Consider the following 57,671-nt stretch of genomic DNA (forward strand, 5'->3'; position numbering starts at 1 on the left):
GTCGAAAAAAACATGTTGTATTAAATATTTTGAATATAACTAGAAACCTATGAGTCATATAGAATGAAAAACGCTTTCCTATATTTTTTGTTATATTACAGGATGTTAACGACTTATTACGAATGGTTTGTAATTGTGTGTTTTCCCCAAATCCGAAAAAATCTGTTGCTATAATGAGGACACGAAAACAAACGCAATGGAGGCTATCATGAAAAAATTAATTGGTATAGCAACAGCAGCAGTTTTTGGTCTTGGGATTTTCACATCATCTGCTAATGCAGAAACTGTTGTAACAACAGACGTACTAAACGTACGCGAAAACCCTACTACGGAATCAAAAGTTGTCGGTAAATTACTAAACGGTAATAAGATAGATGTTCAAAATACAGAGAACGGATGGTCAAAAGTTACTTTAGACGGTAAAGACGCATTCGTAAGTGCAGAGTTCACAAAAAGCATCTACTACGTAACAGCTAACGTATTAAACGTACGTGCTGAAGCGAACACAAACTCAGAAATTCTTGGAAAGTTGAAGAAAGACGATGTAATCGAAACAACGAACCAAGTACAAAATGAGTGGTTACAATTTGAATATAACGGGAAAACAGCTTATGTTCATGTTCCTTTCTTAACAGGTACAGCACCTGTAATTGAGAAACAAGAAACGACTGTTCCTGCTAAAGCTGAAGCACCAGCTAAGGCTCAAGCACCTGCAGCACAAGCAAAACCAGCTGCTAAGCCTGCTGTGAAAGCTGCTGAAACTAGCACACCATCTGGTGGTCGTGAGTTAACAGTTGTAGCTACAGCATATACAGCTCACCCGAGCGAAAACGGTGGCACATATGGAGGCCGTGTATTAACTGCAATGGGTCATGATTTAACTGCGAATCCAAACATGAAAATGATCGCTGTTGACCCGAAAGTAATCCCATTAGGATCTAAAGTATGGGTAGAAGGTTACGGAGAAGCTATCGCTGGAGATACTGGTGGCGCAATTAAAGGTAACCGTATCGACATCTTACTTGGATCAGATAGCGCTGCTCAAAAATGGGGACGCAAAACTGTTAAAGTGAAAATTTTAAAATAACCAATGACTGCTAAATTACAAGCCGGTTCTCTTTATTGAGAGCTGGCTTTTATTTATTTATAATACATATAAGGAGGCTATGCCCATGAATGTACAAGCAAAAGTAGACTGGATTGGTACGCCAAAGCCGTACATATATAAAGATGAAGTAACATATAACGCTACTTCTATTGATTTCTCACTCGCTGGCGATGATAATCGCTATAAGTTAATTGTACTCAAGTCTGAAAACAATACACATTACAAAATTGTGCAATATGGAATAAAACCAGGCTCTCAAAAACCATTTCCTATCGACATTCCATTTGAACAAAATATGTTGCCAATTATAGAGCAAATATTACATGATCCGTATGTACAAGCGATATTAAAAGAAACGCACTCATAATTGAAAAAAAAGATATCACCTCGCCGGATTTTTCGGCTAAGTGATATCCTTTTTATTTTCCCTTCGTGAACACAATTTAAGAAAAATATATCAACGATTTTCCGAATATATCTATCATAAATCGCAATATATCAACGATTTTTCAATTATATCTATCATAACTTACGATATATCAACGGTTTGACACGAAATATTGATTTAGCTACAAAATAAAGAGGCTGTTCAAATATTGAACAGCCTCTCTCATATTAACGAGTTGGACCAGATACATCTTCTGATTTCAACGTATTATTTGCACCAAGAGAATGATACAACATCTTTCCATTTCCATTCACAGTTACAATATGTTCGTTATTAAAACTTTTGAACTTCACAGATCCATCACCGTAACGAATATGGTACTCTTCATATGTCGTTACTTTATATTTCGTATCACTTTGACGCTCTACATTACGAACTTCCATCGTTAATAAATCTTCTGTAATTCCTTTTTTGTGTAAATACTGTATATAATCACGGTCTTCCTTATACGATTTCCCGCTCTTATCATAATTATTTTCAATTAAACTAAAATCATTTAATGAAATTGCACGTACATTATCATAAATATGATTTTTTACAAAGTCGCCCACTGCTGAATTTGATGTTTCTTTCGGGAGTTTTAAGTAATACGTGCTTTGGTCTCCAATTTTAACACTTTCAGATTTCATCACACCAAAATCAGTAGTTTTCTCTAAATGTACTTCTACTGTTTCATCTGTGGATACAGGGCCAAGCTTATAACTTCCATAATTTAATTTTCCACGTTTTTTCCCGTTCACAAATACAGTTGCATCACTTTCATCAGAAGAAATGCTTACATACTTGCCTTCAAGCGATAAATCAATTTTCACTTTCTCGCTCTGCTCATCCGCTAAATCTACTTCTTTCTCTGTTTCTAATTCAGTAAGTTCTGTCTTCGCCGTTGCCTTTACAACATATGTACCTGGGAAGTATGGCCCCAACTCTTTCGAATTTTTATCACTAGAAAGCTCTGTTTCTTTTTTGTCATTCACATATATTTCTGCATTCTTTGCAGTTGTACTTACGCTCATATAATAAGATTTCATGCTGAACTTATACTTTGGATATAAGAACCACTCTTTTCCCTCTTCTACTATTTCCCCATCTTTAAATGCAGGTTTATCTTTTGTTAACTTTTGATCTACTGTCTCTTTTTGTAAATAAGATAACAATTGTTTGTTGTAAGAAGGATTCTCTTTTAAATAACGCATGTACGCTTTAATATCCTCTGTCTTAATCTTTAAGCTTGAATCATTTGCTTTCACAAACTCATCAATTGCGTTAATATCTTTCTTTTGGAATGCTTCAATCATTACATTTACTTGCTTTTCTTTTGAAAACTTATATGCTCCAAATTTATATGCCCCAAATAATAAAATAACAATAATAGCTAAACCAATGATTAAAAATACATTTTTCTTACTTTTCACTGGTTTTGTCTCGCTTTGTAATTCTGTATATGAAGCAGCAGTGTTATCAACGATTACTTCTACTTTACTCCCACACTCAGGACAAAAGTTCAAATGGTCTGCAACGTTCTTTTTACATGTTCCACAAAACTTCAACGTGCTCTCCTCCTATTTTTTAGCTAATTTCATTCCAGCAAATGCTGCTACATATGTCACAATCAAGCTAAATAAAGTTAAATATATAAATGAATTTTGCATAGATAATACCGTTCCACTTGTTCCAAATAAACCTGTTACAGTTCCTGAAACATTAATTTGGAACTTAGAAATCATATTCATTACAATCATCATAATTGTGTAAGAACCACTGCATACCGCTAATGTAATATATATATTGGCAGTCGGTAATTTAGCTAACTTTCTTCCCGCTCTAAACATAAAGAACAATGGAATAATAAGCAGTAATAAACCATAATGGAATACGTTATTCACTTTATCAAATTCTGCAAGGCTTTCCTCATTTGCTCCTTTTGAAATCAATATCTCTCTGAGCTCTACGCCATTTACAGAGACGCCTGATATAAATGAAAACGATAGTGTGCTCTCATATGCTTTTGATTTCTTACCAATTCCAGTAAATTCCTTACTAAGTGCTGGACTTGATACTTCTAACGGCGCAAAATGAGCCATACTCCATAATTGAGGTGTTAACTCTAATGCTAATAATGTACTTTCAGATTTTAAAGTTGTTATTTCTTTTAATGGTTCAATACCATCTTCCTTACTTACTAACGCCATAATACAAACCGCTACTGCTGTTACTAAAAGTCCTTTTATCATAGCTGAAACACCGTAATAAACAGACGCTCCATATGGCATTAACTCTTGAAATGCTGCTGCCATATTGTTTTTGCTTGTATGAGCAATAAATCCTAATAAGGTAAATAATGTCCCACATACAAAACCACTCAATAAACTCTTAATCGCTGAATAGCCAACCGTAATCTTACCTGCTTCTGAGAATGGAATTGCAAAAGATTGTGATGCTATAAAACTTATAATGAATAAAAAGACGCCATAAATAATACCAACTGTTGATGCCATAAAAATTTGATCTTTAATCGTTTTCGCAACATGCTGCTTCCCTAACCAAATTCCTGTACCAGCGAAAATAATAAATGGAATGATTAATAGTAATGTAAATGGAGTATGCCAAGATAAAGAAAATATCAATCCACTATCGTCGTTAGCTGTAAAACCAAGTAAATGATAACTTAACATCGTAGAAGTTGCACTCGAATAAAAATTCGGCAACATTTCTAATTCTTTCGCAAATTTGCTAAACATCTCACTTAACATAGAAGCAAATAATAAACTACCAATCCAACCAGCAATTAACATGAGAATACTTGCAACAGCCCCACCAATAAAACCTTTTTGTAAAACGGCTTTATCTGCTTTAAATTCAACTTTAGGAGCACCATCCATTGTAGGCAATTTTACAGATTGTTCCTTTTTCTTCGCAACAAATAAAGAATACCCACACTTTTGACAATATAAATTTTTTTGAGCATTTTCATTGCCACAACCTTTGCAGTATTTTGCAGTATCTTTTTCTAATGTTATTGCATCTATAGCTCCTGCAATCTCCATACTACCTTCATTTGGACAATAATTTACTTCTTCACCATGTTGTTTTCCACATGTGCGACAATACATTTAATTCACTCCCCACTTTGCTTAATTCCACAAACTGGACAGTAAGTAGAGTTTTTATCGATATGCTCATTACATGAAATACAATTTACCGTTTCACCTTCATTTTCTACTGCTAACATTGGGTTAGGCTTTCCACACGAACCACAAAACTTATCATTTATTGATAAAGGTCCACCACATTCACATGTAGCTTTTTCACCTTGTTGTTTTTGCAATTCAACAATGCGTTTTCTTGCTTGATAAATAGCTACATCAAATTCTTGAACTGGAGCAATCATTTCTTTTAAGCTCGCTTCATTTACTCCATTTCCTCTTAATTGAACGTACACTTGCTGTCCAACCTCTAATAGAACCTCTGCTTTTTTCTGCATTTGCACTTGCATTCCCTTTTTCAATTGAGCAATTTCTTGTGCAACTTGCAACTTCATTTTCCCTTGTTCTATTCCTTCTTGTAACTTATTCATTCCACTACCTAACTTCGTCTGTAAATCTGACAAATTATTTCTCCCCCTATACGTATATATTCATATATGAAATTAACATTTTATATATTACCATGATTTTCAAGTTATGTAATCCAAATTTCATTTTTTCTGTTTTGAGCATTTTTTGTTTATAATGGTAAAGGAAAGAAATATGTGTACGGAGGAATATTATGCTGCAACACTCAATTACGAAAGATGAAATTATGATGATTGCGAATGAGTTCGTTCAAGGACTAGATCCACAGCAAACAGCTGATCAGGAACATGTCGCTACAGCTCGGCACCTATATCGTAGTGGTGTTGTCTACAATGTTGACTTTGATGGTTATACACTATCAGGAACTGTAGATGCGGAAGGCAACGTATATAGCGTTCATATTCCGATTCGTAACGTCGCTGAAAGTTATTGTGATTGCTTCGCACCAACACAATGTGAGCATATGCTTGCTGTATTACTATCTGCAGCGTCTAGTTTCGGGCAAGTAGGAGATGTATTAACTTTATTTAAAAATAATACGAAACCTTCCCTTCCTCCTATTCGAACTGCAAGACAAGTATTGCAATCATCAGCTTTTGAAGAAACCGATTACAAAAGTTGGCAATCGTATTTTGAAAAAGAATATGAATCATTTAAAAAAGAACAAGCTCGGCTTACTTATAAACAAATGTATTTTCTTATGAGTATCTTTACAGATTTCTATACGAAACTTGAGCGGAAAGCTCCGCGTGTCATTGCGATACATGAATTATTCAGGTTACACGCAGCACTTTACTGCTTTCAAAAGTTATTAGAAGAAATTCAGGCATTCGACGCAAACAAAACGTATTCTTATCACCAACCTGTTAATGTCATTCGCCTATTTGTAGACAAAGTGGAATCCATCGTTCGGGACTTACAATCAGAAGCGATTCCTTCAGAGTCTGAAATAATTTTACAAGAAACAGCTCGTCTCGTTCATGAAGTATTCTTCTCTACCGACACTTATACGCAAGAGCGATTTTTCATTTATCGTCACATATGGAGTGAACTTTTAAACAATAAAGAGAAAATACAAGAAGAAGAAAAACGAATCGATACGAAAATCAATCCACTATCCAAAGCGTTAGCGTCTTCCCATCTTCTCTTTTTGAATGACGAAGATCTACTAGCGATGGACTTACTAAAAAAACAGCCTGCTTCTGTTGTGAGTCTATACTTCTATTGGTTAGAAGAACTATTAAGTGCCATGCAGTGGGATCGTACGAAAAATTGGCTTTCCTTTACGTATAAACAAGTAAAGAAAACAATCCAAGATCACGAAAATACGATTTTCATAAAAGATGTCGTTCGGCTATTTGTAATCATGTATGAAACATATGCAACACATACAAATGAACAAGCTGGTTTCGAAATGATTTTACAAGAACTATTACCATATAGTTTCACAAACTACGAACAGTACGTACTCGCGAAAAAACAGTATCGCACATGGGCAGAGCTTCATCTCCTATATGGATTTGAAGCAATTGAACTGTTGAAAGAGCCACTGAAAGATATTGAAAAAGAAGCGCCAGAAGCGGCACTTCCTCTTTACCATCTTGCTGCTGTAGAGGCGATTGAAGAACGAAATCGTAAATCATATAAACGCGCAGTTCGTTACTTAAAGAAATTACGTACATTATATAAACGATTAAAACGCACCGATGAATGGGATGCTTTCATTATTCACATTGCCAATCTCCATTCACGTCTGCGTGCACTACAAGAGGAATTACGGAAAGGAAAATTAATCGATGATCAATCAAACTGAAGTAACAATTAGGCTCCAGCATGTTAGTCAAGGTTGGTTCCTTTGGGGAGAAGATGACAGCGGTACTCCATTATCCGTAACAAGTTGGAAACGAAATGCATTCACATGGCACTCCACTTCTTTCTACGGTACGTTTCTAAAAGAAGCAACCTTCGAAGGAAAACAAGGTGTTATGCTAACAAATGCACAAGCTTTTGAATACATTGCAAACAAACCGATGAATTCATTTGCACATATGCAAATAAACGGACCTATTACAGCCTTTACGAAAGATGCAAATGAATTATGGGATGCCTTTACGAGTGGTAGCTTCGTACCAGATATGAATCATTGGTCCAAACAACCATCTTGGAAAGTTCAAAATACACCAATTGAAGATGACACATTAGCATCTCTTTTCTCAGCAGCAGTTAATGAAAGCATATTACAAGATAATCGCTCAAATGACGGCTGGGAAGATGCCAAAAGACTATATGAACATTACGACTTTACGAAAAGACAATTGGAAACAGCACTACATGAAGAAGATTGGCTTCGAAAAATTGGTTATATTGAAGATGATCTTCCGTTTACAATCGGACTAAGATTGCAAGAACCACAAGAAGAATTTGAAATGTGGAAGCTTGAAACAATTGTGACACCAAAGCGCGGGGCGCATCGCATATATGTATATGAAAACATCGATTCCTTACCGAAAAGATGGCACGATTACGAAGAACGGATTACAGAGACACAAGAAGGTTTTAGTAAGCTCATACCGTGGTTAAAAGAAGAAGATACGTTCCGAAATGAGCTCTTTGAAACAGAAGCGTGGAACTTCTTAACAGAAGCAAGCAATGAATTACTTGCAGCCGGCATTACAATTTTACTACCATCATGGTGGCAAAATTTAAAAGCAACAAAACCGAAATTACGTGTCCAGTTGAAGCAAAATACAGCACAAACACAATCGTTCTTCGGTATGAATACGCTCGTTAATTTTGACTGGCGCATTTCGACGAACGGCATTGATTTATCGGAAAGCGAATTTTTCGAACTCGTTGAACAAAACAAACGTCTATTTAATATAAACGGTCAATGGATGCGACTAGATCCAGCCTTTATCGAAGAAGTAAGGAAACTCATGAACCGTGCCGATAAATACGGACTAGAGATGAAAGATGTCCTGCAGCAACATTTATCAAATACGGCTGAAACCGAAATTGTAGAAGATAATAGCCCGTTTACTGATATTGAAATCGAACTAGATGGATATTATGAAGAACTCTTCCAGAAGCTGCTTCATATTGGAGATATTCCAAAAGTAGATGTCCCTACTTCACTAAACGCAACACTTCGTCCGTATCAACAACACGGTATTGAATGGTTATTATATTTACGAAAGCTTGGATTTGGAGCATTGCTAGCTGACGATATGGGACTTGGGAAAAGTATTCAAACAATCTCTTACTTACTATATATAAAAGAAAACAATCTCAAAACTGGCCCTGCATTAATCGTAGCGCCGACATCTGTTCTTGGAAATTGGCAAAAAGAATTTGAGCGTTTCGCATCGAATTTACGTGTCCAATTACATTACGGAAGTAATAGAGATAAAGGCAATTCATTTGAAGATTTCCTTCAATCAGCAGATGTTGTATTAACATCTTATGCATTGGCTCAGCTCGATGAGGAAGAACTGACTTCATTATGCTGGGATGCTGTTATTTTGGATGAAGCACAAAATATTAAGAACCCACATACGAAACAGTCCAAAGCAGTACGCAACTTGCAAGCAAATCACAAAATCGCTTTAACTGGTACACCAATGGAAAATCGCCTCGCTGAACTTTGGTCCATTTTTGACTTTATTAATCATGGATATCTTGGAAGCTTAGGACAATTCCAGCGCCGCTTCGTCACACCGATTGAAAAAGATCGTGATGAAGGAAAAATCCAGCAAGTTCAACGGTTTATCTCACCATTTTTACTGCGCCGAACGAAGAAAGATCAAACAGTCGCATTAAATTTACCAGATAAACAAGAACAAAAAGCTTACTGTCCTCTTACTGGTGAACAAGCTTCCTTATATGAACAACTTGTTCAAGATACACTGCAAAATGTAGAAGGATTAAGCGGAATTGAAAGACGCGGTTTTATATTACTTATGCTGAACAAGCTAAAACAAATTTGTAATCATCCAGCTCTTTATTTAAAAGAAGAAGAGCCACAAAATGTCGTTGAACGCTCTATGAAAACAAAAACGTTAATGGAGCTCATCGAAAATATAAAAGATCAAAATGAAAGTTGCCTCATCTTCACTCAATACATCGGTATGGGAAACATGCTAAAACGTGTGCTAGAAGAACAATTCGGCCAGCGTGTCCTCTTCTTAAACGGTAGTGTACCGAAAAAAGATCGTGACAAGATGATTGAGGAGTTCCAAAACGGAACGTATGACATTTTCATCTTATCCTTAAAAGCTGGCGGAACAGGATTAAACTTAACCGCTGCCAACCATGTCATTCACTACGATCGTTGGTGGAACCCAGCTGTGGAAAACCAAGCAACAGACCGCGCATATCGCATTGGTCAAAAACGATTTGTTCATGTTCACAAACTCATTACAACAGGAACATTAGAAGAAAAAATTGATGAAATGCTAGAAAGAAAACAATCCCTAAACAATGCGGTCATCACAAGCGATAGCTGGATGACTGAACTATCAACAGACGAACTAAAAGAATTACTTGGTGTATAAAGTGAAACTTGAATCAGGCCGTTTACGGGGAGTTTTACTACCCGTAAAAAAAAGCGCTAATCTCGAAATGAGATTAGCGCTTTTTTCTATTCCAAAACCAATTACTTATTATAATCCCCGTTAATCCGCCGCACGTATCAAGCAATGAATCTTGCCACATTGGTGTACGGTCCCCCGTATACCATTGGTGAATTTCATCAAATGTTGCATAACCCGCAACGAAAAGAAGGGCATATATAAAACATCTTTTCCTCGAATGACCTGATCGATGAAAAGCGTAATAAATCAATGAACCTAGCATAAAGAACACCATAAAATGAGCACCTTTACGAAGGAAAAACTCAATAAATCCGCCTACACCTTTATTCGCAATACTAACAGGGGTTCCTCCACCATAATCGATAGATACCCATGAAAAATGCTCTTTCACAAATTCAACATTTACATATTGTTCAATATCTGAACGCATATCCTGCTTTTTATATGGTTGTGCCGAAGAATAGAAAATCAGCCCCATCCATAGTAATACAGGAATCCAAAATAACCATTTACGATTCATTATCCAGAATTCTCCTCTCTTAATCTTTTAAGGGTACCAAAAAAAAGAAAAAATTTCACGCCAAAACATGACATTTACACCCTATTTATAAAGTGAAAGGAGGTGATACACATGGCAATTGAAACAATCTTAATGGATTTAACTTTACGTCTAGTCTTAAACAACGGATTAGATAAGAACGGCAAAACAGTTTTCAAAAGTAAACAATTTAAACGTGTTAAAACAAATGCGAGCTTAGATCAAGTACACAACGTAGCTCATGCTCTCGCTTCCTTACAAGCATCACCACTTCACTCTGTGCAACTTGTAAGCACATCAGATCTTTCTAAACTATAAAGTAAAACTCGGATCAGTGGGGATTTTATTCATCCCCGCTGATTATTAGCCCGCAATTTAACCAGCAGACCCGAGTCCCGTAAATAGCGGGATAAATACAAAGGAGGGAATAACACATGCAAGTACTAGAATTGATTTTCGCGAAAGAAGATGGAAAAACAGTCGTTTTTTCTATCGATACGCCTATCACACCAATCGATGCACAAGTCGTAAATCAAGTAATGGATACAATCCTTGCCTCATCTGTATTTTCATCCATTGATGAAAATACAAGAAAAAAGGGAGCTCGCCTTGTAGAAAAAAATGTATCTGAAGTTCCAATTACTCTGTAAAATAAAAAAGACGAATCTGCATCATTTTGCAGATTCGTCTTTTTTCTTCGGCATTTCAATCGGAATAAAAATCTTTGAAAAACCGACGCATACGTACTTATAATGTTCTTCACCTATATCAAACTCAGTCGTATATGTTGAGAAGAATATATAATCATTTCGCTTCGTATAATGATCAATTAATAACCCAACTTGTGGCTCAACATACTTTTTCGCTAACTTTTTACCGGCCGATGCCAAGTCGCCAAGGAGACCCTCTTCATTCTCTTTTTGAACTTCATCTAGCTTCTTACTCACATCATTACGCTTCATAAACTGCTTCGCTGCCCATTCTGTATATTCTCCTTTACTCGGATTGCTGTTTGCTAAATATACTAGGAGAATGACAACTAAAGCCATAATAATATACTTTTTCTTCATACTATATCACCGCCTACTCTTTTCTATTTTCATATATATGTACAAGCGATGCAAATTAGAAAGACTATCACCTATTGATTGTAAACGAATAGCCAAAATTTACAATATGAAATAGAATATTAACAATCAATTTACTTAATTTATATATAATTATATTCAGAATGAAAATTATAAGGGAGGATATAGAATTATGGATAATGAAAACAACATTTTTATTTCTAGTTCTACAATGATGCTTGAACCATGTAAACACCCTTATTACCGTACAAAAATTATCGACAGTAGCGGGAACCATCTTTACTCCTGTCAAACTGCTCTCCAACTTATACAGAAATCTTGTCTAACAAATATTCATTCTACTTATCAAGGGAGACGTAATGCCGTAAAAACAAAATTTAAATTTAAACAAAACGTTCCAATTCCGATCAATCATAGAGAATATATTTGTGCTTTCCCAACAGAATCTCCTGCTTCTCCAAATTGTATTTGGCTTTTCTTTAAACATGTTCATACAATAGAGTTTTTCCAAAAAGCTAAACGAGCTAAAATTCATTTTTCAAACGGAGCTACCGTAACGATACAAATTAGTTCCCATAAGCTAAGTCAGCAATTATGGAAAGCTGGATATGTATTATCCCAAATGAACATGCAAGATTCATCACCTTAATAACAAATAGAATGGAAGGTAGTATTTCCTTACCTTCCATTCTATTTGCTATTTTTATCCTCTTACACTATCTCGCATTTTCTCGAGTGCTTGCCGATACATCCATCTTACTTGATAATATGTCACTTCCATCTCTAACGCGATTTCTCCCATCGTCTTCCCTACAAAAAAACGTTCAAAAATAATATATTTCTCCTTCTCATCTAACACGCTCATAAAATCCTTCACTTTCATTTCAACGTCTTCAAAATGAAAGATATCCTCATACTCCCCTACACATACATATCTTTCTTGTACAGTAGATTCTTTCTTCAATCTCTCTAATATATAACCACGCACCGTTACGACTGCATATGCGGGAAAACTCCCTTTCTCAGCATCATACCTTTCATACGCATACCAAAGACCAATTAAACCACATTGATAATACTCTTCATGATCTTGATAAATACCTAGCTTCTTTATTTGATTCACAATCATCCCTTCATACAAAACAACTGCCTCTTTAAAAGTCGCTGGCTTCACACAGTACCCGTTTCTAAAAGGTATACCTTTCTAGTATTCCGCGGTACCTTCACAATATAAAAATAAAGAAAAGATTTCACTGTGAGTAATTTCAAATACTACCGATGGAATTTGAAATTACACTATGTAGTATTTGAAATTTTGTTGGTGGTATTTGAAATAGGGATAAAAATAAAAAAGGTGACTCTCTTGAAGAGTCACCTTTTTAAAATAATATGTTATGCACCAAAGCCGCTTACTAAACCTCTTACAACGCCGAATGCAATTGTTAGGATAAAGAAGATTACAATTAAAATCGTAGCTTGTTTCTTACTTAAACCAGCTACAATGTGTAAGCCTAGTCCTGTTAGAATGAGGCTCCAAATATTAAAAATTTCAATTGAAGAGGCAATTCCATGTGCTACTGTCCCTTGTTCAAATAAAGGAGCTAAACTTGTATAAACATCAGTGCCATTTCCATCAAAAATAAAGCCTAATCCTGCATTTAACAATCCGCCGATATAATAAACCAGATTAGCATATAAGTAAATCGATAGTATTTTCATGTACGGTGTATCATTGCTCATAAACATCATAATAATTTTATAAAAACCTGCCGCAATAAAGAGACCTATAGGTGTTCCTAATAGACCAACAAGTGCGCCTCCACCAAGGGTAAATCCTTTTACCATTGCCCCTGCTTCACCATTTAATTCTTTTGCCAATTCTGGAGTACTAATTAATGTTAAGTAAGACACTGCTGTTGCTATAATCGTTCCTAATATAACAAATAAGAAAAATACTCCCCATACCGGACTTTTCGTCTTCATTCTCTCAAATTGCTCACCTGGAGAAGTAATCATTCCTAATAATGATGGCTTCTTCGCACCTACATCTTGCGTATTAATATTTGCTTCCATTATAACGCCTCCTTCTATTTATATAACCCGTTCTAACGGGCGGTTCACTTCCTCGCAAGAGGCTACGAACCGCCCACTAGAACGGTAATGTGTAGTTTTACTACACTATTAATTACTCATAACGCAATGCTTCAATTGGATCTAATTTCGCAGCTTTATTTGCTGGAATTAATCCGAAAATAATACCGAGTGTCATCGAGAATAGTACGCCTCCAACGACAACTTCCCATGAAACAAGTGGTGGCCATTTTGCGAATGTAGAAACGATATATGCTCCGCCATACCCAAGACCAATTCCAATTAAACCACCTAGAAGTGTTAACATAACGGCTTCAATTAAAAACTGTAATAAAATTTTACTACGCGTTGCTCCAAGTGCTTTACGTATCCCAATTTCGCGCGTACGCTCTGTTACAGATACGAGCATGATGTTCATAACACCAATACCACCAACGACTAATGAAATACCAGCGATACCACCGATGATCATCGTCATAATGTTAGTAACTTTAGAAACATTTTCTTGGAATTCTTTTAAATTAACCAGTTCATATTTACCCGGAATTTCACTTGGCTTACGACTATTTAATACATCAACAGCCTGTTTCCCTGCTGCTTCTAAATCGTCTACATTTTTAGCTTGAATTGCGATACTTTGAATTTCATCTGTTCCGTATAAAACAGGCCATAACGTAAGAGGGATTAACGCTTCTTCCATTTCAAATCCCATAAATTCATTATCAGATGTATACACACCGACAATTTGCATCGGTTGTCCTTTCATCTCAATAATTTGTCCTACTGGATTTACGCCCTTAAATAACGTCTCTTCTGTTTTTGTACTAATCATCACGACGTTATTTGCATGAGAAATATCTGATTCATTTAAAGTACGTCCCTTTACGACCTTTACTTTATTAACCGCAAAATATTCATTATCAAGACCAATAACATTCAAATTTGCTTTTTTATCATTTACATCAAGCACCTCTGAATTCTGGTTTGTCGTAATAACATGTGAAACATCTTTCACTTGTTTTACTTCCAAAATATCCTCTTCCGTTAACTTCGGCATTTCAAATCCACCTATAGCAAACTCATCATTAATATCTGGTTTAAATTGAATTGGCATAAGGTTATTACCACCAGAACCTGCGAATTTCGACTTCAGCATCGCTTCCCCGCCTTGCCCAATTGCAACGACAGTAATAATCGAACCTACCCCGATAATAATACCGAGCATCGTAAGAGCTGAACGTAGTTTATGAGCTAAAATAGAAGATAGGGCAATTTTTATACTATCTAGTAAACTCATACCGCACACCTTCTATCTTCTGTAACTTTCCCGTCTCGCAGTACAATACGGCGGGAAGAATACGCTGCTACTTCCTCTTCATGCGTAACCATAACAATCGTCGTACCTTCTGCATTAAGCTTCGTGAAAATATCCATAACTTGCTCACCAGACTTCGTATCAAGTGCACCCGTCGGTTCATCGGCCATAATGAACGTTGGATTATTTGCAATCGCTCTTGCAATCGCTACACGCTGCTTCTGTCCACCGGATAACTCATTTGGTAAATGATGCACGCGATCCGCCAATCCAACTTTACCTAACGCCTCCAAAGCACGCTTGCGACGCTCCGCTTTCTTCACGCCACCGTATACGAGCGGAAGCTCAACATTTTCCACTGCGGAAAGGCGAGGCAGTAAATTAAAATGCTGGAATACAAAGCCAATATATTCATTACGAATTAAAGCAAGCTTTGACTCGTCTGCTGTTAAGATATTCACGTCATTCAGCTTATATTCGCCTTCTGTTGGACGATCTAAGCAACCAATAATATTCATAAGCGTTGACTTACCAGAACCAGACGGTCCCATAATCGAAACGAACTCACCGCTCTGAATCGTTAAACTAATACCGTGCAAAATCGGCACCGCCAATTTCCCCTGATAATACGTTTTAGCAATATTATTTAACGTAATCATTTTTCTTTCACTTCCATTCCGTCATACACATCGTCGGAAGGATTTTTAACCACCTTTTGCCCCACTGTTACGCCTTCTACAACCTCTGTCCAGTCTCCATCAGTAGAACCTTTTTTCACATTTTGTTTACGAAGCTTTCCTTTATCCTCAACATAAACAAATGCATCATCGCCTTTTTCTACAATGCTTTTACTTGGAACAGCAATCATCGTCTTATTCTCTAAGTTTACTTGCAATGAAACGTGGTAACCTGGCGATAAACCGTCTTGACTATCAAGACTTGCCTTATATGTATACTGAGACATATTTTGAGTTGCTTCACCCATGCCGCCAGCTTGCGCCATCTCTGCGCTCGTTGGGAACTCACTTACCTCTGTAATCTTACCTGTCCACTTCTTCTTATTATTTGCTTTCGCCGTTACAGTGAATGTTTGATCCTTTTGAATTTGTGACTTCTGAAGCTCAGTTAACGTACCTTGAACTTGGAATGGATCTTTAGAAGCTACTTGTAAAAACGATTTTCCTTGACCACCTAACGCTTGAGATGAACTTTGTGCCGCATCTTTATCTAACTTTTGAACAACACCAGCGAAATTACTATAAATCGTAAGCTCTTTCTGCTTCTTACTTAACTCTTCTTTCTGCAACTTTCCTTTTTCTTTCTCAAGATCAGTTGTCTTTTGAGCTATCTCTAACTCGTTTACTTGCTCGTCCATCGGATCCGTTACTTCTTTCCCAGCTCCGCTATCTTTCGCCTTCTTAATCTCTTTCTTTAACGAATCAATCTTCTTTTTTCCTTGATCATAACGCATATCCGCCATCTTCTGATCAAGCTCAGCTTGCTTCATTTGAAGGTTAATCCCTTCATTGTCATAAGAGAATAACTTCGTACCTTTTTCTACCTCTTGCCCTTCTTTTACCTCAATATCTTTCACTTTTCCTTTGGCCGGATCTGCATAGAAGCTTTCAATATTACCAGGCTTCACCTGACCAGAAATTAACTTTGTATTATTCAGCTTACGCTCTGTCACTTTCTCAAAACTTACAGCATCAGCATTTGTTGATGCACCCTTCTTCTTACCTTGCATAACAAAAATATTAATTGCCGCTACAATAACAATTAGTGCAATAACCCCAATAATAATCCATTTCTTCTTCTTGTTTGGAGTACGAACCGTATTTGGTAACATATTCTCGCTCCCTTTTATAACTTAATAGTTTAATATAAAAATTGTATAAAACTTTCTGAAAATACATTACATATTATTACATTATTTTTACAAAGTTTTACACATCCATTTATATTGTAACAAAAATTCCAATGATTAGAAATATGACATTATATCTTTTAAGATAGATTTAAGGAAAGGAAAAAGGGCAATTTTAATTGAATGGAAGCCATTCTTTATTAACAAACTTCTTGCCAAAATGAATCATTAAAATCATTTTCCTAATTGTATCATCGCTATTTTGTCATATATATTTGACATTTCATCTATTCAATTATAAAATGTCACATATAAATGACATTTCGGTAAACGAGGTCTACAACCATCAATGGGAGGATTATATTTGAATAACGTTAAACAATATCGAAAATCTGAAGGTCTATCGCAGCTAGAATTAGCTAAAAAAGTTAACGTAGCGAGACAGACAATAAATTTAATTGAAAACAATAAATATAACCCCTCTTTAGCCTTATGTATCGAATTAGCAAAAGCACTAAAAACAGATTTAAATAGTCTATTTTGGGAGGGAGATTAAATGATGAAAATTGAATGGAAAGAAAGAGTTTATAATAGTTTTGTTGGAACACTAAGTGAGAGAGATGAATACCAAAAACAAGAAATCAATAAAGAGTTATCTGTAGCTGGAATTGGTTTGTGGTGGTTAAATATGTTGGTAATGCTTATTATGTTACTTGTTGATACTATGAATCACACAATATCTATAGGGACAATATTCATTTTTCTATCTAATATGATTTATGCTAATTACTTAGCCTTTAAATTCAAGAAAAAAGGTTTAAGTGATACTGAATGTGCAACAAAAGAAGAATATTTACAACACAAGAAAAAATTAAGAAAAGCTGGCTTAAAAGCAGGTGTGCTTTGGGGCTTTCAAATGTTTGTTTTTATGAATTATATCCTTCCCTATGTAGGCTCAGAAGAAATCTCTATTTCTTTATTTAAGGTTGTAATTTTCATCTGTGGCGGCGGATTTTTCGGTCTAACTATGTACGTAATTGGTTTATTAAATCTAAAAAAATTATATTAATTAACAAAAATCATTTACATATTAAACTGCAATTTTACATACTGTTTGTTTTTTCTAATATAAAAGCTATCCAATCACACACAATTGGATAGCTTTTTCAAACAAAATATTACGCTACTTTAGGATCTTTTCTCTCATGTCCACGTTGAACAATAAATAAGAAGATTGTTGATAAAACCGCACCTGTTAGTAGTAATATGAAACAACCATCCCAGCCAGAACGATCAACAATAACACCAATTGCTGCGTTAGCTACAAGACTTCCGCCTACATAACCGAATAGACCACACATACCAACTGTCGTACCTACTGCAAATTTCGGTACTAATTCCATCGCACTTAAACCGATTAAGAACTGTGGTACATAAATTAAACAACCGATAATAGAAACTGCAATACTTACAACAAGTACGCTAGTTGCTTGCCAATATATAAACGTACCAATAACAACTCCAACCATACTAATAATACATAATGGCATACGTTTTCCTTTAAATAATTTATCACTTAAAAAACCAACGATTAATGAACTTGGAATTGCCATACCTTCAAAGATTGCATATGCCGCATGCGCTTCTGCTTTTGAAAATCCTTTAACTGTCGTTAAATAAAGTGGAACCCAGTTAATAACACCGAAACGAATTAAATAAACAAAAGCATTCGCAATACATAAGAACCATACAAATTTATTTTTCACTACATACTTCATTAAAATTTCTTTTGGTGACATCTTGTTAGCATTATCTGCTTTTTCAAGATTTTCATAGTCATTACGATACTCATCAATTGGAGGAAGACCTTCAGATTCTGGTGTATCCTTCGCATTGATCCAAACAAGAACTGAAATTACCATTGCGATAATCGCAGGGAAAATAAACACGCCGCCTTGCCAATGGTTTTCACCAAAAATACCTACACCAATTCCGACAAGTGGTGGCACAAGCATTCCACCAACGTTATGTGAAATATTCCAAAGACCTGTTTTCGTACCGCGTTCTTTCTTCGAGAACCATTTTGTCATAACAATACTACAAGGTGGTGCTCCCATACCTTGTACAATACCGTTAACAACAAGTAATGTAACAATCATCCCAAATGATGATGCAAAGCCGAAACAAATATTTACAAGCCCTGATAAGAATAAACCGACTGCGATAAAGCGCTGGGCGAAAGCTTTATCTGATAAATTACCCATAAAGAACTTACTAAATCCATAAACAATTGCCATTACTGAACCTAGTAGACCAATTTCAGCTGTACTAAAACCATATTCTTGTACTAAATACGTACTTGATAACGTAAAGTTACTACGAACTAAATAATAAGCAGCATATCCAACTGAAATCCCGATTAACACACGAATACGTAGTAATCGATATACACGGTCGATCATATCCGCTGGCAATCTTTCAATTGCAGGTGCTGGCTTGAGCCATTTAAACATATATTTTCGTCTCCTTTTCTCACTTCAGAGAGAGACGCTGTCTATTCCATATCTCGATTATTCCGCTATTTGATATATTTTGGTTCGTCCTTCTAACCGGCTGTCCTTCTATTTCTTTCTCATTCTTCGCAAACATAGTTGGTACGCCAAACGACACTTTTTCTAAAATGTGACCCGCTTCTTCTGATAAACAATAATCAATAAATAAATCCGCAATAATACCACTCGGTGCACGTTTTAGTTTAGAAATCGCATTAACGGATAACCCTGTTTGCTCAGGTTCGTTACTTAAAATCGGAAAGCCTTGTTTTTGAAGCATTCTCTGATCTCCCATAAAGTTGATGCCTACCATATATTCACCACTCGCAACAAGTTCTGCTGGGATGTAACCATTCACTGTTACTTCTCCAACTTGTTCTGCCAGATTCTTCACATATTCCTTCGCTTCCTCTTCACCTAACGTATCAATAAGTGACTGAAAAAACGTATATGCTGTACCTGAAACATTTGGATCGGGCATGACAATCTTTCCTTTATATACTGGATTCAATAAATCTTTCCATCTTAACGGATACGAGAGACCGAGCGGCGCTATTTCCTCGCTCCACCGCTCTTTATTAATCGCAATTGCCAGCTTCTCCACTTCATAACCGTACCAATAACCATCTTTATCTTTAACAGTTTTTGAAATACGATTTGCATGTTGGCTTATCACAGGAATAGAAAGATTTTTTTGCTTCATCATTTGATGCGCATCTACTGTACCGCCAATAATAATATCCGCCTTCGGATTTCCAGCTTCTTCTTCCACTCTACGAAGAAGTTCTTCTGTTGAAAGACGAATAAATTCATACGTACATCCGCGCGGTTTACAAAATGATGAAAGTAACGCTTCACCAACTTCCTCACGAGCCGCTACATACGCAACAATATGACGATCATCCAAAATAGGGAGACCATTTTTACTATATTTAATAGAGGTTGTATCTCGAGAGCAACTAGACATCGCTCCTCCAATTACTAGCAAAAAGAAGAAAAAGGCTATCTTTCTCATGACGCATTCTCCTTTACGAATAACTCTGCTAGAGAGCCTTTCATATACATGACATTACCGTTATTATCACCGAGATATTGCACCACAAAGTACGATGGATACACAGAAATCGTAAGAATATCTTCACGATCATTCTTTACACGCTTACCTGTTTTATAAGCTGTAATATAAGCAATCGGTTCATTCTGCGATTGTAATAACTTCTGAATTTCTCCGTAATCTGTAATTTGCTTTGCGTATCGAATAGAATCAAGTATGTGCGTAAGATTGATAGTACGTACCACATCGCCTTGACGTACTACGACATCCTTTGCTGAAGCAAAGAAATCACTAATACGCTCTGGTGTGTAATACAGGCTTAATAAATACGTTTGAAGTGCTGAAATCATCGGATCCATGCCATTCTTTCCGTATACATTTTCCCCATACTGGAACAAGTCACCTACTGCAAAAGTACGCTTATGTCCATTCAAGTACGTTACTTCTCCAGTAAATACTTGTTCTTTGCTCTTAACGTCACCTGGCTCTATTCGAATTCGGTCAAAGAATGAAACAATCGTATGCAAACGAACTTCATCCGTTACAACAATTTCTCCCCACTTTTCATGTCTTACTTTCACTTCAATTGGAAGAGATTCATTCACCCTTTGTAAAACGGCTTGTTTATCATTTACAATGTTGATTCGATTATATATTTGCTTCTCCATAACATAAAACAAAACAAGAGAAACAATCATACAAATGACAAACATAAGAATTTGAAATGATAGCCTTTTCATTTCTGCCTACCTCCAAGATAAAAAAACGTTGTTTCGAAAATACCGCATAATTGTTTCATAAATGTATCATTTAACCGCTTTCAAGTTTTTTATGTCTTCCATCCTTCTCGGAAGCAAAAATGTAATGAATATTGTAGTACCTATTTCTTCACTACTCTCAATCCGCATGCTTCCGCCCTGCTTACTCATAATCTCCTGACAAATATACAAACCATAACCATTCCCGTAACTAGAAGGAAGTGCCTTTCCTTTCGGAGACTCATTCCACTCTGCAAGCACCACTTCATCTATACCGATCCCATCATCATGAACAAAAACCTTCGCCTCCTGCTCATTTACAATTACATTCATACGAATGTGCGAAGCATCACTATACTTAATTGCATTATCAAGCACATTTAAGAAAATTTGCTTCGTCTTATCAAAATCTGCAACAACATGTACATCCGTTAACTCATTTATCACTTCAATTTCAAACTGATTTAGACGAGGTTTCACAATTGAAACTGCTTCTTCTGCCAATTCCTTTATATTCACAACTGTAGGAGACACCTCAAACGTACTCGTCCCATATTTCGAAGACTTAAGCAGTTCCTCTACAAGTGATAATAAACGCTCACTTTCCACCGCCACATAACGAAGACTTTCCTGTACATCTTCTTTCGATTGTAACTTTGGAATTAAATCAACATAACCGATAATTGCCGTTAGCGGTGTTTTTAGCTCATGCGTAATGCGATCTAGGAAATCTTTCTGCTTCTCTTTCTCCTCCTGCAATTGCTTAATATGCAGCTCAATTCCATCGGCCATCGCGTTAAAAGATGCTGAAAGCTGAGCGATTTCCACGTACTCATTTAACTCTATCTTACTCTTATAATCACCATTCGCGAGCCTCTGTGCCATTTGTCTCAACTGATCAATTGGTTTATGAAGAGACTTCGCTAAACGAATCGCAAAGAAAATACCGGTAGCTACTAAACAAAGAGACGTCATTAAGAAAGTCCAGCTCACATTTGTTAAAACTTCCTTCTCACCCGTTAACTCATTTATAAAACGAATACTTCCAATGACATCGTTTCCATAATATACTGGGCTTGAAAACAAAAGAATGGGAGCGGGATCCGCCTCCTCAAAAACATAAGACTTCTTTCCCTTCAAGGAACTCTCAATGTCAATGTTACGGTGAAGCAATGCTCCTTTTTGTGTATCTGCAACAACATCGCCATTCTTCCCGATCATCTGCACACGGACATCCATACGCTTCGCTAAATACGACGCAATTAAAAGTGAATTCGGACCAAGCGTATCCACTTCTGCTTCCTTCTCTAAATAATTCATCGTATAAATTTGTGCTTCTACACTTAACTTTTCTAAAGAATCTGCTGCGTTATGATACATATTCTTTTCTAACGTAATATAAACAACTGCATATAAAAGAACAAAAATCGGAATTAACAGCCCAACTATTCCGAACACCATATTTCGCTTTAAAGACATACCATCACCACTTAACAATCCAGTTTATAGCCAACGCCATAAATTGTCTTAATATATTCTCCGCTCGTCCCAAGCTTCTTTCGAAGTCTCTGCACCATAATATCAACTGCTCTTGTATTTCCGATATACTCAAACCCCCATACTTTCTCAAGTAACTCATCCCTCATAAACACACGCTGCGGATTTGAAACAAACAACTGACATAAATTAAACTCTCGGTACGTTAACTGAATCTCTTGTCCACTCACATGTACCTTTCTTTCCTTAGGACAAATCACTATCTCTCCAGCCTCAATTACTTCATGACTTACAGCAGTCTCCGTCTTCTTTACACGCCGCGCCATATTCTTAACCCGAAGAATAAGCTCCGCATAATTAAACGGCTTCGTCACATAATCATCAGCACCAAGCTGCAATCCAAGCAACTTATCATTCATCTGACTCTTTGCCGTTAACATAAGCACCGGAATATCCCTATCCCTCTCACGGAACAAACGAAGCAACTCATACCCATCCGTATCCGGAAGCATAACATCCAAAATCAATACATCCGGCCCTTCATTCCATCGCTCCAAAGCTTCTCTCCCATCAGCCGCTGCCAATACTTCATAACCTTCCATCTCCAACTGCATCCGAATCAAATTACGAATACTCGATTCATCATCAACCACAAGTATTTTCATTATTTTCCTCCTTCCATCATGTATTATAGTACAGTTTAGTATAGCAAAAATCGTACAAAAAAAGAGAGGGTATTGTCGAACATATTTTGTCGACGATACCCTCTCCCCTTTTATTATTTAGCTACAAAATAATCCGTTACATATTGTGCCCAAACTTCATGACCTTTAGCAGTTGGGAAACCAAATTCTTCTTTTAAGTATGGTAGGATAGCCTTTGTCGATGCATCCGGCCACGCTCCCCAATGATCAATATATGTATAATTATTTTGCGTTGCAAATTGTTTTAATGCTTCAATTGCTTTCGGATAATTCTTCGCACCATACACTGGATTTGATGGTTGAATCATAATCGTAGCACCCTTTGCACTAGTAGAAAGTGCTTGAACGAACTTCTGTGTATTTACTACAGAGTTTCCATTACCAGTTTTACCATTATCAGTAATAAACGGTGGCTCAAATAAAATTACATCTGGATTCTCTTTCGCAATCTCTTTATCACGTTTATTCACGATTAACTCTTCTGTGCTTTCACCCTTATATTCCTTTACAGTCACATTCCATAAACCTTTACCGTAAGCCGTTTCTAAATTAGCCGTTAACTTAGCTGCCCAAGCACCGTTTTCAGGTGAAGAAGCTTCATCACCAACAATAATAAGGTTTACTGCCTTTTTATCCTCAGCAGCTTTCTTTAACTTCTCTTTCACTGCATCTGGCAAATTCTTCGCGTATGCTTCATTAAAAGATGACTTCGTATCTTGTTTCTTCTCTTCCTTTTTCTCTTCTTTCTTCGCTCCGCTATCTTTCACTTCAGCCTTTGTTTTCGTTACTTCACTCGTTTGTCCTGTTGCATTCGCAATCTTCTTATTCCAGTATATTTTACCACTCACAATCGAAGCAGCAAACAATACAAAAATAATAAGGACAAGTACTGCTTTCTTATTCATCGATTCACCTCATCTATTAATCTCACAATATATAATACTAATATAAATTCATGCAAAAATAAACCCAACTCCTTCCAAAGGAGCTGGGTTATTACATATTACTTAGTTAATTCAAGATGTGCTCTTAACTTATTCGTTATATCTTGTTTCGCTGCATCCGGAACATAGTAATACCAAATACCATCAGCGGCTTTGTGGCCGTCGCCTGGGATTTGGATTTCTTCACTGTTTTGCATACAATCTTTATAGTTCTTTTGAATATCAAACATTTGGTCTTGTGTTAAACTTGTTTTAACGTTTTTCTCAATTGCTTTTAACACATCACCGTAACTTGCCAGAGAAGATACGCTTGCACCCTTCTTAATTACAGCCTGAATAACTTGACGTTGGCGCATTTGACGGCCAAAGTCACCGCGTGGATCCGCATAACGCATACGAGAATATACTAAAGCTTTTTTCCCATCTAAATGTAAATCCCCTTTTGGATAATCAAAACCGTCCATTTTAAAGCTCATATCGTTATTAATATCCACACCACCAACAGCATCTACAATATCCCTGAATCCTTCCATATTTACCTCAATATAATGATCAACTGGAATATCGAGGAAATTCTCGACTGTTTTCACTGCCATATCGATTCCGCCGAATGCATAGGCATGATTTATTTTATCTTTCTTGCCCTTTCCAACAATTTCTGTATAAGAATCACGCGGAATACTAATAATTTTCATTGAATTAGATTTAGGATTTAATGTAAATAACATTAGAGAATCTGAGCGACCTTGATCTTCCCCACGTTGATCGACACCCATTAATAAAATTGAAATAGGTTTTCTATCAGCAATATCTACCTTTCCATCCCTTTTATCTGATTTTTCACGGTCCAATGGTTTATGCACTGCATTTAATGTATTAGATACATTTGAATAAACAGTATATGCATAGATCCCTGTGCCAACTAGGATAACGCCTATAATACTTAAAGCCCAAAGAAATATTTTTTTCTTCAAGATATTCGCCTCTTCCTTTAAATGTAGTTCCTATTTAATATAGTACTTAATGAGTTAAACCATCCACTAGTTTTTGATATTCCTCAATAATTTTTCTATTCATAATATTACTAGTAAACTTTTCTTCATATATATTCCTGCCCCGTTTTCCCATTTCTTTCAATTCTATTTTATCAAGGTTTAATAATATATCTACTAAATCATTGGGTTTTTCTAAATCAAATATATATCCATTAACTTCTTGGTTAATCAATTCCGGTAATGCCCCCCTATTACTTACTATAACAGGTTTTCTATTTTTCATTGCTTCAATCGCAACCAAACCAAAACCCTCCCAACGTGAAGGCATTATAACCGCATCCATATCAGAATAATAACTATCTAATAATTTATTGTCGATCCAGCCTAAATTTATAACATTTTGAGGAAATTGAAATTCAGCCTGACTTACAACAGGTTCACCGATAATATATAATTTAATCTTTGGTAAATTATTATTTTTAAAAATATCTATTAAAATATCTAGACCTTTTTGCTTATCAAATCTTCCAACAAAGAGTAAATTTATACAATCTTTTTCTATTTCTAATGATACCCTTTTATCATTACTCCTATCAGAAATCCCATTATATATAATTGTAGATTTATTTTTAGGCAAATGATATTTAAGTGAGTTTGTGTACTCATCTAGAGAAATATTAACTATAGTATCGGTTTTAAGAGCTAACACTCTCTCTATTAAGGAGTATACTCTTTTTTTTAGCTGAGAGGTGTCCATTAAAAATGACCAGCCATGCGAACAATAAACAATTTTCACATTTTTTCTCTTAATAAAATAAAGTAATCTAACATATAGGCCCGCAAATGAACTATGCACGTGAATAATATCTGGTTTTATCAAATTTATATACGCATTAATTTCCTTTATAGCTTTTATTATATATTTTGGGCTCCTTTTATAAGAATAGCCGTATATATTCTCAGAATTAATATTCTTCAATTCCCCCGAGTGTAAATCCCCATAGAGTAAAAAAACGTCATCAATGTTTTCACACTGTTCTTGATATTCTATTACCTCCTGAAGATATGTAGCAATTCCTCCCTTTACATATTCAGCTATATGTAAAACTTTCATTTAATCCACTCCTAAAATTATTAAATCTAGAAGCTACTTTAAAACCCTTTCTTGTACACCCTCCATATAAAAGTTAGCAATATATAATTTATATACAAAGAATAGTAGTTTCAAACTAAACTTAGCTTCATTCTTTATAATACGCTTAAAAACAAAATTACAATTTTTAACTAAAAATTGTATACAATATTTTTTATACTTTGGAACAGTATCTCTAGCTTTTAATGGCTCTAAATATTTAAAGTTGCCAAAGAAGTTAATTATTTCGGGATGTTTTTCTAATAATATAGGCATATTATATTGGGCCAAATTTTTTATTCGTTTACAATATACTTTTAAACTTATCCTCTCATCAAAGTGATGTACATCCCCATCCTGCTCTATTAAACTAATCTCATAATCATTTTTAAATAATCTATAACCAAACTCGATATCTTCCGATCCCCAATACTTAAAATCTTCATCAAATCCTTGCGATTCTCTTAAATTTTCCATACGGATACTTAAATTAGCCGTAGTTACATATACAAATTCCAACTTTGTTGTATTTTCTCCATATCTTAATCTAATATTTTCTCTCTGTTCTCTAAATTGATCAAATGAATTATTAGATTTACTAGGGAAATAAATTGCCCCTATTCCTAATCCCTTCTTATTACTCATATGAAATTCAACATGTCTATTAATAAATTGATTGGTAATAGGTACACAATCTGAATCCAACATTATAACTAATTCATTTGAACTATTCTCAATTGCCTTATTTCTAGTCTTACTTCGACCGCTATTTTTATTATTGACAAATAATTTTATATTTTCGTAGTTATCAACAAACCCCTGAATTACACTAACACTTTCATCAGTAGATGCATCGTCAACTAAAATAATCTCATACTTATTTTTATCATAATCTTGCTCAATTAAAGAATTAAGCACTTGTCCAATTATACTCTCAGAATTAAAAACCGGTATCACAATACTTACAGATAACATTTAAGATATTCCACTCCTTTTGAAACTATACTAAGGCATACCATTTAAATGAGGTTTGTTATTTTGGTAATTCCAATCTATAAAAGCAAAGAATAACCAAATCTCATACTTAATTTCTAAATTTATAAAACTAAATACTGATATAAGAACAAAAATTAAGCAAAATCTCAGCATTTTATCATTTTTTGTTATTTGATTAGCCACTTTAGAAGAATAGAAGAAGTACAGTAAAGCTCCTATTCCCCCCTGTACTAACCAGTTAAAAAAGCTAGATTTAATAGCTAATCCTTTGGTTGTACCCGTTAATCTTTGCAATTCATCTAAATTAGGTGAAACATTAAATAGTGTAACAAATATCTCTCTTAATAATTCAATTATCCCCTGAATACTCTCTACTAATAAAACAATATAAACACCTGTACCCACACCAAAAGGGTTTGTAACAAATACTTTTATTGCTACCATAAATAAACCTAGTCTTGTAGAAACTGATGTATATTTCTCAATATCACTCATAAGAGAAGAATAAAAATCATCCTTTAAAATCATAAAAACTAAAGCGGTACAGCATAGTAACAAGAAGCTGAAAATAATATTTTTTACACTAATTCTAAATATATTAATAAAGTTAAATGCAAAAAAGATTAGACTTACTACAAAAACGATAAAAAAGCCTTTTGAACCAGTGAGGAATACATAAGCAAGTAATGAAATTATTATAGTTATCGTATACAATCTAACTTTAAAATTATTAAAAAGTTTTTTCGCTAAATATAAAGTAAGAATACTATATATAAGATAAATTGTTCCAGTCCAACTACTCTCCACTGTTAATAATCTAATTCTATAGTAGGGCTCATCGGATGAATGAAGCCACATCCACGCACTTGGCATACTAAAATACTCTAAGGCCATAATAATATTTAATATCATTAAATTAACAAAAAATGCTCTAAAAATAACCTTAGTCTTAATTATCGAAAACAACAAAGAACAATGCCTATAAAAAAGAAATATTATTATGAAATACATTTGCCCTTTTACAAATTTCAAGAAAATGTCTTCATTTAAGTATACATATACCCCTTTTAAAGAGTATATAAAAACATATATAAGCCCAACACAAAATACATAGATAATATACATAAACAAATATTTTTGCAGTTTAGTTATATTTATTTTCTTACACTTAATATTTAATATTTCTCCTATAATAAAGAAAGGCAATAATAAAAAGATAGGGGAGCGACCTATCTCCCCTATCTTATTAACTAAGAAAAAATCCTGATACGTTACTAAAAATAATAGTAATGTTAGATATATAAAACTAAAAAATCTTAAGATCAACATAATCCCAGCCTTTTAAATAGAACTTATTTACACAACTTCTCAATGAATTCAGTGACCCTCTTACAATTTTCATCAGTGTATTTATTAAAATCTTGTAATTTTTTATATTCGTTATTCCTATTAAAATATTCTTGACTCAAAGCAAGTTTTAATAGTTCATCCCAATTATTAACTTTTGGATATTCAGAAAGTAAATCATCGTAATCATAATAAAAATCTTTAAAGTTTCTTTTATATTCATGATAATCAAAAGGCGCAAAAATTATATCCCTTTTTGTTAAATAAAAATCAAAGAATACACTCGAATAATCCGTTATTAAAATATCAGTAAATGTTAATAGTGGATATGGATCAGCCTCTTCGTAGACAACTATATTATCATATCCTATTAATTTATCTTTTATAATACCCAGTTCTATAAAATGTGGTTTGATAATTAATATGCTATTCTCCTGCCGCAATCGTTGATTAACCTTAAATGCATCAAACCCATAATCATCCAGTAAATTGACTATATTTTTGTTAGTTCCATGTCTATGTGTAGGCAACCAACTAATCACTTTTTCATAATGGGATAATTCATGTAAAAAAACTTTATTATTTGTATACTTCTCGTTAAGTAACTCTGGATGTAATAATATATCATTTCTAGGTTGTCCTAAAGGTATAACCTTACTCTTTTCTAACTTAAATGCCGTACTAAAATTATTAATTAAACATTCCGCAGATACGACTATATAATCCGTTCGCATATAAAATAAATATGGAAAAATGAAATAAAATATTGATTTTAATCCATTTTTCAGAGGCGAATTCAATTCTGCATCTCTATCAAACCCTAATTTTTTCAATGGTGTTCCATGCCATAACTGAATTATTTCTTTTCCACCATGTAATGGTGGGAACATATCATTAATTTGATGTGATAAAATTAAATATTTAGCTCGTAATAAAATATATAGCCCCTTAAACGTATACAGATACAAAAAATTATTAGCATTCTTTTCCTTGCATAATTCCTTGTTTTTAGTCAACCAATAATATTGAAATTTAGGTTTATTTTGGTCAAGGTACAAGAATAGATATTTAGGATTATCTGCAAAATGCTTCCCTAGGGATCCGCCTATTACAACTAAATCCTTCTTTTTTGGAAAAATCATTGATAATAAATATATAGGAGATAGTAATATATATACTAACGTCAGTAGTTTAGTTTGCATGTTATACCCCAATTCTTTTACTTTTGTGATTTTTAAGTATTATTTTTCTAACTCCATAATACCTAATTGATAATATAACTAGCTGTGTTACTATTAAAATGCTTGCAACTACATAAATATTTCCTAACTGTATTAATAATAATAGTAATACAATATGAACTATTGATCCGGCTAATACACTATAATTGGGGTATGTAGAATTCCCAAATGCCGCCAATAATGGATAACCAATCAGCATGCTAGGAATAGAAATAAAACAACTTACTAACATAATATTAAATAATGTTACACTAACCTGATAATTTGCTCCGAAAATAACACCAATAGCTTGCTCACTAATTATGAAGGCCACTAAGCATCCTACAATACCTAGAATCATTACAATTTTAAATATTTTAGTAAATAATTTTAAATCCCTAGTTTTTGCCATAAAAGGATAAATAGCATCCACTACTGTCGATATGATAATAGAAATAACATTAATTAATTTTTCTGCAATTGCATAATAACCAGCAGCTGTTTTCCCTAAAAAGATCCCTATCAAAAATGTATTTGTTGTCGTATAAAGACTTACTGATGCCCTTGATACAAAGAATTGAGCACTATCTTTCAATGCCAATATCAATTCATCTTTTTGGGGTAATTGAAGACGCATATTAAACTTCCTTAGTGCCACAGATATACCTAATACCCCCGAAATTATAAAGCCTATTGAATTTAGAATTGGAACAATATATAAATCCTCTGGATCCTTAACCAGGATAAAAGTACACAAAGTAAAAATTAATTTTGAAATAACATTTAATAAAGTAGAGTACTGCATTACCTCTAAACCTTGGAATAACCATAGCGGAAATAGTGCATTACCAATTACAATACCAAAGTTATATAGATAAACATACCAGTATTCACTAAAACTATGGTTTAACATTACTATGCTGACCAATATAACAAAAGAAATTATAACCAATATTAGCTTTATAATTAAAACCGAATTAAATATTTGCTTTAACTTCTCTGGATTTTCTCTGTTTATAGATACCTGTCTTGTTGCGGATAAATTAAAACCAAAATCCGTAAGAATAACAAAATATTGTATAAGAGACTGAGCAAATACAATTAGGCCAAAACCCTCTGGTTGTAGTACTCTACTTAAGTAAGGAAGACTAATTAATGGCAAAAGTAAATTAGCCATTTGCATTAAGAATAAGAAAATAAAATTCTTAGTTAATTTATTTTTCATATTTTACCATACTCTCGCATTATTAATTTATAGATTGTAATTCTACTTTGATTTTTGTAGTCGATACCCCTTCAGTCCTTGGTAAATACACAACTTCACAGTATTCTTTTAAAAAATCAAATTCGCCCTTCCAATCATCACCCATAACAAATGTATCTATATTATGATTCATTACATCTATTTTTTTCTGCTCCCAATTCTCTTCTGGTATTACTTCATCTACATATTTAATTGATTCCAGCATTAATCTTCTTTTATCATATGAGAAATAAGATTTCTTACCTTTTAACTCATTAAACTGATCTGTAGATATCGCTACAATCAGGTAATCCCCTAGCGCTTTTGCTCTTCTAAGTATATTTATATGCCCATAGTGCAATAAATCAAAGGTACCATAGGTAATCACTTTTCTTTTCATCTTTTAAACAAAACTCCTTTATTCCATAATTTTAAAAACTTGTTCTTACTAAAATAGCAATCTTTTAAAATGCATCTTTTGAACCTAATAAAACCTTTACAGTTCTTAACAAAATCTTAACATCAAAAATAAAATTTCTGTTTATAATATAATATAAGTCTAGTTCAACCATTTGTTTAAAACTTAAATTACTTCTTCCACTTACCTGCCATAAACCTGTACATCCAGGTGTTACCATAAGTCGTTGTTTATCATAAACAGTGTATTCTTTAACCTCTCGTAATAAAGGTGGTCTTGGGCCAACAAGGCTCATCTCTCCCTTTAATACATTAATAAGTTGCGGAAGCTCATCTATACTGGTTTTTCTTATAAATCCACCTATTTTTGTAATTCTTGGATCTTCTTTCATTTTAAACATTGCACCAGAGACTTCATTTTGACTTAATAAGTCTTTTAATTTTTCTTCTGCATTAACTACCATAGATCTAAATTTATACATCTGGAATTCTTGCCCGTCTTTACCTACTCTAACCTGTTTAAATATTATAGGGCCTTTAGGATCCTCAATCTTCATGATTATTGCTACAATACAAAAAATTGGAGCTAATATTATCAATCCTATAAGTGAACCAATAATATCCATAAATCTTTTAATTATTAAATATCCTCTTTTAGAATTTACTTGATCTGGATTTATTTCTTGAAATTTTTCTTCCACCAGATTTCCATTATATATTTTTGCCGAATCCAAGTCTCTTCACCTCGCCCTTATATATGTACATTCTCTTTCTTTATAAGTTCATTCATATATTTAATTAATTCTATTTTTAATTCTTCATTTTGTAGTGCCATTTCAATCGTCGTCTTAATAAATCCAAACTTCTCCCCAACATCGTAACGCGTACCCTCAAAGTCATAAGCAAATACACGTTGAACTTCATTTAATCGTTGAATTGCATCTGTTAACTGAATTTCCCCACCTGCACCTGTCTGTTGATTTTCAAGAAACATAAAGATTTCTGGCGTTAATACGTAACGTCCCATAATTGCTAAATTTGATGGTGCAGTTCCTTGAGTTGGCTTCTCTACAAATTGACGTACTTGATAACGGCGATCGCTTTGTTCAATCGGATCGATAATACCATAACGATGTGTTTCTTTTTCTGGCACTGTTTGTACACCAATAACCGACGACTGTATACCTTCATATTGATCCATTAATTGACGCAAACATGGCGTTTCTGCTTGAACAATATCATCACCAAGTAATACTGCAAATGGTTCATTTCCAATAAACTTACGTGCACACCATACTGCGTGTCCCAGTCCTTTTGGTTCCTTTTGTCTTATGTAATGAATATTAATTTTTGAAGAAGCTTGTACTTTTTCTAGCATCTCATACTTCCCTTTTTCTAGTAAGCTTTGCTCTAATTCAAAGGAATGATCAAAATGATCTTCAATAGCACGTTTACCTTTTCCAGTAACAATAATAATATCTTCAATTCCTGATTCTATCGCTTCTTCTACTATGTATTGAATTGTCGGTTTATCAACGATAGGTAACATTTCTTTCGGCATTGCTTTCGTTGCTGGTAAAAACCTTGTCCCCAGTCCAGCAGCTGGAATAATTGCTTTCCTTACTTTTTTCAAATCTAGTACCCCCAAAAATAAATTATTATATCTATATGTAACAATAACAAAAACCCTACCTATAGAGTCATGTTTATAACTCCATAGGTAGAGTTTCTATTACAAATAAATTATGGGCATCTAACCCACCCTCACGTCATACTCCCGACGACAAGCGTCTAAGGTAGGTTCGAAATAAAAATTTCTACCCACAGCACGACCGAGTGCCCCCATTGATAACGGTTAGGAGACATCACCAATTTTTATTTAAAAAATACCGAACAATTTTTTACGACGAATGTGTTCTGGGTCTTCTTTGTAAATTGCCTTCCCGCTAATTAATAAGTACGGATTTTCTTTCAAATCACTCATAACATTCATTCCGAATTCTTTCTCAATTAGTTCATAGCTTTCCGCTAAATGAAATCCTCTTGACGTTGTGTTATGTGCATCTGAAGCGACCATATGTGTTAAATTATGTTCTACAAGCTGTAGTGAGAATTTTTTAATTTTCTTGCCAAATTTCCCAAGCAAACTACCTGCTGTCACTTGTGTTAATACACCTTTATTTACAAGGTTATATAGCTTATCTGGCCGCTCGATTAACTCGGCATTACGTTCTGGATGAACAATAATTGGAATCATTCCCTTTACACGTAATTCGTATAATAATTGTTCGGCATAACGAGGTACATGATTCGATGGAAATTCAATGAATATATATTTATTTGTTTCATTTAAAGTAACGATTTTACCAGCTTCATAGTCTTCTAATAAATCGCCATATAACCTGACCTCTTGCCCAGGTAAAATAGTAAGTGGAATATTATGTTGTTGTAGTTCATCATTTAATTGTTTTACGTGATGAATAATTGAGGTACGTTCATTTACATATTTTCCATTTTGATGGTGCGGCGTTGCGACAATTGTATGTATTCCTTCTGAAACAGCTTTTTGTGCCATCGCTAAACTATCTGTTACTGTCTGTGCACCGTCATCAATACCAGGTAAAATGTGACAATGTAAATCTATCATTTGTTTCATCCTCCCTCTCTCCTATAAAGATCTTTTTTCCTTTGAATATGAGATATATCTCATATTCAAAGGAAAAAAGGAGATATGTTTTTACCATATCTCACTTTAAAATTAGTTTGCACCGTAGTAGTAGTATAGGCCTTGTTCACGTTCACGGTCGTTTAGAACGACGCCTAACAATTTACCTTTTGCAGACTCCAATAATCCTTTTGCTTTTACCGCTGTTTCTTTCTCTGTTGATTCACTACGAACAACAAGAATAGAAGCATCACATACATTTGCCATAATTTGTGCGTCGGTAACAGCTAAAATTGGTGGCATATCAAAAATAACTAAGTCGTACATGCTGTATGCTTGTCCAAGAAGCTCTTTCATTGATTTCGAACCTAACAATTCGGCCGGATTTGGTGGGATTGGGCCACAAGCTAAAAAGTGCAGATTGTCTACAGATGTCGTTTGTACACACTTCTCTAAACGTTCACTATGTGTTAATACGTTCGTTAATCCGAAAATATTATCTACTTGGAACATTTGATGCATTGCTGGTTTACGCATATCCGCATCAATTAATAATACTTTTTTTCCTTGTTGAGCAAACACAACTGCCATATTCGCTGTCGTTGTCGTTTTTCCTTCACTTGGGTTTGCAGACGTGACCATTAATGAATGTAAATTCGTATCAATAGCTGCAAATTCAATATTCGTTCGAATATTACGATATTGTTCTGAAATTGGTGATTTCGGTTGTTGATGAGCAATTAATTGACGGCGTTGACGATGATTCTTTTTCTTTTTAAATAAATTAAGAGCCAATTGTTTGTCCCCTCACTTTTCTTGATGATGGAGCGTGTGATTTCACGTTCATTGTTTCTTCATCCATACGAGCTACAATTCCTAATACCGGTAAGCCAAGTAAGTTTTCTACATCTTCTTCTTTTTTCACCGTGTTATCTAAGTATTCTAGTAAGAATGCAAGACCAACTGAAGCCATTAAACCAACAACGAAAGCAATTGCTACATTAAGCATAGGAGCTGGTTTAATCGGAGATTGATTTTCTGCAACTTCTGCTTTAGATAATACTGTTACGTTATCAACGCTCATAATTTTCGCAACTTCACCTTTGAACACATCTGCAGTCGCATTCGCAATATCACGAGCTATTTTAGGGTCTTTATCCTCAGCTGTTACAGAGATTACTTGTGAATCCTTTTCATTCGCGACATTAACTTTTTTCGTTAACTCTTGCGCTGTCATATTTAAATTTAATTTTTCATTCACTTGTTCTAAGATTACTGGACTTTTAATAATAACCTTATATGTATTCGTTAATTGAATATTTGATTGAATTTCCCCCAACTGAATTGCTGCACCTTCTTGCTTCTTCTGGTTAACAAGAATTTGCGTCGAAGATTGATAGATTGGTGTCATGAAGAAAAAGCTAATGATAGCACTTACAATTGCTGCACCAAAGGCGATTACGAGGATCATTGCTAAACGCTTTTTTAAGATATGAAATAACTCTTTTAGACTAATTGTTTCTTCCATAGGTTCCTCCAACTTTCTAAAATTTACACATAGGAAAAATTATAACATATAAATCTTACATTTTTTATTTTTAATAATTCAGTTTTATATTTGTTCACAAGAAACAAGTTTAATCTTACAAAATAATCTTAAATATGACAACACATTCCAATCATTTTCCAAAATTTTTATTTTATCACGTTTTTTACACTGTGTAACTTGATAAAGAATTTTCAGAAAACAGTAAAAAGCCAACAAAAATTTTTGTTGGCTTTTTACTGTTTTTAGTAATAACCATACTGCTCTTTTTCTTCTCTTTTATCGTTTAAAACGACACCAAGTATTTTTCCAGATGCCTTATCTAGTATTTGTTTCGCTTTTACGATTTTATCTTTTTCCGTCTTTTCACTTCTTACAACGAGTACGATTCCATCACATTTATTCGCAAGTATTTGTGCATCTGTAACTGCAAGAACAGGTGGTGTGTCAATTAATATAATATCAAACATGCTATATGCTTCTAGTAATGCCTCGTCCATTGCCTGGCTCCCTAATAGTTCTGCTGGGTTTGGCGGGATTGGACCTGCTGCCACTAAGTATACGTTCTCTATATCTGTTTTTTGAATGCTTTGCATAAGTTTTGCTTGTCCTGATAATAAGTTCGTTAACCCATTTGAACTATGAATGGCAAATAAGTTTTGTAACGTCGGCTTACGCAAGTCAGCTCCAATTAATAAAACTTTCTTTCCTTGCTGTCCGAAAACAACTGCTAAGTTTGCGATTGTTGTTGTTTTCCCATCACCTGGATCCGCCGAAGTAACAATAATAGAACGAACATGATTATCTACAGATGTAAACTCAATGTTTGTACGAATGTTACGGTATTGTTCTGTAATACGCGATTTAGGCTCTTTATGTGTAATTAATTGTCGTAATGGTTTTCTTTTCTTTCTCCCGAACATATTCATAATCTCCTTTTGTGAAATGCGACATTTCCCTTTTCTCTCTCTTATGCTCGATTTCATACGTCTAATTAATATTCTTGCTGATTTCCCCACATTTCATCATAATCAATAACATTCTACTTTGTCTTATTTAAGTACCTTAACAATATGACAATGCCCTTATTTCTTTATTACCTTTATCACTTATCCTGTTTTCTAGATAAACAATAAAGTAAGTATATGGTAATTACCATCTATTTACAAGTAATTTTCTGATTAGTTTGTATATTATCGTTTCATCGTTATATAGCAGAAATTAAAAAACCCCTTGTCTTTTCACAAGGAGATTTTTTAGTACTATCTATTCTTTTTTATCACCAATCGCAAATGTAATTTCTGCCTCACATGCAACTTCACCATCTACTGTTGCGATTGCTTTTCCTTTTCCAATTGGGCCGCGTACGCGTGTCATTTCTACTTCTAGACGAAGCTGATCACCTGGGCGTACTTGTTTTTTGAAACGGCAATTGTCGATACCTGCAAAGAAAGCAAGTCTTCCGCGGTTTTCTTCTTTCTTTAATACTGCAACTGCTCCGACTTGTGCTAATGCTTCTACAATAAGTACACCAGGCATAACTGCATAGTCAGGGAAGTGTCCGTTAAAGAATTCTTCGTTTGCGGATACATTTTTAATCCCAACCGCTCTTTTTCCTTCATCTACTTCTAATATTTTATCAACAAGTAAAAATGGATAGCGGTGAGGAATGATTTCTTTAATTTGTTCTATATTTAGCATGTAACAATCGCCCCTTTTGTAATATTGGTCTTACCACTTGGACATATTGCTATTATCCCATTTTGTTTATTGTTTGTCATTACAAAGTAACATTTTATATTTAGCACAACTTCCTAAAAAAAATGCACACACTCTATTCCATTAAAATAGTTGCACATTTTTGCAACTGACACGGAGGTGGAAAGGAGTGTATGCCCAAATTAGGGAAAGGCAATATGTATTGAAACATTATTTGCCTTAATGTCGTATTCGACTCATTATATTATAAACGTTTTCAATTAAGGAAATATTAAATTTAACCATATATATGAATATTTTACCTGTTTCCTTCATATTTCTCTATTTTCCTTCCATTTTCGCAAAAAATCAAAATAAAAAAATATAAAAACGAAAAAAAGAACTAAGGCATTAGCCTTAGTTCTTTCAAATTATCTCAAAGCACGCTTTGGTAATCTGTCGATATTCTCTAACATAATACCTGTACCAACCGCAACGCAGTGCATTGGGTTTTCAGCAATTAATACTGGTACTTTTAGTTCTTCTGCTAGAAGCATGTCGATACCGTGTAGTAAAGCTCCACCACCTGTTAGAATAACACCGCGGTCAATGATATCTGCAGATAATTCTGGTGGTGTGCGCTCTAATACGCCTTTTGCAGCTTGTACAATAACAGCTGCATTTTCTTTTAATGCTTCTGTAATTTCTTCAGAGCATACTGTAATTGTACGTGGTAAGCCTGTTACCATGTCACGTCCGCGAATTTCAAGTTCTTCGCTACGTGCACCTGGGAATACTGTACCAACTTTAATTTTAATATCTTCTGAAGTACGTTCTCCGATTAATAGCTTATACTTACGTTTAATATAGTTTAAGATCTCCATATCAAACTTATCGCCAGCCATTTTGATAGAGGAAGAGGTAACAATATCACCCATAGATAGTACAGCGATATCTGTTGTACCTCCACCAATATCAACAACCATGTTACCGCTTGGTTGGAAGATTTCCATACCAGCACCAACTGCGGCTACTTTTGGTTCTTCTTCTAAAAATACTGTTTTACCACCTGAACGTTCAGCAGCTTCACGAATTGCTTTTTGTTCTACTGATGTAATATTTGTTGGACAACAAATTAAAATACGAGGTTTTGAAAAGAAGCTCTTTACGTCCAATTTGTTAATGAAATACTTTAACATTGCTTCTGTAATTTCGAAATCTGCGATTACACCATCTTTAAGTGGACGAATTGCTACAATATTACCAGGCGTACGTCCCACCATACTTCTCGCTTCTTCACCGACTGCTAATACTTTACCACTATTACGATCAATGGCCACAACAGATGGCTCATTTAATACAATACCCTTACCTTTAACATGAATTAATACGTTAGCCGTACCTAGGTCAATTCCGATATCTCGCGCAAACATTCCCGTTTTTTCCTCCTCGATATTCAAAATCAGGTTACACCCGAATTCTTTTCACCTAATTTCTGATTTTATCATAAATTTAACAGAAACGTAATATTCGCAAAAAGAATTCTTCTGAAAAATATTACCGAATGTGAACGGAATGTTTGCTACTGTAACATTATTGACGTACAGGCTTCTCTACATCTTCTTTTCTATACTTTTGTTTTGTTGCTTCTCCACCTCTTAAATGACGAATAGACTTATGATAATCAAGAATTTCTTTTACTTCATTTGCGAGCTCTGGATTAATCTCTGGTAGACGTTCTGTTAAATCTTTATGGACTGTACTCTTTGATACCCCAAATTCCTTTGCAATGACACGCACTGTCTTTCTTGTCTCCACGATATACTTACCAATCTTGATAGTTCTCTCTTTGATGTAATCGTGCACACCACTCGCCTCCCTAATTTGGATGTGAGAAGGGTGAAATGAGCCTCGCTGCATACGACTAAGAAGTAAGTGTGAGTGCTGTTTGTAAGCGTTAAACATTCTTGGATTTATAATGAAATGATTCACGATTTCTCACCTCAAACACTCTCTTTGCTTTGGTTTATACCATTGTATTGCCCGCACTACTGATATATGCTACATGTTCACTATTTTTGCGGACTAAGTTAAGAAAAATTACGTTTTTTTGTGAGAAATACGTTAAAACTAACTATTATGGCCAAAAAAAATGACACCTTGTATAAAAGGCGTCATTCTTCTCGTTCCAATTCTTCTTCTAACAACTGATGGTGGGGAACCTCTTTCTTACCGGCGATATAATAATATAAAGTGAATAAAACAAACAATAAAATAATAGCAGTCGACAGAACAAACAAAAATGACACAGTATCCCCTCCCTTTTGTAATATATATTCGAGAATCTCGTCATTTTTCCTTGTTTTTACAACTTTTTTCTCGAAATTGATTATTTTTATATAAAAATAAAAAAATCAATTCTCTTGATGAGAACTGATTTTTTCACTTTATTATTCTTGTGAAGAAGAATCGTTAGATGATTCTGTAGAACCGTTTGTTGATTTTTCTTCTTTCTTCGGTTCTTCTTTTTTGTCACTAGTTGAACCGCTTGTTGATTTCTCTTCTTTTTGAGACTTGTCTTCTGTTTTATTTTCTGGTTTCGTGCTCGTTGACTTCTCTTCTTTTTGAGATTTGTCATCAGCTTTTTTACCAGAAGCATTCGTAGCCTTTGCAGCACCTGCATCAGCTTTAATTTCTGTTACTGATTTATTTAAGTAACGTTCAGGGTTCACAGCCACATTGTCTTTACGTACTTCAAAGTGAACGTGAGAGCCTGCCTCTTTATTCATTGCACTTAGACCGGATGTTCCTAATACTTCACCTTGTGCAACTCTTGCACCTTTTTCTACTTTCACACTGCCTAAGCTTTGATAAGATACCGCTACACCATTTCCACTATCAACTGTTACAACATAACCAAGAAGTGAATCTTTTTCAGCTTTCGTTACTGTACCACTTAAAGCAGCGGCAACATTGAATTCTTTTCCATTCTTCGCAGCAATGTCAATTCCTTTGTTTGGGGAATATGTGTTGTTATAAAAGACAAGTGCTTTTTCTTGTTCCGCCTCAGTTGCTGCATCTTCATAGAATTTCTTTTGTACGACTACTTCCGCATTCGCGGCAGCTGGCATTTTCACTACTTCTGAAGATTTCGTTACTGGTACTGCTGGATCTTCCGATTGTGTATACGGTGTTGCTTGATCGTGGTTTGGAGTCTTCTTCGGATTAGCTCCTTGGAACCATAGCGCAACCATTAAGATTACCGCTGCACAAGCAATGTATAGTGCCGGAAACACCCATCTTTTTTGAAATAAATGTACTACCTTTTGCGACTTTTTATTATTTCTTCCTCGCATTCCATCATCACCTCAGCAATCATTTTGAACAATATTCACGTATCCTATACAACGTATAACTAATTACTTTTCGACAAAATTTGTAAAAATATGTATAAGAAATGTAAAATTTCCGAGGAAATGATAGAAAAAAGAAAAAACTGAGCGTTTCGGCCCAGTTTTTAGTCCATTTGTTTCTTCTTATATACGATTAAACACGCAATAAGCGCAATAATAAGCCACACTCCAACATTTAATACATGCCCACTAATACTACTAAACCCAGCTCCATCTACTAAGCTTTTGATTGCTTTTACAATATGAGATGTTGGAAGATACTCAATTAGTGTCTTAATTACTTTATTTTCAACCATCGGCTCAAATTGTACAGCTAAATACATCGTCATTAAAATAGGCATACCAATTAAAGATGTTTGTGGTACAGAAGATGCAAGTAATCCAATCATTGTTCCAAGCACGATAAACAAAATAGTTCCACATAAGAATACCAATCCTACCAATGGAAGATTAATATTTAACTGATCTAAAATGAATAAATTTGCAATACAAATGACCATCGTCAGACCCGATGTTAATAAACTCTTTCCAAGAAGAACTTCAACAGAAGATGCTGGGGATAACATCAACACACGCAGTGTATGTTTTTCTTTTTCTTCTGCAATTACCATAGATTGAACAAATCCTGCGACAAATAGGAAGGCCATTATAGTAGTAGTGCCTAACATTTCCTTTCCCACTCCAAATCTGCTAAACAAAAATGAAAGTATAATTGGTAAAAATGCCATTAATAACACTTGTGAATTTGTCTTAAAATCTTGGACTTCTTTCCGAAAAATAGCTGAAAATCTTCTCATTGAAAATGTCATTATAATCCCCTCCCAGTAACTTCAATAAAGATATCGCCTAAAGTTGGTTCGTGTGAATGAATAGATAACAGTTCGCCCTTTTTCATCCATTCTGAAATGCGTTTTGCGCCCAATTCATCTTTTTGTACTACTGCTTTTTGTTTATCTTTTAATACGACCTGTATTTGATCCTTAGCGTATTGTAAGCGTAGGTTCTCTGGCGTATCCAGCGCTACAATTTCTCCGCCACAAAGGAAGGCAATACGGTTACAAAGCGTTTCTGCTTCATCCATGTTGTGAGTCGTTAAGAAAATCGTCGTTCCTTCTTCATTTAAGTCTTTTAAGATTTTATGAATGTTTTGTACGTTTACTGGATCGAGTGCAGATGTTGGTTCGTCTAAGAAGAGGATATCTGGTTTATGAAGGATTGCTCTTGCTAGTGTGACGCGTTGCTTCATTCCCTTTGATAGTTTCTTTACTGGTGTTTTTTTATCATCTAATAAATTTACTTGTGTTAGTACTTCATCGATTCTTTCTTTTTTACAATCGTATAAGTCACAAAATAATAATAAGTTATCATAAATGCTAAGCCTTTCATATAAGCCGCTGTTATCTGTTAAAATACCAATTCGTTTGTAATCGATGCTACTTGGTCCTGTAATATCTTTCCCTAATACTCTTACCGTTCCAACACTATGAAGCAATTGAGAAGTTAAAATTTTTACTGTTGTCGTCTTACCAGATCCACTCGGTCCGAGGAATCCGAATATCTCTCCTTGCTTCACCTCAATATTTACATTTCGAAGTGCCGTTTTTCCACTGAAACTTTTCATTACATCTTTCATTTCAATTGCCAATGTCATTTCTTCATCCCCTTTGTTTTTCTTCTTTATAGATGAAAGTCGCTTTAGCGCTTTTCGTTCGTTTGTTTCGCTTTTCTTGACTCAATCATATGAAAAACAAAGGGTTTACGCAGTAAAATACCGGTAAAAGGAGTATTTTTACCGGTGAATGAATCGCATGTTGAGCTTATTGGAGCACTTTTTATAGCCCAATCACGCCTTTTAATTCATCCATTCGTCCTTTTGAAAGTGGAATTGAACTTTTTCTTTCGTCGTCTAAAATTAAGCTAAAACTGTTACGAGTCCAAGTAATCACTTCTCGTACTCTTTGTAAATTTACAAGGTACGAGCGATGACATCTAAAGAAACCAAAACCTGTTAATCTCGCTTCTAGTTCACTTAATGTTAAGGCGCATACGAAATCCCCTTCACGAACGTGAATATGTGTTACTCCGTTTTGCGTTTCAATGAAATGAATTTCCATCGGATCAAGTAAAATGATTTTATCGTTCACTTTCGCAGGTATTCTTTCTAACTTCATTTGCGGAATCATTTGAATGACTTTTTCTTCATCGACTTCTTCCACTTCCTCTTGCTCAATTTCTATCTTTTTCACACCATCGTTGTTTAATATGTATACATCCTCTGTTAACGAAAGGGCATCCGATAGAAATGATGACGTAATAAAGATTGCCTTTCCTTGTTCTTTCATTTTCATGATTGCTTTTCGAATAATAACCGTACTCTCTGTATCTACATTTTGCTCTGGCTCTTCCAAAATGACTAGATCCGGATTATGAATCATAATTCGTCCAATATGAAGACGACGCTTCTCTGAAAATGATAGTTTTTCTATCTTAACGTTTAACTTATCTAAAAGACCGACATATTGTACAATTTCTTCCGTACTCATATTCGATTCATAAAGACCTAGTAAAAACTTAAAGTATTCCTTCACCTTCAAACGATCATATGCCTCATCTTTCAAAAAACAAAAGCCGATGCGAGAATAATTTTTCTTTCCAATCGCTTTACCTTCAAATAGCACATTGCCAGTTGAAGCTTCTTCTTCACCAATAATGATACGATGCAACACTTTAGCTGTATGGTTATTGCATTGCAAAACAACACATTGCCCTTTTTCAACCTTTAGCTCTATTGCCGGTAACTGGTTCGTTTTCCCTAACTGTTTCAACTCCAGTAGCGCCATTTCGTCTCCCCCAAATACTTTTTATCCTATTATACCAAACAGTTAATGGAAAATTATGATATTTTAAACAGAAAAAAATAGGTGCCAGAGTTCTGACACCTATTTCTTCACCATCAATTTTCCTTCATAATCATTCATCGTCTTTATTTCAACGCCTTTATAGTAATGGGCGACGATATCTGTATATTTCTTTCCTTCTGCTGCCATGCCGTTCGCCCCGTATTGACTCATACCAACGCCGTGACCGAAGCCTTTCGTCGTAACGATGATTTTATCCCCTTGTTGTTTCCACGTGAAATCAGAAGAACGTAAATCTAACTTTTCACGAACTTCTTTTCCCGTTAATGTTTTTCCTTGAAAAGCTACATCCTTTACGCGCTTTCCTTCCGTAAGGTCTTTAATGTTTCCAACCTTCCCGTCTGCTAGCACTTTCACACCGAGACGTTTTTGAAAATCAGCTACTGTAAATGTTTGCTCGCTCGTAAACTTTGGAGAGGCTTGATCCCACGGACTATCTACACTTTTCAAGTACGGATAATCATTTCCCCAATAGTCAGCTGCATTTTCTGTTCGACCATTACTCGTTGAAAAGAAGGATGCTGAAATTGGTTTTCCATCATACGTTAAAACTTGTCCTGCTGTTTTCGAAACAGCTTCTTCGATTTTCTTCAAATTATTTTCGTAGTTATTGCCCCATTGCTTCTTCAATTCATCTTTGCTTTTGTACACTTGATCTTTCACCGTATCTGTCACGTCTGCATTATTTTTCTTTCCTCCGCTTAGCATACGTTGTACTACAAATGTTCTTGCTGCTAATGCCTGTGCCTTTAGTGCCTCTATTTCAAAACTGGCATTCATCTCAGAAGCTACTACACCGGTCACATACTCCTCCATAGGTAATGATTCTACCTTCTTTTGTTTCTCACGATATACAGCAACTTGAACCGCTGTATCTACTTTTCCTGGAGCTGGTATACTTTCTATCGCTGGAGGAGTTTTAGAGGCCGTTTCTTCCCCTACTTTTGCTTTCGCAAATGGGATAACAAGGGCTGCAGGTACAATGATAACGAGCGCTATTAAGAGCGCTACTGTAATAAAAAGTGGCTTTGAAAATTTCATCCTATTTTTCCCCCAATATAAAAGCTTTACTCCATTCATTCTTATGGAACAACTCTTTCTTTTAGAACACACTTAAGGGGAAGAGCATAAAACGGAAATTTTCTAAATATTTTTACTGGTACGTGCATAAGTATAGAATTTATTGACTATAACAGTAATAACCCAAAAAAATAGCCCCTATGTCAAAAGACATAGAGACTATTTCAATTAAGCGTGAAGATCAGAAACTTCTTGTTCTTTCACTTCTTCTACTTTTTCGTTTACACGTTCAATAGTTGCACCTAATGCAGCTAATTTCTTATGGAAATCTACATAACCACGGTCAAGATGTTTTAACTCAGTTACACGAGTATAACCTTCTGATACTAAACCAGCTAAGATTAATGCAGCTGCAGCACGTAAATCAGTTGCGCCTACTTCAGCACCTTGTAAGCTGTTTGGACCGTTCATAATAACAGAACGACCTTCAATTTTAATATCAGCATTCATACGACGGAATTCTTCAACGTGCATAAAGCGGTTTTCGAATACCGTTTCTGTAATCATGCTTGTTCCATCAGCTTGTAGTAATAATGCCATCATTTGTGATTGCATGTCTGTTGGGAAACCTGGGTGAGGCATAGTTTTAATATCAACCGCTTTTAACTTATCTGGGCCGATAACACGTACACCTTCGTTTTCCTCAATAATTTTAACACCCATTTCTTCCATTTTCGCTGTAATTGAGCGTAAATGTTCAGGTACAGCATTTTCAATTAAGATGTCTCCACCAGTAATTGCTGCTGCAACCATGAATGTTCCCGCTTCAATACGGTCAGGAATAATAGAGTGGTTTGCACCATATAATTTATCAACGCCTTCGATACGAATCGTTCCAGTTCCAGCTCCGCGTACTTTCGCTCCCATCGCATTTAAGAAGTTAGCTAAGTCAACGATTTCTGGTTCTTTCGCTGCGTTTTCAAGAATTGTTGTCCCTTTTGCTAATGTAGCTGCAGACATAATGTTTTCTGTCGCGCCTACGCTTGGGAAGTCTAAGTAGATTTTAGCTCCTTTTAGTTCTCCCTCAACATATGCCTCAACAAAACCGTTACCAACCTGTACTTTTGCTCCCATTGCTTCGAAGCCTTTTAAATGTTGGTCAATTGGACGTGAACCGATTGCACATCCACCAGGAAGTGCAATACGAGCACGACCGTTACGTGCTAATAATGGTCCCATTACTTGAACAGATGCACGCATTTTACGTACATATTCAAATGGTGCTTCAATGTTTAGTTCTTTAGAAGAATCGATTGTTACTTGATTATTTTCAAATACGACTTCAGCATTTAAATGACGTAATACCTCATTAATTGTGTATACATCAGACAAAACTGGTACTTCAGATAGTACATTCTTTCCATCACTCGCTAATAGGGCTGCAGCGATTATAGGTAATACAGCATTTTTTGCGCCCTCAACACGCACTGTGCCGTTTAACCGCTTTCCGCCACGGACGATGATCTTTTCCAAATTATTCCCCTCCGTGTCCTTTTTTCAGTATCTATTCACTCAATACTCAGAAGTTATGATCGGTGTGCCAACCACAATTGTATCTTTGTTGTCTGTAGAACGTATTGCTATTTGCACATTTATTTTCTCTCTATTTGTTGAAAGAGCGTCATCCCACTTTTTATTGTATGCGGAGACTGACACAAATGCTCTTTCTTCTACTTGTTCGATCGCTCTTGCTGAAAGATCTTTCAAAACCTGATTGGTTTTATTTTGCAAAACACCTTCAATCTTATCATTCAGTACACCTTGAACACAAGTGTAAATTATAGGTTTTTCACTAAAAATTTTATTTACTTTTTGAACATACTTCGGGTCCCATTTCGCCCCACTTACTTCAAAGATAATGAAAGTGTTTTCTTTAGTATTTTCTTTACTCCAAGTTACTACTACTCGTTCTTCATGAGAAGCAAACTTTTTATAGGATGTAGCTTTATATCCATCTGGAGATTGCTCTACTTCCCACTTTTGAATATTTGCCTTGTCCTTCACATCGTTTAACAACTTTTGAAACGTATGTATATTAGAAATTGTTTTTGTTTCTCTAGCTAACCATGACCATTTTTCTACTTTAGCATCATTTTTCTCTAAAGCCTTAATCATGCTCTCCATTTTCTGTTCATCGCTTATCGGTTTCATCTCTCTATATCCAACCAAAAATAAAACAACACTAAGTGCAACAATAAGAATGGCTTTAAGCTTCAATTTCATCTCCTCCTATCCCCATTGTTAACGGAGATTTGAGGTTCTATACACTTACTTTACTAAATACGTTAAACTCTTCGAATAGCCTAAATAATCAAGGAAAAAGTTACTTACAGATGTCCCAATTGCAATTGTAATTAAGATGAGTAATACTCGCGTCTGCAGCACTTTTCCGGACTTCATTAAACGCTCAATGTGAATGCCTTGCAAAGCCCACCACGTAATGGTAATAAACAATAAATGCGAAACAATGGCAATCAGTGCTTGTTGCCCTAAAAGTTGTGCCAAAAAATCGACCCCTTTTTACTCAGCTACTACTTATGAAAGAATATAAAAACGATACCATAATAAGTAGGAGCCACACTTTTTCAAATGCACATAGACATCTTACATTTTACATCGTGATTTTCTTTCAAAAAACGTATATCTACATTACAAGTTAACACAAAATAAAAAGCGCAGAGTACTGACTCCACACCTTTTATTTTCACTATTGTACCACGTTCCCTAAGAAGAAGAAATCTTTCATTAATGGAAAATATTCATAAAAGAAATTGTACCCAATCATCGGCATAATCCCTAGTATTACAATCGAAATTGCACAAAGGCTCATAACAACCTTTATATTTAATGGTAACCGTATCCTCTCTTCTGTCTCTCCGGTGCGGAAAAACATTTGTTGTAAAATACGGAAATAATATACGAATGAAACAACTGTCGTACCCATCATAATCGAAGCTAGTACGTAATGTGCTGGCTCTACATGAAGCGCGCCTAAAAAGATGTTAATCTTTCCAATGAAGCCAGCCGTCCCTGGTATCCCGGCCAGCGATAAAATAAAGATTGTCATCATGATCGCTGCAAATGGTGATTTCTTATATAATCCGGTGAAAATCGTTATATTTTCCTTATCGTTTTGTAAGATTAAACCGTGGATAATGGCAAACGCGCCTATATTCATAAGCATGTATGCCAACATATAAAACCACATGCTATCCAGCGTAAATGGTGATAATGCCACAAGTGGAACGAGCAAATACCCAGCATGCGCAATGCCTGAATAAGCAAATAAACGTTTTACGTTGTATTGTTTTAACGCGACTACATTCCCAACAATCATCGTAATACTTGCTAGCACCGCAATATATATACTCATATGCCCATATAAAGATTTCATATCTCCTTGTATTAATACACTTGCAAAAACCATAAGGAACAAACGAATAATGAGTAGGAACCCAGCAATTTTAGAAATCGTTCCAAGAAAAGCGGTAACAGGTGTAGTCGCTCCTTCATACACATCAGGTGCCCACATATGAAACGGCACTGTGGCAATTTTAAATGAGAGACCGACTAGCAATAAAAGAAATGCGAGAGCTAGCAATAACTGAATACCACTAGCGAGCTCCCCAGTGAGTACCTTTTGCATATCTACAATGTTAGTTGAACCTGTAATACCGTATAAATAACTCATTCCGAAGAGCGTAATCGCCGTTCCAATTCCTCCGCTAATGACGTATTTCATTGCCGCTTCATTTGATGCACGGCTCTTTTTTCGTATTCCTACTAAAATATAAGAAGAAAGTGAAAGTAACTCTAAACCAACGAAAAGGGTGATAAAGTCAATACTAGAAGCCATGAACATCGCACCAAGAAGTGCCATTAAAAATAAGTAATAATATTCGCCCTTATCTTCAATCGGATTCTTCTTATCATCGCTCATTGCGATGCATAAAATGAGAGCTGAGGCGCCTAATAACAACGTTTTAAACCCTTTTGAAAATCCATCTAACACAAACGATCCATTTAAAATATCTCCAGCTGGTTCGCTATATAGCGTAATTAATGACACAATTGCTAATACGATGGCAGCGATCGCACCAAGAGCTACATATCTATGGTTCAGCTTAAAAAACAAATCACATATGGAAAGAAGGATGGCAGCCCCGAGAATAATAAATTCTGGCACCATTAGATGCCAAGATAAACTAAGTAACGTATTCATATCCATCCTACTTCACCCCCAATGTTTTCAATGTATTTTGAAGCGGATCCCCTAGTATCTCTGGCATAACTCCAATTGCAATAATACAAAAGATAAGCAGTAAGACAGGGACATACTCCCATCCATGTATATCAGATTTTGCTTCCCACTCTTTCTTTCCAAATGTCACTTGAAGTGTCGCCCTTAATACATATACAGCGGTTAAAATGATGCCAATCACACCGACTGCAGCAATGACGGGCTCTCCTTGAAATAAACCGAGAAAGGCAAGAAATTCGCTAACAAACCCAGACATCCCTGGTAATCCAAGCGATGCCATTCCTCCTGCTAAGAAGAAGCCGCTAAGTACTGGGACACTTTTTGCGAGTCCACCAAGCACTGTAATGTCTGATGTTCCGAAACGTTGTTCTATAACACCGAGTAAGAAAAACAACAAGGCTGCAATTAAACCGTGCGATACAACCTGGAATAACGCCCCTTGTGTACCCGGTGCATTAAGTGCCGCGAGCCCCATTAAAACAATTCCCATATGCGAAATACTAGAGTAAGCCAGTACTTTCCTAAAGTCCGTTTGGATGAGCGCTAAAAAGGCACCATATAATAAATTAATTACACCTAATATCGCAATTAGCGTTGCAACATCGTGAAAATATTCCGGGAATAGCCCTTTCCCGAAGCGAATAATACCGTACGCTCCAATCTTTAACAAAACACCAGCATGAAGCATAACTACAGCTGGATGCGCTTCTATGTGCACATTGACCATCCAGCGGTGCAACGGAAAAACAGGTAGTTTAATTGCAAAGGCAATCATTATGGCGATAAATACGCCAAGCTGCAAGCTACTTGGGATGACGAGTTCTCCTTCTGCACTTACGCTTCTTAATATCTCTTTTAGCTCCACAATATTTGTTGTACCTGTTTTCGCGAACAAAATTGAAAAAACAATGAGCAAAATAGCTGAGCCAATACCGTTATATATTAAATAACTATACGCAGCCTTTTCGCTCGACAATTTTCCCCACTTCCCAATCAATAAGAACATTGGTGGCAACGTAATTTCAAAGAAGATAAAAAACAACATTAAGTTTTGAGCAGCAAAGACGCCGAGCATCCCTATTTCTAGCATGAGTAACAGCATATAAAATGCTTTTAAATTTCTTTTAATAGAAAAGGCTGCAATTGCTGCGAGCATCGCTAGAAGAGCCGTCAGCACCATCATAACAAGCGACAAACCATCAATACCGAGCTCGTAATAAATAGAAAACCACCTTTTATCCACCGCTGTAAAATCTCCGAACTTAATCCATTTCACCTTTTCATCAAATAGTGACAAACTCTTTCCAGAAGCATATGTACAAGCGAGGACGATAGCGATTCCAAATGGAAGTGCCGTCCCAAATAAGCCAAGCGCCCGCACTGTACGCAATTCCTTTTTCGGTGTTAATACAAGCAATAAAATTCCTAAAAGCGGGGAAAAAATGAAGAACGTTAACAACAAATCATTCATCGTAAATCCCCTCCTGTATAGAGCAAAATAATGACGAGTACAGCGAGCGAAACCGCCGTTACAGTACCGTACACTTGTACATTCCCGTTTTGAAGTTTCGATCCAAGATTACTTGTGCCTTTAACTACGCTTCCAATTAAAACTGCAATTCCCTCGACTACATACACTTCAAATAAGCGAAGCACATGAGCGATTCCTTTTGTAATAGGGATCACCGTCATGTTGTATAGTTCATCCACATAATATTTTTCTTTCAAAAGATTATAAAGCGAGGTTTCCGTACCCCCAGCCCAATCTCTAGAAATTGATTTCTTGCCATATATGAAATATGCAAGAGCGATTCCCGCAAATGAAACGAGCGTCGCAACAATCATAATCCAAACTGGCCCATGCGCTTCTTCAACCTTAAACCCTACATCTTTCGTCAACCAATCTCCGAGAAACGTACCGAACCATGGTGTATTTATATATCCTGCCACTACTGCGAGAACGCCGAGAACAATCATTGGATACGTCATAACGCGGGGCGACTCATGCACATCTTCCTTCGTCTTCGTTTCTCCGGTAAAGACAAGAAAGTATAGGCGGAACATATAAAACGCTGTCAAAAACGCCGCAATTACTGCTAAAGTAAATAAAACGTAATTGCCATTCATCCAAGTCGCCGCTAAAATTTCATCTTTGCTGAAAAAACCGGAAAGGAGCGGAACACCGCTAATGGCAAGGGTACCTATTAGAAATAGCGTACCAGTTACTTTCATCTTCTTCTGTAAACCGCCCATTTTATTAATGTTTTGCGTATGCACTGCATGAATTACACTTCCTGCTGCCAAAAATAGTAGTGCTTTAAAAAAAGCATGTGTCGTTAAATGGAAGACACCGGCTACATAACCTGCAGAACCTAACGCGAGCATCATATATCCAAGCTGGCTAACTGTAGAATAAGCAAGTACTCTCTTTATATCTGTTTGCACAAGACCGATAGAGGCCGCAAAGATTGCAGTGAAAGCTCCAACGATTGCCACTGTCTGCATCGCTACCGCACTTGCCGAAAATAATGGGAACATCGTCGCTACTAAATATACGCCCGCTGCAACCATCGTCGCCGCGTGAATAAGTGCCGAAACAGGCGTTGGCCCCTCCATTGCATCTGGCAACCACGTATGAAGCGGGAACTGACCTGATTTCCCCATCGCCCCGATAAAAATTAATATCGCCGTTATCGTAATCATGTAAGGAGGTAAATCCCCTGTATAAATCGCCCTAAATATTGCGTCATATTCAAAACTACCTGCATACCAAAAAATTAAAATCATCCCGATAAATAAACCAACATCCCCAATACGGGTCATAATAAAAGCCTTTTTTGCAGCAGCCTTCGCTTCTTCTTTAAAGAAATAAAAACCGATAAGTAAAAATGAGCCAAGGCCAACTAATTCCCAAAATATATAAAGCTGTAATAAATTCGTTGATATAACAAGCCCTAACATCGCAAATGTAAAGAGTCCTAAATATGCGTAAAAGGTTGGTAATCGTTCATCACCTTTCATATAACCTTTCGAATACACATGTACAAGCAGACTCACAAGCGTAACGATAAACAACATTAAAGCTCCTAATGCAGTCACTTCAAAGCCGAATGATATATCAACATCTCCGGCTCTAAGCCACATCCACTTATGCTTCACACTTGCTTCTGAAAATCTTTCTATTAACACAAGTACCGCAAGTATAAAGGAGAGAAAGACGAAAAAAATACTAAGTACGCTGCTTCCTTCTCTAATTTTCTTCCCGAATATAATAAGTAACAAAAACGAAACGAGTGGGAAAAGCGGTATGAGCCATGCATAATCGATCATTGTTTCCTTCCCCCTTTTTCGGTCACAATGCTATCTTTTGAGCGTATCCATTTCATCCACCTGAACTGTCGTACGATTACGATACAAAGCAATTAAAATAGCGAGTCCTACCGCCGCTTCCGCTGCCGCTACAGCCATCGTAAACAGTGAGAAAATTTGACCTGTTAAATTCGGAAATAGGCCTAATTTACTAAGCGCCACTAAGTTTAAATTGGCAGCATTCAGCATTAATTCGATACAAACTAATACGATTACTGTATTCCGCTTTGTTAAAGCTCCAAATAGACCGATGCAAAACAAAATAATCGCAAGTGTTAAATATGCAGAAGCTGGAACGCTACTCATTGGAATCCTCCTCTTTCTCGTCCTTTTTCGCAAGTATAATTGCGCCAACGAGTGCTACAAGTAAAATAACTGAAGTTAGTTCAAATGGAATAATATATTTTGAATAGAGAAGCGTACCGATTTGGAGTGTGTTGTTTTCATGGAGAGGTAAACTTCCTTGTGTGCTTTCATTTGCAAAATCAACATTATTAACAGCGAAATACATAACCGCTCCAAATGCTACAACTGCAAAGAAGATAATCCATTTTCGAAGAGTAAGATGCGATTCATTTTCCGCGTTATGTTTCGTTAACATAATGCCGAAAATCATAATAATTGTGATTGCACCAGAGTAAAGTAAAATTTGTGCAACGCCTATAAATTCGGCTGATAAAAGAAAATACAAACCTGCAATACTGAGAAATGTCAGAACGAGAGCTAGCATCATGTGCATAACTTTCGTTAAGTTCAACATAAGAACACCGCCGATAATTGCAGACAAGGATAGTATAAAGAATGCTACAAACTCGCCATTCATGCCTTATTCTCCTTCCTGACGTTTTCGTCGTTTTCGTCAAGCCACTGCAAATTTTTAAATAAGTCATCACGTGAATATTCCGCGAGTTCAAAGTTATTTGTCATGACAATTGCCTCTGTCGGACAAACTTCTGTACATAAATCACAAAGAATACAAATTTCAAAATTAATATCATACGTGTCGATAATTTTCCCTTTTTTCTTAGGATCTGGATGTTTCTTTCCTGTTAACTGAATACAGTCTGTCGGACAAATGTTAGAGCATTGATTACAAACAATACATTTTTCCGGATAAAATTTTTGAATTCCCCGAAAACGGTCTGGCAACGGCAACGGTTGATTTGGATAATCATACGTTACCTTCTTCTTGCTTAAATTACTTAATGTATATTTTAATCCTTTAAATAGTCCTTTCATCTCTTACTGGCACCCCCCTCATAGATTAGAAGAATAACTCCTTAATCAATGCCGTTAAGAAAATATTTGCAAGTGCAATCGGCAATAATACTTTCCATCCAAACTCCATTAACTGGTCACCTCTTATACGCGGGAATGTAACGCGGAACCAAATTAATAGAAAGACTACACTGCTAAATTTCAAAGCAAACCATACGGCACCTGGGATAAATCCAAGAAACATGACTGGATTCCATCCTCCTAAAAAGAGCACTGTAATTAACGATGCCATCCCGAAGAAATATACGTACTCTGAAAGCATGAAAAACGCCCAGCGAAAACCTGAGTATTCCGTATGGTATCCAGAAACAAGTTCTGACTCCGCTTCTGGCAAATCGAATGGCGTCCTATTTAACTCTGCAACTGCTGCGATTAAGAAAACGACGAAGCCAATTGGCTGTACGAAAATGTACCAAACCTTCTCCTGCGCCGCTACAATCTCATTTAAATTCAGGCTCCCAGCTAGCAAAACGATACCAATTACACTCATTACAAGCGGAATCTCATAAGAAATCATTTGCGCCGCCGCACGCATCCCTCCTAAAAGGGAATATTTATTATTTGATGCCCATCCCCCAGTTACAACACCTATCGTCGTAATACCGGAAACAGCAATATAATAAAGTAGCCCGACTCCAATATCTGCAAATTGAAATTTATCAGTGAACGGGATAACTGCAAGCACCATAAATGCTGGCGCAAATGCAATGACAGGCGCTAATATAAACAGCGGTTTATCTGCTGCTTTCGGAATACTATCTTCTTTCAATAATAGTTTTAAAACATCAGCTACCGTTTGCAGTAAACCGAATCGGCCTCCAACCTGGTTTGGTCCAATCCGGCCTTGCATAAACCCCATCACTTTCCGTTCTGCCAAGATTCCATATGTAACGAAGCCAAGGACTGCAAATAGTAGAAGCACCGCTAATCCGAAAAAAATGAAGAAATTCGTCCAGCTTGAAGGTGATTGTAAGAGCGTCTCAATCATTAGCCATCAACCTCCCCAAGTACAATATCAACTCCACCTAAAATCGTAATTAAATTAGCGATATTTTCACCTTTTAATAACTTCGGTAAAATTTGCAAGTTATAAAAAGATGGCCTGCGAAACTTCAAACGGTACGGCTCTTTCTTTCCGTCACTAGCGATATAACAACCAATCTCTCCGCGCGGCGATTCGATACGTACAAACGCTTCTCCCTTAGGTGCCTTAATAATTTTCGGTACTTTTGCCAGCACAGCTCCATCTTTTGGGAACTGCTGAACCGCTTGCTCAACAATCTTTAAAGACTCTTCGATTTCTTGCATTCGGCAAACGTAGCGATCCCAAGCATCTCCCACGCTTCCAACAGGAATATCAAAATCAAAACGATCATAAATCGAATACGGCTCATCTTTGCGAAGATCCCAGTTTACTCCAGTGCACCGCAAATTTGCTCCGCTTAAAGAATACGAAATCGCTTCTTCCGCGCTATATATACCAACGCCTTTCACACGATTTAAGAAAATCTCATTACCGCTAACAAGATCATGATAACCTGCCAATTGCTCTCTCATATAGGGAATAAACTCTTCCACCTTTTCAATCCAACCATCTGGCGCATCCCACTTCACACCGCCAACTCTCATATAGTTAAAAGTAAGCCGTGCCCCGCATAATTCATTTAATAAATTTATAATCATCTCTCGTTCACGAAACGCGTACAAAAACGGGCTGACCGCTCCTATATCAAGAAGATTTGTCCCCCACCAAACGAGATGGCTCGCAATTCTCCCAAGCTCCATCGCAAGTACTCGCAAGTATTCGGCACGCTCCGGAATTTCAAGCCCCATCATCGTCTCTACAGCATGGCAAATGACGTAATTATTCGTCATGGCTGATAAATAGTCCATTCGATCTGTATAAGGGATAATTTGCGTATACTGTAAGCTCTCAGCGATCTTTTCCGTCCCGCGATGCAAATACCCAATAACCGGTGTAGCCTCTTTAATAATTTCTCCGTCAATCTTAATTACGAGCCTAAACACACCATGTGTACTCGGATGCTGAGGTCCTACATTCAAAAGCATCTCTTCCGTGCGGATCATAGCTACACCTCCACATCATACGGTTCATAGTCTTTTCTAAGCGGATATCCTACCCAATCATCTGGCATTAAAATACGCGTTAAATTCGGATGCCCTTTAAATACAATTCCGAGCAAATCGTACGCTTCTCTCTCCGGCCAGTCAGCCCCTTTCCAAAGCGCTGTCACAGATTCAACTTGCGGCGCTTCCCGGTCTAGCTTTACCTTCACCGCTACCGATTGTTTCTTACCATATGAAAACAAATGAACATACACTTCCATATGTGTCACAAAATCCGTCGCATGTAGCTCTGACATATAATCAAAAGCAAGTCCCTCATGGAATCGCAGTGACTCCATCACTTCATAATATTTTGCAGGATCCACCACAAGAGTTGGCACATCCTTTGACAGTTTATTAATGTAGGAATCTACTAATGCACCCTCTCCTACCTTCTCCCTAATAGCCTCAACATACTGATTTAAATACGGCTGATTTACGGACGGTTCTTCCTGCTTCGGCTCATCCTCTTTCTTACCTTCAGCTCCCTTTGTCTTCGCTCTTGCAGCCGCTGCTGCTTTCGCTTTTGCCGCTGCAATTGCCTTGGCCTTTTCATCTCCCGAATCCCCATCACCTTGCGAGGCTTTCTGCTTCGCTAATGCTGCCGCTTTTGCCTTGGCCACCGCCACCGCCTTCGCCTTGGCTTTCTCTTTTTCTTCTTCCGTTACTTCTTCTGTCCCTTCTCTTTTCTGTTTCGCTAACGCCGCCGCTTTTGCTTTTGCAGCTGCTGCCGCCTTCGCCTTGGCTTTCTCTTTTTCTTCTTCCGTTACTTCTTCTGTCCCTTCTCTTTTCTGTTTCGCTAACGCCGCCGCTTTCGCTTTTGCTGCCGCTGCTGCCTTTGCCTTCACTTTCGCTTTTTCTTCTTCCGTTACTTCTTCTGTTCCTTCTCTTTTCTGCTTCGCTAACGCTGCCGCTTTTGCTTTTGCTGCCGCTGCTGCCTTCGCCTTCACTTTCGCTTTTTCTTCTTCCGTTACTTCTTCTGTTCCTTCTCTTTTCTGCTTCGCTAACGCTGCCGCTTTTGCCTTGGCTTTCGCTTTTTCTTCTTCCGTTACTTCTTCTGTCCCTTCTCTTTTCTGTTTCGCTAACGCCGCCGCTTTCGCTTTTGCTGCCGCTGCTGCACGTCGTTTTGCTTCTTCTATAGTAATATCATCATTTTTTGGTAGCGCTTTCTCTTTTTCTCGATCTTCTGCCTCAAGCTCACTTATTTCCGCCCCGTGTTTCGCTACAAGGCGTTTTCTCGCTTCTTCTTTTGCACGCCTAGCTGCTTCTTTTTTCAGATCCTCTAAATCTTTGTTTGGATTACTCATTTATTCGTCACCTGCTTCCCGGTCTTTGCTTCGTAACGAATTTTTTCTTTTAATTTATTAATTCCATAAATTAAAGCAGCCGGATTTGGGGGACAACCAGGAATATACACATCAACTGGTACGATTTGGTCTACACCTTTCACAACAGCATATGAATTTACATACGGACCACCTGCTGTCGCACAAGATCCCATAGCAATAACCCATTTCGGTTCAGGCATTTGATCATATAAACGCCGAACAATAGGAGCCATCTTCTTCGTTACTGTTCCCGATACAATCATGACGTCCGATTGCCTTGGTGAAGTTCGAAAAAATGACCCAAATCGATCTAAATCATAATGTGATGAGCCTACTCCCATCATTTCAATTGCACAGCACGCCAGTCCGAATGTCATCGGCCATAAAGAATTGCTCCTCGCCCATCCTTTCAACTGTTCCAATGTAGAAAAAAAGATATTTCGTTCTAATTCTGCTCGCTCATTTGGATGTAATTCCTCAAAATTTATAACCATTGTAACACCTTCTTTT

Annotated in this window: 61 protein-coding genes (1 of these 61 only partly in view); 9 read left to right on the top strand and 52 right to left on the bottom strand. The window is 36.0% G+C overall.

Features of this window, described 5'->3' with window-relative positions:
- The first annotated feature begins 208 nt into the window (after positions 1-208).
- Both ACO6VI_RS06820 and ACO6VI_RS06825 read left to right on the top strand, forming a co-directional pair.
- Complete coding sequence (locus tag ACO6VI_RS06820) at positions 209-1,087, top strand: cell wall-binding protein EntA (RefSeq protein ID WP_000733343.1); 879 nt, start codon at positions 209-211, stop codon at positions 1,085-1,087.
- 85 nt (positions 1,088-1,172) lie between these two features.
- Positions 1,173-1,475: a DUF3910 family protein gene (locus ACO6VI_RS06825; RefSeq protein ID WP_001102539.1), complete on the top strand. Its 303-nt coding sequence runs from the start codon at positions 1,173-1,175 to the stop codon at positions 1,473-1,475.
- Between the two features lie 248 nt (positions 1,476-1,723).
- On the opposite strand, the gene ACO6VI_RS06830 is transcribed toward ACO6VI_RS06825, so the two are convergent.
- Genes ACO6VI_RS06830 through ACO6VI_RS06840 form a run of 3 tightly spaced genes read right to left on the bottom strand, consistent with a single transcriptional unit; the run spans position 1,724 to position 5,163 of the window.
- Entirely contained in the window at positions 1,724-3,103 is a 1,380-nt protein-coding gene (locus ACO6VI_RS06830) for a zinc ribbon domain-containing protein (protein WP_422423016.1), read from the bottom strand.
- Between the two features lie 12 nt (positions 3,104-3,115).
- On the bottom strand, positions 3,116-4,666 hold the full coding sequence (locus ACO6VI_RS06835) for a zinc ribbon domain-containing protein (protein ID WP_000271636.1): 1,551 nt from the start codon (positions 4,664-4,666) through the stop codon (positions 3,116-3,118).
- A gap of 5 nt (positions 4,667-4,671) precedes the next feature.
- Positions 4,672-5,163 (bottom strand): zinc ribbon domain-containing protein, encoded by a 492-nt coding sequence (locus ACO6VI_RS06840; RefSeq protein ID WP_001281749.1) that lies wholly within the window; start codon positions 5,161-5,163, stop codon positions 4,672-4,674.
- 158 nt (positions 5,164-5,321) lie between these two features.
- On the opposite strand from ACO6VI_RS06840, the gene ACO6VI_RS06845 reads away from it, so the two are divergent.
- Both ACO6VI_RS06845 and ACO6VI_RS06850 read left to right on the top strand, forming a co-directional pair.
- The gene (locus ACO6VI_RS06845) at positions 5,322-6,941 is read left to right on the top strand and encodes an SWIM zinc finger family protein (protein ID WP_088019807.1); all 1,620 of its coding nucleotides are present in this window, start codon (positions 5,322-5,324) and stop codon (positions 6,939-6,941) included.
- On the top strand, positions 6,925-9,681 hold the full coding sequence (locus ACO6VI_RS06850; protein ID WP_088019809.1) for a DEAD/DEAH box helicase: 2,757 nt from the start codon (positions 6,925-6,927) through the stop codon (positions 9,679-9,681). Before ACO6VI_RS06845 ends, ACO6VI_RS06850 begins: the two co-directional genes overlap by 17 nt.
- Positions 9,682-9,754: 73 nt before the next feature.
- Here the strand turns inward: ACO6VI_RS06850 and ACO6VI_RS06855 are convergent, their stop codons facing one another.
- Positions 9,755-10,240: a VanZ family protein gene (locus ACO6VI_RS06855; RefSeq protein WP_001080707.1), complete on the bottom strand. Its 486-nt coding sequence runs from the start codon at positions 10,238-10,240 to the stop codon at positions 9,755-9,757.
- Positions 10,241-10,351: 111 nt separating this feature from the next.
- On the opposite strand from ACO6VI_RS06855, the gene ACO6VI_RS06860 reads away from it, so the two are divergent.
- Both ACO6VI_RS06860 and ACO6VI_RS06865 read left to right on the top strand, forming a co-directional pair.
- A complete protein-coding gene (locus tag ACO6VI_RS06860; RefSeq protein ID WP_088019811.1) occupies positions 10,352-10,576 on the top strand; it encodes a DUF1659 domain-containing protein in 225 nt (74 codons plus the stop codon).
- 116 nt (positions 10,577-10,692) lie between these two features.
- Positions 10,693-10,908 (top strand): DUF2922 domain-containing protein, encoded by a 216-nt coding sequence (locus ACO6VI_RS06865; protein WP_001197593.1) that lies wholly within the window; start codon positions 10,693-10,695, stop codon positions 10,906-10,908.
- Between the two features lie 21 nt (positions 10,909-10,929).
- Here the strand turns inward: ACO6VI_RS06865 and ACO6VI_RS06870 are convergent, their stop codons facing one another.
- Positions 10,930-11,328: a DUF4359 domain-containing protein gene (locus tag ACO6VI_RS06870; RefSeq protein WP_000731400.1), complete on the bottom strand. Its 399-nt coding sequence runs from the start codon at positions 11,326-11,328 to the stop codon at positions 10,930-10,932.
- A 190-nt stretch (positions 11,329-11,518) separates the two neighbouring features.
- On the opposite strand from ACO6VI_RS06870, the gene ACO6VI_RS06875 reads away from it, so the two are divergent.
- Complete coding sequence (locus ACO6VI_RS06875; RefSeq protein WP_000368314.1) at positions 11,519-11,995, top strand: competence protein ComK; 477 nt, start codon at positions 11,519-11,521, stop codon at positions 11,993-11,995.
- Positions 11,996-12,049: 54 nt separating this feature from the next.
- On the opposite strand, the gene ACO6VI_RS06880 is transcribed toward ACO6VI_RS06875, so the two are convergent.
- From ACO6VI_RS06880 to ACO6VI_RS06900, 5 genes are all read right to left on the bottom strand, one after another.
- The gene (locus ACO6VI_RS06880; RefSeq protein ID WP_003272436.1) at positions 12,050-12,520 is read right to left on the bottom strand and encodes a sigma-70 family RNA polymerase sigma factor; all 471 of its coding nucleotides are present in this window, start codon (positions 12,518-12,520) and stop codon (positions 12,050-12,052) included.
- Between the two features lie 218 nt (positions 12,521-12,738).
- On the bottom strand, positions 12,739-13,419 hold the full coding sequence (locus tag ACO6VI_RS06885; RefSeq protein WP_000387927.1) for a Yip1 family protein: 681 nt from the start codon (positions 13,417-13,419) through the stop codon (positions 12,739-12,741).
- Between the two features lie 112 nt (positions 13,420-13,531).
- Complete coding sequence (locus ACO6VI_RS06890) at positions 13,532-14,734, bottom strand: ABC transporter permease (protein ID WP_000054362.1); 1,203 nt, start codon at positions 14,732-14,734, stop codon at positions 13,532-13,534.
- Positions 14,731-15,411 (bottom strand): ABC transporter ATP-binding protein, encoded by a 681-nt coding sequence (locus tag ACO6VI_RS06895; RefSeq protein WP_000631619.1) that lies wholly within the window; start codon positions 15,409-15,411, stop codon positions 14,731-14,733. The genes ACO6VI_RS06890 and ACO6VI_RS06895 overlap by 4 nt, the downstream gene beginning before the upstream one ends.
- Positions 15,408-16,601: an efflux RND transporter periplasmic adaptor subunit gene (locus ACO6VI_RS06900; protein ID WP_422423023.1), complete on the bottom strand. Its 1,194-nt coding sequence runs from the start codon at positions 16,599-16,601 to the stop codon at positions 15,408-15,410. Before ACO6VI_RS06900 ends, ACO6VI_RS06895 begins: the two co-directional genes overlap by 4 nt.
- A 382-nt stretch (positions 16,602-16,983) precedes the next feature.
- Here ACO6VI_RS06900 and ACO6VI_RS06905 point away from each other — a divergent pair, with 382 nt between their 5' ends.
- Together ACO6VI_RS06905 and ACO6VI_RS06910 are read left to right on the top strand one after the other, a co-directional pair.
- Positions 16,984-17,175: a helix-turn-helix transcriptional regulator gene (locus ACO6VI_RS06905; RefSeq protein ID WP_001067016.1), complete on the top strand. Its 192-nt coding sequence runs from the start codon at positions 16,984-16,986 to the stop codon at positions 17,173-17,175.
- Positions 17,176-17,688 carry a DUF3278 domain-containing protein gene (locus tag ACO6VI_RS06910; protein ID WP_000975591.1) on the top strand — a complete coding sequence of 171 codons (513 nt, stop codon included), beginning with the start codon at positions 17,176-17,178 and terminating at the stop codon, positions 17,686-17,688.
- 109 nt (positions 17,689-17,797) lie between these two features.
- Here the strand turns inward: ACO6VI_RS06910 and ACO6VI_RS06915 are convergent, their stop codons facing one another.
- The 42 genes from ACO6VI_RS06915 to nuoA form a co-directional block, all read right to left on the bottom strand.
- Positions 17,798-19,132 carry an MFS transporter gene (locus tag ACO6VI_RS06915; RefSeq protein WP_000477603.1) on the bottom strand — a complete coding sequence of 445 codons (1,335 nt, stop codon included), beginning with the start codon at positions 19,130-19,132 and terminating at the stop codon, positions 17,798-17,800.
- Between the two features lie 19 nt (positions 19,133-19,151).
- Positions 19,152-20,186, bottom strand: coding sequence for an ABC transporter substrate-binding protein (locus ACO6VI_RS06920; RefSeq protein ID WP_088019813.1), 1,035 nt, complete (start codon positions 20,184-20,186; stop codon positions 19,152-19,154).
- On the bottom strand, positions 20,183-20,965 hold the full coding sequence (locus tag ACO6VI_RS06925; RefSeq protein ID WP_043935852.1) for a DUF3919 family protein: 783 nt from the start codon (positions 20,963-20,965) through the stop codon (positions 20,183-20,185). Before ACO6VI_RS06925 ends, ACO6VI_RS06920 begins: the two co-directional genes overlap by 4 nt.
- Before the next feature lie 66 nt (positions 20,966-21,031).
- Entirely contained in the window at positions 21,032-22,462 is a 1,431-nt protein-coding gene (locus ACO6VI_RS06930; protein ID WP_088019816.1) for a HAMP domain-containing sensor histidine kinase, read from the bottom strand.
- Positions 22,463-22,473: 11 nt separating this feature from the next.
- The gene (locus tag ACO6VI_RS06935) at positions 22,474-23,145 is read right to left on the bottom strand and encodes a response regulator transcription factor (RefSeq protein ID WP_000699556.1); all 672 of its coding nucleotides are present in this window, start codon (positions 23,143-23,145) and stop codon (positions 22,474-22,476) included.
- A gap of 113 nt (positions 23,146-23,258) precedes the next feature.
- A complete protein-coding gene (locus ACO6VI_RS06940; RefSeq protein ID WP_422423028.1) occupies positions 23,259-24,089 on the bottom strand; it encodes an SGNH/GDSL hydrolase family protein in 831 nt (276 codons plus the stop codon).
- A 98-nt stretch (positions 24,090-24,187) separates the two neighbouring features.
- Positions 24,188-25,102: a LytR family transcriptional regulator gene (locus ACO6VI_RS06945; RefSeq protein WP_422423030.1), complete on the bottom strand. Its 915-nt coding sequence runs from the start codon at positions 25,100-25,102 to the stop codon at positions 24,188-24,190.
- Positions 25,103-25,148: 46 nt separating this feature from the next.
- Positions 25,149-26,237, bottom strand: coding sequence for a glycosyltransferase (locus tag ACO6VI_RS06950; RefSeq protein ID WP_000865923.1), 1,089 nt, complete (start codon positions 26,235-26,237; stop codon positions 25,149-25,151).
- A 33-nt stretch (positions 26,238-26,270) separates the two neighbouring features.
- The gene (locus ACO6VI_RS06955; protein WP_000953928.1) at positions 26,271-27,230 is read right to left on the bottom strand and encodes a glycosyltransferase; all 960 of its coding nucleotides are present in this window, start codon (positions 27,228-27,230) and stop codon (positions 26,271-26,273) included.
- A 30-nt stretch (positions 27,231-27,260) separates the two neighbouring features.
- The gene (locus ACO6VI_RS06960) at positions 27,261-28,580 is read right to left on the bottom strand and encodes an O-antigen ligase family protein (protein WP_081144099.1); all 1,320 of its coding nucleotides are present in this window, start codon (positions 28,578-28,580) and stop codon (positions 27,261-27,263) included.
- Positions 28,581-28,603: 23 nt separating this feature from the next.
- Positions 28,604-29,800 carry a CDP-glycerol glycerophosphotransferase family protein gene (locus tag ACO6VI_RS06965; RefSeq protein ID WP_098315833.1) on the bottom strand — a complete coding sequence of 399 codons (1,197 nt, stop codon included), beginning with the start codon at positions 29,798-29,800 and terminating at the stop codon, positions 28,604-28,606.
- Between the two features lies 1 nt (position 29,801).
- Positions 29,802-31,043 (bottom strand): flippase, encoded by a 1,242-nt coding sequence (locus ACO6VI_RS06970; RefSeq protein WP_081144101.1) that lies wholly within the window; start codon positions 31,041-31,043, stop codon positions 29,802-29,804.
- Between the two features lie 22 nt (positions 31,044-31,065).
- Complete coding sequence (gene tagD / locus ACO6VI_RS06975; RefSeq protein ID WP_000824290.1) at positions 31,066-31,461, bottom strand: glycerol-3-phosphate cytidylyltransferase; 396 nt, start codon at positions 31,459-31,461, stop codon at positions 31,066-31,068.
- Between the two features lie 64 nt (positions 31,462-31,525).
- A complete protein-coding gene (locus ACO6VI_RS06980) occupies positions 31,526-32,212 on the bottom strand; it encodes a sugar transferase (RefSeq protein ID WP_000376470.1) in 687 nt (228 codons plus the stop codon).
- 17 nt (positions 32,213-32,229) lie between these two features.
- Positions 32,230-33,111 (bottom strand): UTP--glucose-1-phosphate uridylyltransferase GalU, encoded by an 882-nt coding sequence (galU, locus tag ACO6VI_RS06985; RefSeq protein WP_081144103.1) that lies wholly within the window; start codon positions 33,109-33,111, stop codon positions 32,230-32,232.
- Between the two features lie 246 nt (positions 33,112-33,357).
- The gene (locus ACO6VI_RS06990; RefSeq protein WP_002184075.1) at positions 33,358-34,125 is read right to left on the bottom strand and encodes a tyrosine-protein phosphatase; all 768 of its coding nucleotides are present in this window, start codon (positions 34,123-34,125) and stop codon (positions 33,358-33,360) included.
- Between the two features lie 111 nt (positions 34,126-34,236).
- Positions 34,237-34,938 carry a CpsD/CapB family tyrosine-protein kinase gene (locus ACO6VI_RS06995; RefSeq protein WP_001207150.1) on the bottom strand — a complete coding sequence of 234 codons (702 nt, stop codon included), beginning with the start codon at positions 34,936-34,938 and terminating at the stop codon, positions 34,237-34,239.
- Entirely contained in the window at positions 34,928-35,671 is a 744-nt protein-coding gene (locus tag ACO6VI_RS07000) for a YveK family protein (protein ID WP_078420845.1), read from the bottom strand. Before ACO6VI_RS07000 ends, ACO6VI_RS06995 begins: the two co-directional genes overlap by 11 nt.
- A 263-nt stretch (positions 35,672-35,934) precedes the next feature.
- Positions 35,935-36,612, bottom strand: coding sequence for a CpsD/CapB family tyrosine-protein kinase (locus tag ACO6VI_RS07005; RefSeq protein ID WP_422423036.1), 678 nt, complete (start codon positions 36,610-36,612; stop codon positions 35,935-35,937).
- 343 nt (positions 36,613-36,955) lie between these two features.
- Positions 36,956-37,390 (bottom strand): 3-hydroxyacyl-ACP dehydratase FabZ, encoded by a 435-nt coding sequence (fabZ, locus tag ACO6VI_RS07010; protein WP_000931959.1) that lies wholly within the window; start codon positions 37,388-37,390, stop codon positions 36,956-36,958.
- 428 nt (positions 37,391-37,818) lie between these two features.
- A complete protein-coding gene (locus tag ACO6VI_RS07015) occupies positions 37,819-38,820 on the bottom strand; it encodes a rod shape-determining protein (RefSeq protein WP_000457978.1) in 1,002 nt (333 codons plus the stop codon).
- A gap of 160 nt (positions 38,821-38,980) precedes the next feature.
- On the bottom strand, positions 38,981-39,253 hold the full coding sequence (gene spoIIID, locus ACO6VI_RS07020; RefSeq protein WP_000544012.1) for a sporulation transcriptional regulator SpoIIID: 273 nt from the start codon (positions 39,251-39,253) through the stop codon (positions 38,981-38,983).
- 308 nt (positions 39,254-39,561) lie between these two features.
- Positions 39,562-39,696, bottom strand: coding sequence for a hypothetical protein (locus ACO6VI_RS07025; protein ID WP_000008903.1), 135 nt, complete (start codon positions 39,694-39,696; stop codon positions 39,562-39,564).
- Between the two features lie 141 nt (positions 39,697-39,837).
- Positions 39,838-40,743 (bottom strand): M23 family metallopeptidase, encoded by a 906-nt coding sequence (locus ACO6VI_RS07030; protein WP_001214922.1) that lies wholly within the window; start codon positions 40,741-40,743, stop codon positions 39,838-39,840.
- A 161-nt stretch (positions 40,744-40,904) separates the two neighbouring features.
- Positions 40,905-41,609: an ABC transporter permease gene (locus tag ACO6VI_RS07035; RefSeq protein WP_078400607.1), complete on the bottom strand. Its 705-nt coding sequence runs from the start codon at positions 41,607-41,609 to the stop codon at positions 40,905-40,907.
- Entirely contained in the window at positions 41,609-42,451 is an 843-nt protein-coding gene (locus tag ACO6VI_RS07040) for an ATP-binding cassette domain-containing protein (protein ID WP_422423041.1), read from the bottom strand. Before ACO6VI_RS07040 ends, ACO6VI_RS07035 begins: the two co-directional genes overlap by 1 nt.
- A gap of 181 nt (positions 42,452-42,632) precedes the next feature.
- Positions 42,633-43,640, bottom strand: coding sequence for a LytTR family transcriptional regulator DNA-binding domain-containing protein (locus ACO6VI_RS07045; protein ID WP_029443658.1), 1,008 nt, complete (start codon positions 43,638-43,640; stop codon positions 42,633-42,635).
- A 99-nt stretch (positions 43,641-43,739) separates the two neighbouring features.
- The gene (gene spoIID, locus ACO6VI_RS07050; protein WP_000672651.1) at positions 43,740-44,759 is read right to left on the bottom strand and encodes a stage II sporulation protein D; all 1,020 of its coding nucleotides are present in this window, start codon (positions 44,757-44,759) and stop codon (positions 43,740-43,742) included.
- Between the two features lie 207 nt (positions 44,760-44,966).
- The gene (gene murA, locus ACO6VI_RS07055; protein WP_000411275.1) at positions 44,967-46,271 is read right to left on the bottom strand and encodes a UDP-N-acetylglucosamine 1-carboxyvinyltransferase; all 1,305 of its coding nucleotides are present in this window, start codon (positions 46,269-46,271) and stop codon (positions 44,967-44,969) included.
- A 39-nt stretch (positions 46,272-46,310) separates the two neighbouring features.
- The gene (locus tag ACO6VI_RS07060; protein ID WP_000767913.1) at positions 46,311-47,015 is read right to left on the bottom strand and encodes a YwmB family TATA-box binding protein; all 705 of its coding nucleotides are present in this window, start codon (positions 47,013-47,015) and stop codon (positions 46,311-46,313) included.
- Between the two features lie 51 nt (positions 47,016-47,066).
- On the bottom strand, positions 47,067-47,303 hold the full coding sequence (locus tag ACO6VI_RS07065) for a DUF1146 family protein (RefSeq protein ID WP_000057889.1): 237 nt from the start codon (positions 47,301-47,303) through the stop codon (positions 47,067-47,069).
- Between the two features lie 202 nt (positions 47,304-47,505).
- Positions 47,506-49,020, bottom strand: coding sequence for an NADH-quinone oxidoreductase subunit NuoN (gene nuoN / locus ACO6VI_RS07070; RefSeq protein WP_422423145.1), 1,515 nt, complete (start codon positions 49,018-49,020; stop codon positions 47,506-47,508).
- 7 nt (positions 49,021-49,027) lie between these two features.
- Positions 49,028-50,530 carry an NADH-quinone oxidoreductase subunit M gene (locus tag ACO6VI_RS07075; RefSeq protein ID WP_422423045.1) on the bottom strand — a complete coding sequence of 501 codons (1,503 nt, stop codon included), beginning with the start codon at positions 50,528-50,530 and terminating at the stop codon, positions 49,028-49,030.
- Entirely contained in the window at positions 50,527-52,389 is a 1,863-nt protein-coding gene (nuoL, locus tag ACO6VI_RS07080) for an NADH-quinone oxidoreductase subunit L (RefSeq protein ID WP_422423047.1), read from the bottom strand. Before nuoL ends, ACO6VI_RS07075 begins: the two co-directional genes overlap by 4 nt.
- A 30-nt stretch (positions 52,390-52,419) precedes the next feature.
- A complete protein-coding gene (nuoK, locus tag ACO6VI_RS07085; protein ID WP_422423049.1) occupies positions 52,420-52,734 on the bottom strand; it encodes an NADH-quinone oxidoreductase subunit NuoK in 315 nt (104 codons plus the stop codon).
- The gene (locus ACO6VI_RS07090) at positions 52,727-53,251 is read right to left on the bottom strand and encodes an NADH-quinone oxidoreductase subunit J (protein ID WP_422423051.1); all 525 of its coding nucleotides are present in this window, start codon (positions 53,249-53,251) and stop codon (positions 52,727-52,729) included. The genes nuoK and ACO6VI_RS07090 overlap by 8 nt, the downstream gene beginning before the upstream one ends.
- Positions 53,248-53,667 carry an NADH-quinone oxidoreductase subunit NuoI gene (gene nuoI / locus ACO6VI_RS07095; RefSeq protein ID WP_025147055.1) on the bottom strand — a complete coding sequence of 140 codons (420 nt, stop codon included), beginning with the start codon at positions 53,665-53,667 and terminating at the stop codon, positions 53,248-53,250. The genes ACO6VI_RS07090 and nuoI overlap by 4 nt, the downstream gene beginning before the upstream one ends.
- A 25-nt stretch (positions 53,668-53,692) precedes the next feature.
- Positions 53,693-54,694 (bottom strand): NADH-quinone oxidoreductase subunit NuoH, encoded by a 1,002-nt coding sequence (gene nuoH, locus ACO6VI_RS07100; protein ID WP_000573426.1) that lies wholly within the window; start codon positions 54,692-54,694, stop codon positions 53,693-53,695.
- Entirely contained in the window at positions 54,694-55,794 is a 1,101-nt protein-coding gene (nuoD, locus tag ACO6VI_RS07105) for an NADH-quinone oxidoreductase subunit NuoD (protein WP_422423054.1), read from the bottom strand. The genes nuoH and nuoD overlap by 1 nt, the downstream gene beginning before the upstream one ends.
- 2 nt (positions 55,795-55,796) lie before the next feature.
- Complete coding sequence (locus ACO6VI_RS07110; protein ID WP_422423056.1) at positions 55,797-57,140, bottom strand: NADH-quinone oxidoreductase subunit C; 1,344 nt, start codon at positions 57,138-57,140, stop codon at positions 55,797-55,799.
- On the bottom strand, positions 57,137-57,655 hold the full coding sequence (nuoB, locus tag ACO6VI_RS07115) for an NADH-quinone oxidoreductase subunit NuoB (RefSeq protein WP_000236331.1): 519 nt from the start codon (positions 57,653-57,655) through the stop codon (positions 57,137-57,139). Before nuoB ends, ACO6VI_RS07110 begins: the two co-directional genes overlap by 4 nt.
- Positions 57,646-57,671, bottom strand: the 3' end of a protein-coding gene (gene nuoA / locus ACO6VI_RS07120; RefSeq protein ID WP_000179273.1) for an NADH-quinone oxidoreductase subunit NuoA. It continues 343 nt past the right edge of the window; the window shows 26 of its 369 coding nt (coding positions 344-369); its start codon lies beyond the right edge, outside the window; it ends in the stop codon at positions 57,646-57,648. The genes nuoB and nuoA overlap by 10 nt, the downstream gene beginning before the upstream one ends.

Source organism: Bacillus sp. PSXD-155 (genome assembly GCF_049310765.1).
GTDB classification, from domain to species: domain Bacteria; phylum Bacillota; class Bacilli; order Bacillales; family Bacillaceae_G; genus Bacillus_A; species Bacillus_A cereus.

Coding starts and splice junctions, on each gene's coding strand:
- ACO6VI_RS06820 (WP_000733343.1), top strand. CDS start 209: ATGAAAAAATTAATTGGTATAGCAACAGCAGCAGTTTTTGGTCTTGGG.
- ACO6VI_RS06825 (WP_001102539.1), top strand. CDS start 1,173: ATGAATGTACAAGCAAAAGTAGACTGGATTGGTACGCCAAAGCCGTAC.
- ACO6VI_RS06835 (WP_000271636.1), bottom strand. CDS start 4,666: ATGTATTGTCGCACATGTGGAAAACAACATGGTGAAGAAGTAAATTAT.
- ACO6VI_RS06845 (WP_088019807.1), top strand. CDS start 5,322: ATGCTGCAACACTCAATTACGAAAGATGAAATTATGATGATTGCGAAT.
- ACO6VI_RS06850 (WP_088019809.1), top strand. CDS start 6,925: ATGATCAATCAAACTGAAGTAACAATTAGGCTCCAGCATGTTAGTCAA.
- ACO6VI_RS06855 (WP_001080707.1), bottom strand. CDS start 10,240: ATGAATCGTAAATGGTTATTTTGGATTCCTGTATTACTATGGATGGGG.
- ACO6VI_RS06860 (WP_088019811.1), top strand. CDS start 10,352: ATGGCAATTGAAACAATCTTAATGGATTTAACTTTACGTCTAGTCTTA.
- ACO6VI_RS06865 (WP_001197593.1), top strand. CDS start 10,693: ATGCAAGTACTAGAATTGATTTTCGCGAAAGAAGATGGAAAAACAGTC.
- ACO6VI_RS06870 (WP_000731400.1), bottom strand. CDS start 11,328: ATGAAGAAAAAGTATATTATTATGGCTTTAGTTGTCATTCTCCTAGTA.
- ACO6VI_RS06875 (WP_000368314.1), top strand. CDS start 11,519: ATGGATAATGAAAACAACATTTTTATTTCTAGTTCTACAATGATGCTT.
- ACO6VI_RS06885 (WP_000387927.1), bottom strand. CDS start 13,419: ATGGAAGCAAATATTAATACGCAAGATGTAGGTGCGAAGAAGCCATCA.
- ACO6VI_RS06890 (WP_000054362.1), bottom strand. CDS start 14,734: ATGAGTTTACTAGATAGTATAAAAATTGCCCTATCTTCTATTTTAGCT.
- ACO6VI_RS06895 (WP_000631619.1), bottom strand. CDS start 15,411: ATGATTACGTTAAATAATATTGCTAAAACGTATTATCAGGGGAAATTG.
- ACO6VI_RS06900 (WP_422423023.1), bottom strand. CDS start 16,601: ATGTTACCAAATACGGTTCGTACTCCAAACAAGAAGAAGAAATGGATT.
- ACO6VI_RS06910 (WP_000975591.1), top strand. CDS start 17,176: ATGATGAAAATTGAATGGAAAGAAAGAGTTTATAATAGTTTTGTTGGA.
- ACO6VI_RS06915 (WP_000477603.1), bottom strand. CDS start 19,132: ATGTTTAAATGGCTCAAGCCAGCACCTGCAATTGAAAGATTGCCAGCG.
- ACO6VI_RS06920 (WP_088019813.1), bottom strand. CDS start 20,186: ATGAGAAAGATAGCCTTTTTCTTCTTTTTGCTAGTAATTGGAGGAGCG.
- ACO6VI_RS06925 (WP_043935852.1), bottom strand. CDS start 20,965: ATGAAAAGGCTATCATTTCAAATTCTTATGTTTGTCATTTGTATGATT.
- ACO6VI_RS06930 (WP_088019816.1), bottom strand. CDS start 22,462: ATGTCTTTAAAGCGAAATATGGTGTTCGGAATAGTTGGGCTGTTAATT.
- ACO6VI_RS06935 (WP_000699556.1), bottom strand. CDS start 23,145: ATGAAAATACTTGTGGTTGATGATGAATCGAGTATTCGTAATTTGATT.
- ACO6VI_RS06940 (WP_422423028.1), bottom strand. CDS start 24,089: ATGAATAAGAAAGCAGTACTTGTCCTTATTATTTTTGTATTGTTTGCT.
- ACO6VI_RS06950 (WP_000865923.1), bottom strand. CDS start 26,237: ATGAAAGTTTTACATATAGCTGAATATGTAAAGGGAGGAATTGCTACA.
- ACO6VI_RS06955 (WP_000953928.1), bottom strand. CDS start 27,230: ATGTTATCTGTAAGTATTGTGATACCGGTTTTTAATTCTGAGAGTATA.
- ACO6VI_RS06960 (WP_081144099.1), bottom strand. CDS start 28,580: ATGTTGATCTTAAGATTTTTTAGTTTTATATATCTAACATTACTATTA.
- ACO6VI_RS06965 (WP_098315833.1), bottom strand. CDS start 29,800: ATGCAAACTAAACTACTGACGTTAGTATATATATTACTATCTCCTATA.
- ACO6VI_RS06970 (WP_081144101.1), bottom strand. CDS start 31,043: ATGAAAAATAAATTAACTAAGAATTTTATTTTCTTATTCTTAATGCAA.
- tagD (WP_000824290.1), bottom strand. CDS start 31,461: ATGAAAAGAAAAGTGATTACCTATGGTACCTTTGATTTATTGCACTAT.
- ACO6VI_RS06990 (WP_002184075.1), bottom strand. CDS start 34,125: ATGATAGATTTACATTGTCACATTTTACCTGGTATTGATGACGGTGCA.
- ACO6VI_RS07000 (WP_078420845.1), bottom strand. CDS start 35,671: ATGGAAGAAACAATTAGTCTAAAAGAGTTATTTCATATCTTAAAAAAG.
- ACO6VI_RS07005 (WP_422423036.1), bottom strand. CDS start 36,612: ATGTTCGGGAGAAAGAAAAGAAAACCATTACGACAATTAATTACACAT.
- fabZ (WP_000931959.1), bottom strand. CDS start 37,390: ATGCTAAATATAGAACAAATTAAAGAAATCATTCCTCACCGCTATCCA.
- ACO6VI_RS07015 (WP_000457978.1), bottom strand. CDS start 38,820: ATGTTTGCGCGAGATATCGGAATTGACCTAGGTACGGCTAACGTATTA.
- ACO6VI_RS07030 (WP_001214922.1), bottom strand. CDS start 40,743: ATGCGAGGAAGAAATAATAAAAAGTCGCAAAAGGTAGTACATTTATTT.
- ACO6VI_RS07035 (WP_078400607.1), bottom strand. CDS start 41,609: ATGACATTTTCAATGAGAAGATTTTCAGCTATTTTTCGGAAAGAAGTC.
- ACO6VI_RS07040 (WP_422423041.1), bottom strand. CDS start 42,451: ATGACATTGGCAATTGAAATGAAAGATGTAATGAAAAGTTTCAGTGGA.
- ACO6VI_RS07045 (WP_029443658.1), bottom strand. CDS start 43,640: ATGGCGCTACTGGAGTTGAAACAGTTAGGGAAAACGAACCAGTTACCG.
- spoIID (WP_000672651.1), bottom strand. CDS start 44,759: ATGAAATTTTCAAAGCCACTTTTTATTACAGTAGCGCTCTTAATAGCG.
- nuoN (WP_422423145.1), bottom strand. CDS start 49,020: ATGAATACGTTACTTAGTTTATCTTGGCATCTAATGGTGCCAGAATTT.
- ACO6VI_RS07075 (WP_422423045.1), bottom strand. CDS start 50,530: ATGAATGATTTGTTGTTAACGTTCTTCATTTTTTCCCCGCTTTTAGGA.
- nuoL (WP_422423047.1), bottom strand. CDS start 52,389: ATGATCGATTATGCATGGCTCATACCGCTTTTCCCACTCGTTTCGTTT.
- nuoK (WP_422423049.1), bottom strand. CDS start 52,734: ATGAGTAGCGTTCCAGCTTCTGCATATTTAACACTTGCGATTATTTTG.
- ACO6VI_RS07090 (WP_422423051.1), bottom strand. CDS start 53,251: ATGAATGGCGAGTTTGTAGCATTCTTTATACTATCCTTGTCTGCAATT.
- nuoI (WP_025147055.1), bottom strand. CDS start 53,667: ATGAAAGGACTATTTAAAGGATTAAAATATACATTAAGTAATTTAAGC.
- nuoH (WP_000573426.1), bottom strand. CDS start 54,694: ATGATTGAGACGCTCTTACAATCACCTTCAAGCTGGACGAATTTCTTC.
- nuoD (WP_422423054.1), bottom strand. CDS start 55,794: ATGATCCGCACGGAAGAGATGCTTTTGAATGTAGGACCTCAGCATCCG.
- ACO6VI_RS07110 (WP_422423056.1), bottom strand. CDS start 57,140: ATGAGTAATCCAAACAAAGATTTAGAGGATCTGAAAAAAGAAGCAGCT.
- nuoB (WP_000236331.1), bottom strand. CDS start 57,655: ATGGTTATAAATTTTGAGGAATTACATCCAAATGAGCGAGCAGAATTA.